The sequence below is a fragment of the Acidimicrobiia bacterium genome (genome assembly GCA_012959995.1).
Classification (GTDB): Bacteria; Actinomycetota; Acidimicrobiia; order Acidimicrobiales; family MedAcidi-G1; genus MedAcidi-G2B.
On record DUCC01000034.1, the window covers coordinates 57672 to 113449 of the forward strand.

60 protein-coding genes, 4 tRNA genes and 1 pseudogene (2 of these 65 cut by a window edge) are annotated in these 55778 nt (G+C 55.0%); 37 read left to right on the plus strand and 28 right to left on the minus strand.

The window, feature by feature from the left end; translation table 11 throughout:
- Positions 1-483, minus strand: partial view of a phosphoglyceromutase gene (locus tag EYQ49_09155; protein HIG26039.1) — the 5' portion only. 267 nt of this gene lie to the left of the window's left edge; only the first 483 of its 750 coding nucleotides appear in the window; its start codon is at positions 481-483; the stop codon falls past the left edge of the window.
- A 216-nt stretch (positions 484-699) separates the two neighbouring features.
- On the opposite strand from EYQ49_09155, the gene dnaK reads away from it, so the two are divergent.
- The 16 genes from dnaK to EYQ49_09235 all read left to right on the plus strand — a co-directional run bounded on the left by dnaK (position 700) and on the right by EYQ49_09235 (position 17752).
- Entirely contained in the window at positions 700-2532 is a 1833-nt protein-coding gene (dnaK, locus tag EYQ49_09160) for a molecular chaperone DnaK (GenBank protein ID HIG26040.1), read from the plus strand.
- Complete coding sequence (locus tag EYQ49_09165; GenBank protein ID HIG26041.1) at positions 2529-3032, plus strand: nucleotide exchange factor GrpE; 504 nt, start codon at positions 2529-2531, stop codon at positions 3030-3032. Before dnaK ends, EYQ49_09165 begins: the two co-directional genes overlap by 4 nt.
- 8 nt (positions 3033-3040) lie before the next feature.
- Positions 3041-3967: a hypothetical protein gene (locus EYQ49_09170; protein HIG26042.1), complete on the plus strand. Its 927-nt coding sequence runs from the start codon at positions 3041-3043 to the stop codon at positions 3965-3967.
- Between the two features lie 6 nt (positions 3968-3973).
- Positions 3974-4363 (plus strand): MerR family transcriptional regulator, encoded by a 390-nt coding sequence (locus EYQ49_09175; GenBank protein ID HIG26043.1) that lies wholly within the window; start codon positions 3974-3976, stop codon positions 4361-4363.
- Positions 4364-4616: 253 nt separating this feature from the next.
- Positions 4617-5897, plus strand: a complete 1281-nt coding sequence (locus tag EYQ49_09180; GenBank protein HIG26044.1) for an adenylosuccinate synthase — start codon at positions 4617-4619, stop codon at positions 5895-5897.
- Between the two features lie 17 nt (positions 5898-5914).
- Positions 5915-7135: a phosphoribosylamine--glycine ligase gene (gene purD, locus EYQ49_09185; protein HIG26045.1), complete on the plus strand. Its 1221-nt coding sequence runs from the start codon at positions 5915-5917 to the stop codon at positions 7133-7135.
- A gap of 52 nt (positions 7136-7187) precedes the next feature.
- Complete coding sequence (gene purE, locus EYQ49_09190) at positions 7188-7655, plus strand: 5-(carboxyamino)imidazole ribonucleotide mutase (GenBank protein ID HIG26046.1); 468 nt, start codon at positions 7188-7190, stop codon at positions 7653-7655.
- A gap of 2 nt (positions 7656-7657) precedes the next feature.
- On the plus strand, positions 7658-9073 hold the full coding sequence (locus EYQ49_09195) for an adenylosuccinate lyase (protein ID HIG26047.1): 1416 nt from the start codon (positions 7658-7660) through the stop codon (positions 9071-9073).
- Positions 9074-9100: 27 nt separating this feature from the next.
- A complete protein-coding gene (locus tag EYQ49_09200; GenBank protein ID HIG26048.1) occupies positions 9101-10003 on the plus strand; it encodes a phosphoribosylaminoimidazolesuccinocarboxamide synthase in 903 nt (300 codons plus the stop codon).
- Positions 10000-10254, plus strand: a complete 255-nt coding sequence (gene purS, locus EYQ49_09205; GenBank protein HIG26049.1) for a phosphoribosylformylglycinamidine synthase subunit PurS — start codon at positions 10000-10002, stop codon at positions 10252-10254. Before EYQ49_09200 ends, purS begins: the two co-directional genes overlap by 4 nt.
- On the plus strand, positions 10251-10910 hold the full coding sequence (gene purQ / locus EYQ49_09210; GenBank protein ID HIG26050.1) for a phosphoribosylformylglycinamidine synthase subunit PurQ: 660 nt from the start codon (positions 10251-10253) through the stop codon (positions 10908-10910). The genes purS and purQ overlap by 4 nt, the downstream gene beginning before the upstream one ends.
- Positions 10873-13161 (plus strand): phosphoribosylformylglycinamidine synthase subunit PurL, encoded by a 2289-nt coding sequence (gene purL, locus EYQ49_09215; GenBank protein HIG26051.1) that lies wholly within the window; start codon positions 10873-10875, stop codon positions 13159-13161. The genes purQ and purL overlap by 38 nt, the downstream gene beginning before the upstream one ends.
- A 4-nt stretch (positions 13162-13165) precedes the next feature.
- Positions 13166-14719 (plus strand): amidophosphoribosyltransferase, encoded by a 1554-nt coding sequence (purF, locus tag EYQ49_09220; protein HIG26052.1) that lies wholly within the window; start codon positions 13166-13168, stop codon positions 14717-14719.
- Complete coding sequence (locus EYQ49_09225) at positions 14716-15750, plus strand: phosphoribosylformylglycinamidine cyclo-ligase (protein HIG26053.1); 1035 nt, start codon at positions 14716-14718, stop codon at positions 15748-15750. The genes purF and EYQ49_09225 overlap by 4 nt, the downstream gene beginning before the upstream one ends.
- Before the next feature lie 10 nt (positions 15751-15760).
- On the plus strand, positions 15761-16315 hold the full coding sequence (pyrE, locus tag EYQ49_09230; GenBank protein ID HIG26054.1) for an orotate phosphoribosyltransferase: 555 nt from the start codon (positions 15761-15763) through the stop codon (positions 16313-16315).
- Between the two features lie 33 nt (positions 16316-16348).
- Positions 16349-17752, plus strand: a complete 1404-nt coding sequence (locus EYQ49_09235) for an NAD-dependent malic enzyme (GenBank protein ID HIG26055.1) — start codon at positions 16349-16351, stop codon at positions 17750-17752.
- A 39-nt stretch (positions 17753-17791) separates the two neighbouring features.
- Here EYQ49_09235 and EYQ49_09240 read toward each other — a convergent pair whose 3' ends face one another.
- Complete coding sequence (locus EYQ49_09240) at positions 17792-18883, minus strand: Zn-dependent alcohol dehydrogenase (protein ID HIG26056.1); 1092 nt, start codon at positions 18881-18883, stop codon at positions 17792-17794.
- A gap of 54 nt (positions 18884-18937) precedes the next feature.
- On the opposite strand from EYQ49_09240, the gene EYQ49_09245 reads away from it, so the two are divergent.
- The 3 genes from EYQ49_09245 to EYQ49_09255 are packed head-to-tail and all read left to right on the plus strand — an operon-like array spanning position 18938 to position 20825.
- Positions 18938-19663: an enoyl-CoA hydratase/isomerase family protein gene (locus tag EYQ49_09245; protein HIG26057.1), complete on the plus strand. Its 726-nt coding sequence runs from the start codon at positions 18938-18940 to the stop codon at positions 19661-19663.
- A complete protein-coding gene (locus EYQ49_09250; GenBank protein ID HIG26058.1) occupies positions 19540-20226 on the plus strand; it encodes a TetR/AcrR family transcriptional regulator in 687 nt (228 codons plus the stop codon). The genes EYQ49_09245 and EYQ49_09250 overlap by 124 nt, the downstream gene beginning before the upstream one ends.
- Positions 20223-20825, plus strand: coding sequence for a TetR/AcrR family transcriptional regulator (locus EYQ49_09255; GenBank protein HIG26059.1), 603 nt, complete (start codon positions 20223-20225; stop codon positions 20823-20825). The genes EYQ49_09250 and EYQ49_09255 overlap by 4 nt, the downstream gene beginning before the upstream one ends.
- Here the strand turns inward: EYQ49_09255 and EYQ49_09260 are convergent.
- A complete protein-coding gene (locus tag EYQ49_09260; protein HIG26060.1) occupies positions 20822-21976 on the minus strand; it encodes a dehydrogenase in 1155 nt (384 codons plus the stop codon). The two genes, EYQ49_09255 and EYQ49_09260, sit on opposite strands and share 4 nt — an antisense overlap.
- 55 nt (positions 21977-22031) lie before the next feature.
- Here EYQ49_09260 and EYQ49_09265 point away from each other — a divergent pair, with 55 nt between their 5' ends.
- Positions 22032-24329, plus strand: coding sequence for an arylsulfatase (locus tag EYQ49_09265; GenBank protein ID HIG26061.1), 2298 nt, complete (start codon positions 22032-22034; stop codon positions 24327-24329).
- A 3-nt stretch (positions 24330-24332) separates the two neighbouring features.
- Here the strand turns inward: EYQ49_09265 and EYQ49_09270 are convergent, their stop codons facing one another.
- The 11 genes from EYQ49_09270 to EYQ49_09320 all read right to left on the minus strand — a co-directional run bounded on the left by EYQ49_09270 (position 24333) and on the right by EYQ49_09320 (position 31517).
- Positions 24333-25559: a cytochrome P450 gene (locus EYQ49_09270; protein HIG26062.1), complete on the minus strand. Its 1227-nt coding sequence runs from the start codon at positions 25557-25559 to the stop codon at positions 24333-24335.
- 2 nt (positions 25560-25561) lie between these two features.
- Entirely contained in the window at positions 25562-26794 is a 1233-nt protein-coding gene (locus tag EYQ49_09275; GenBank protein ID HIG26063.1) for a cytochrome P450, read from the minus strand.
- Between the two features lie 3 nt (positions 26795-26797).
- Positions 26798-26995, minus strand: coding sequence for a ferredoxin (locus EYQ49_09280; protein ID HIG26064.1), 198 nt, complete (start codon positions 26993-26995; stop codon positions 26798-26800).
- A 96-nt stretch (positions 26996-27091) separates the two neighbouring features.
- Entirely contained in the window at positions 27092-28519 is a 1428-nt protein-coding gene (locus EYQ49_09285) for an aldehyde dehydrogenase family protein (protein ID HIG26065.1), read from the minus strand.
- A gap of 68 nt (positions 28520-28587) precedes the next feature.
- Complete coding sequence (locus tag EYQ49_09290) at positions 28588-29385, minus strand: tyrosine-protein phosphatase (protein HIG26066.1); 798 nt, start codon at positions 29383-29385, stop codon at positions 28588-28590.
- A 55-nt stretch (positions 29386-29440) separates the two neighbouring features.
- A tRNA-Phe gene (locus EYQ49_09295) sits at positions 29441-29516 on the minus strand.
- A gap of 34 nt (positions 29517-29550) precedes the next feature.
- Positions 29551-29628, minus strand: a tRNA-Asp gene (locus EYQ49_09300).
- A gap of 40 nt (positions 29629-29668) precedes the next feature.
- Positions 29669-29744: transfer RNA gene (locus EYQ49_09305), tRNA-Glu, on the minus strand.
- A gap of 116 nt (positions 29745-29860) precedes the next feature.
- Positions 29861-30349: a DUF2017 family protein gene (locus tag EYQ49_09310; protein ID HIG26067.1), complete on the minus strand. Its 489-nt coding sequence runs from the start codon at positions 30347-30349 to the stop codon at positions 29861-29863.
- Positions 30349-30651, minus strand: a complete 303-nt coding sequence (gene clpS, locus EYQ49_09315; GenBank protein HIG26068.1) for an ATP-dependent Clp protease adapter ClpS — start codon at positions 30649-30651, stop codon at positions 30349-30351. Before clpS ends, EYQ49_09310 begins: the two co-directional genes overlap by 1 nt.
- Positions 30648-31517 (minus strand): heme A synthase, encoded by an 870-nt coding sequence (locus EYQ49_09320; protein HIG26069.1) that lies wholly within the window; start codon positions 31515-31517, stop codon positions 30648-30650. Before EYQ49_09320 ends, clpS begins: the two co-directional genes overlap by 4 nt.
- A 59-nt stretch (positions 31518-31576) precedes the next feature.
- Here EYQ49_09320 and EYQ49_09325 point away from each other — a divergent pair, with 59 nt between their 5' ends.
- The 11 genes from EYQ49_09325 (at position 31577) to serS (ending at position 42687) form a co-directional block, all read left to right on the plus strand.
- A complete protein-coding gene (locus tag EYQ49_09325) occupies positions 31577-32404 on the plus strand; it encodes an SDR family oxidoreductase (GenBank protein ID HIG26070.1) in 828 nt (275 codons plus the stop codon).
- A gap of 59 nt (positions 32405-32463) precedes the next feature.
- Positions 32464-33351, plus strand: a complete 888-nt coding sequence (locus EYQ49_09330) for a protoheme IX farnesyltransferase (GenBank protein ID HIG26071.1) — start codon at positions 32464-32466, stop codon at positions 33349-33351.
- Positions 33352-33577: 226 nt separating this feature from the next.
- Positions 33578-35083, plus strand: coding sequence for a hypothetical protein (locus EYQ49_09335; GenBank protein HIG26072.1), 1506 nt, complete (start codon positions 33578-33580; stop codon positions 35081-35083).
- Positions 35083-35664, plus strand: a complete 582-nt coding sequence (locus tag EYQ49_09340) for a hypothetical protein (GenBank protein HIG26073.1) — start codon at positions 35083-35085, stop codon at positions 35662-35664. The genes EYQ49_09335 and EYQ49_09340 overlap by 1 nt, the downstream gene beginning before the upstream one ends.
- A gap of 9 nt (positions 35665-35673) precedes the next feature.
- Positions 35674-36459: a hypothetical protein gene (locus tag EYQ49_09345; protein HIG26074.1), complete on the plus strand. Its 786-nt coding sequence runs from the start codon at positions 35674-35676 to the stop codon at positions 36457-36459.
- Positions 36460-36491: 32 nt separating this feature from the next.
- Positions 36492-37652: a cytochrome c oxidase subunit II gene (gene coxB / locus EYQ49_09350; GenBank protein ID HIG26075.1), complete on the plus strand. Its 1161-nt coding sequence runs from the start codon at positions 36492-36494 to the stop codon at positions 37650-37652.
- Complete coding sequence (gene ctaD / locus EYQ49_09355) at positions 37652-39589, plus strand: cytochrome c oxidase subunit I (GenBank protein ID HIG26076.1); 1938 nt, start codon at positions 37652-37654, stop codon at positions 39587-39589. The genes coxB and ctaD overlap by 1 nt, the downstream gene beginning before the upstream one ends.
- Positions 39534-40181 carry a heme-copper oxidase subunit III gene (locus EYQ49_09360; protein ID HIG26077.1) on the plus strand — a complete coding sequence of 216 codons (648 nt, stop codon included), beginning with the start codon at positions 39534-39536 and terminating at the stop codon, positions 40179-40181. The genes ctaD and EYQ49_09360 overlap by 56 nt, the downstream gene beginning before the upstream one ends.
- Before the next feature lie 10 nt (positions 40182-40191).
- A complete protein-coding gene (locus EYQ49_09365) occupies positions 40192-40518 on the plus strand; it encodes a hypothetical protein (protein HIG26078.1) in 327 nt (108 codons plus the stop codon).
- Positions 40519-40563: 45 nt separating this feature from the next.
- Positions 40564-41397 (plus strand): cytochrome c oxidase assembly protein, encoded by an 834-nt coding sequence (locus EYQ49_09370; GenBank protein HIG26079.1) that lies wholly within the window; start codon positions 40564-40566, stop codon positions 41395-41397.
- A gap of 9 nt (positions 41398-41406) precedes the next feature.
- Positions 41407-42687 (plus strand): serine--tRNA ligase, encoded by a 1281-nt coding sequence (gene serS / locus EYQ49_09375; GenBank protein HIG26080.1) that lies wholly within the window; start codon positions 41407-41409, stop codon positions 42685-42687.
- Here the strand turns inward: serS and EYQ49_09380 are convergent.
- Both EYQ49_09380 and EYQ49_09385 read right to left on the minus strand, forming a co-directional pair.
- Complete coding sequence (locus tag EYQ49_09380; protein ID HIG26081.1) at positions 42677-43003, minus strand: fluoride efflux transporter CrcB; 327 nt, start codon at positions 43001-43003, stop codon at positions 42677-42679. The two genes, serS and EYQ49_09380, sit on opposite strands and share 11 nt — an antisense overlap.
- Positions 43000-43365 carry a CrcB family protein gene (locus EYQ49_09385; protein ID HIG26082.1) on the minus strand — a complete coding sequence of 122 codons (366 nt, stop codon included), beginning with the start codon at positions 43363-43365 and terminating at the stop codon, positions 43000-43002. Before EYQ49_09385 ends, EYQ49_09380 begins: the two co-directional genes overlap by 4 nt.
- Positions 43366-43451: 86 nt before the next feature.
- Here EYQ49_09385 and pdxH point away from each other — a divergent pair, with 86 nt between their 5' ends.
- Positions 43452-44105, plus strand: a complete 654-nt coding sequence (gene pdxH / locus EYQ49_09390) for a pyridoxamine 5'-phosphate oxidase (GenBank protein HIG26083.1) — start codon at positions 43452-43454, stop codon at positions 44103-44105.
- A gap of 30 nt (positions 44106-44135) precedes the next feature.
- On the opposite strand, the gene EYQ49_09395 is transcribed toward pdxH, so the two are convergent.
- The 5 genes from EYQ49_09395 to EYQ49_09415 all read right to left on the minus strand — a co-directional run bounded on the left by EYQ49_09395 (position 44136) and on the right by EYQ49_09415 (position 48263).
- The gene (locus EYQ49_09395; GenBank protein ID HIG26084.1) at positions 44136-45221 is read right to left on the minus strand and encodes a hypothetical protein; all 1086 of its coding nucleotides are present in this window, start codon (positions 45219-45221) and stop codon (positions 44136-44138) included.
- Complete coding sequence (locus EYQ49_09400; GenBank protein ID HIG26085.1) at positions 45218-45721, minus strand: TlpA family protein disulfide reductase; 504 nt, start codon at positions 45719-45721, stop codon at positions 45218-45220. The genes EYQ49_09395 and EYQ49_09400 overlap by 4 nt, the downstream gene beginning before the upstream one ends.
- 82 nt (positions 45722-45803) lie before the next feature.
- Positions 45804-46148: a WhiB family transcriptional regulator gene (locus EYQ49_09405; GenBank protein ID HIG26086.1), complete on the minus strand. Its 345-nt coding sequence runs from the start codon at positions 46146-46148 to the stop codon at positions 45804-45806.
- Between the two features lie 432 nt (positions 46149-46580).
- Positions 46581-47684, minus strand: a complete 1104-nt coding sequence (locus EYQ49_09410; protein HIG26087.1) for an MBL fold metallo-hydrolase — start codon at positions 47682-47684, stop codon at positions 46581-46583.
- A gap of 42 nt (positions 47685-47726) precedes the next feature.
- The gene (locus tag EYQ49_09415; protein ID HIG26088.1) at positions 47727-48263 is read right to left on the minus strand and encodes an oligoribonuclease; all 537 of its coding nucleotides are present in this window, start codon (positions 48261-48263) and stop codon (positions 47727-47729) included.
- 38 nt (positions 48264-48301) lie between these two features.
- Here EYQ49_09415 and EYQ49_09420 point away from each other — a divergent pair, with 38 nt between their 5' ends.
- Positions 48302-48736: a dUTP diphosphatase gene (locus EYQ49_09420; GenBank protein ID HIG26089.1), complete on the plus strand. Its 435-nt coding sequence runs from the start codon at positions 48302-48304 to the stop codon at positions 48734-48736.
- A gap of 64 nt (positions 48737-48800) precedes the next feature.
- Here EYQ49_09420 and EYQ49_09425 read toward each other — a convergent pair whose 3' ends face one another.
- Positions 48801-49082, minus strand: a complete 282-nt coding sequence (locus tag EYQ49_09425) for a hypothetical protein (protein HIG26090.1) — start codon at positions 49080-49082, stop codon at positions 48801-48803.
- 46 nt (positions 49083-49128) lie between these two features.
- On the opposite strand from EYQ49_09425, the gene EYQ49_09430 reads away from it, so the two are divergent.
- Positions 49129-49650, plus strand: coding sequence for a DUF4031 domain-containing protein (locus EYQ49_09430; GenBank protein ID HIG26091.1), 522 nt, complete (start codon positions 49129-49131; stop codon positions 49648-49650).
- Here the strand turns inward: EYQ49_09430 and EYQ49_09435 are convergent.
- Together EYQ49_09435 and EYQ49_09440 are read right to left on the minus strand one after the other, a co-directional pair.
- Positions 49647-50147 carry a hypothetical protein gene (locus EYQ49_09435; GenBank protein HIG26092.1) on the minus strand — a complete coding sequence of 167 codons (501 nt, stop codon included), beginning with the start codon at positions 50145-50147 and terminating at the stop codon, positions 49647-49649. The two genes, EYQ49_09430 and EYQ49_09435, sit on opposite strands and share 4 nt — an antisense overlap.
- A gap of 8 nt (positions 50148-50155) precedes the next feature.
- Positions 50156-50248 (minus strand): annotated as a pseudogene (locus tag EYQ49_09440) (RNA-binding protein).
- Between the two features lie 145 nt (positions 50249-50393).
- Here EYQ49_09440 and EYQ49_09445 point away from each other — a divergent pair.
- Together EYQ49_09445 and EYQ49_09450 are read left to right on the plus strand one after the other, a co-directional pair.
- Positions 50394-51665 carry a glycoside hydrolase family 3 protein gene (locus EYQ49_09445; protein ID HIG26093.1) on the plus strand — a complete coding sequence of 424 codons (1272 nt, stop codon included), beginning with the start codon at positions 50394-50396 and terminating at the stop codon, positions 51663-51665.
- Positions 51666-51799: 134 nt separating this feature from the next.
- Positions 51800-52603 (plus strand): phytanoyl-CoA dioxygenase family protein, encoded by an 804-nt coding sequence (locus EYQ49_09450; protein ID HIG26094.1) that lies wholly within the window; start codon positions 51800-51802, stop codon positions 52601-52603.
- Positions 52604-52625: 22 nt separating this feature from the next.
- Here the strand turns inward: EYQ49_09450 and EYQ49_09455 are convergent, their stop codons facing one another.
- The 3 genes from EYQ49_09455 to EYQ49_09465 form a co-directional block, all read right to left on the minus strand.
- Positions 52626-54113 (minus strand): aminotransferase class V-fold PLP-dependent enzyme, encoded by a 1488-nt coding sequence (locus tag EYQ49_09455; protein HIG26095.1) that lies wholly within the window; start codon positions 54111-54113, stop codon positions 52626-52628.
- Positions 54114-54185: 72 nt separating this feature from the next.
- Positions 54186-54261, minus strand: a tRNA-Lys gene (locus EYQ49_09460).
- A 47-nt stretch (positions 54262-54308) separates the two neighbouring features.
- Positions 54309-54647 (minus strand): hypothetical protein, encoded by a 339-nt coding sequence (locus EYQ49_09465; GenBank protein HIG26096.1) that lies wholly within the window; start codon positions 54645-54647, stop codon positions 54309-54311.
- A 65-nt stretch (positions 54648-54712) separates the two neighbouring features.
- On the opposite strand from EYQ49_09465, the gene EYQ49_09470 reads away from it, so the two are divergent.
- Entirely contained in the window at positions 54713-55627 is a 915-nt protein-coding gene (locus EYQ49_09470) for a fatty acid desaturase (protein ID HIG26097.1), read from the plus strand.
- A gap of 45 nt (positions 55628-55672) precedes the next feature.
- Here EYQ49_09470 and EYQ49_09475 read toward each other — a convergent pair whose 3' ends face one another.
- On the minus strand, positions 55673-55778 hold the end of the coding sequence (locus EYQ49_09475) for an MFS transporter (GenBank protein ID HIG26098.1). The gene runs 1130 nt beyond the window's last position; only the last 106 of its 1236 coding nucleotides appear in the window; the start codon falls outside the window, past its right edge — the gene reads right to left on this strand; its stop codon occupies positions 55673-55675.

The following is a 55778-nucleotide window of genomic DNA, read 5'->3' on the forward strand; positions in this document are numbered from 1 at the left end:
ATAGGGGACCATTCGGTCGACTACGTCGGCGAGGCATTCGGTGAGGGGCACTTGGTCGAGGTGGGCGTAGCGGGGGTCACCGTTGGGGTTGTAGGGGTTGTCGTCGGCGATGGGTGGGGGCGGGGTGTGGTAGCCGCGGCGCCAGGCTTGGAGTTGTTCTTGGCCAAATTTTTCACCGGTTTCGGTTTTGTTGAGCCCGGTGAGGTCGCCGTAGTGGCGTTCGTTGAGGCGCCAACTTCGTTTTACGGGGATCCATGAGCGGTTGAGGGCACCCAGGGTGAGTTCGGCGGTGCGGATGGCCCGGGTTTGTAGTGAGGTGTGGACAATGTCGGGCAAAATGTTGGCTTGCTCAAGGAGGTCAGCGCCGGCGAGAGCTTCGTTGACGCCCTGTTCGGTGAGGCCGCTGTCGTACCATCCGGTGAATTGGTTGGTGGCGTTCCATTCGGATTGGCCGTGGCGAAGAAGTATGAGGGTTAATGCCATGAGAGTAGTTGATCATATTTTTTCACAAATAACTACCTTTCAAGGTTGATAATGAGGCACTCAAGTCTTTAGAGTGTAGGTGCACCATAAATGGTGGCGTGAGGTCAGATAACCCCTACCCTGACTGGTCGGCCGGTTGTTTACCCCCAAACAACCGAACCGGCCCACGTAAAGATCGCAAAGTTTAATACAAAACGACGAAATAAAGGAAAAATCATGAGCAAAGCAGTAGGCATCGACCTCGGAACCACTAACTCGGTAGTCAGCGTTTTGGAAGGCGGCGACCCAGTAGTGATCGCCAACGCAGAGGGCTCTCGCACCACTCCTTCCGTAGTGGCTTTCGCCAAAGACGGCGAAGTTCTGGTTGGCGAAGTGGCCAAGCGTCAAGCCATCACCAACCCAGGACGCACCATCCGCTCGGTAAAACGCCACATGGGCACCAACTGGACCCAAGAAATAGACGACAAAAAATATACTGCACAAGAAATCTCGGCCCGTACCCTGCAAAAGCTCAAGCGAGACGCCGAGGCCTACTTGGGCACCACGGTTGACAAAGCAGTAATTACTGTCCCGGCTTACTTCGACGATGCTCAGCGCACCGCCACCAAAGAAGCAGGGCAAATTGCTGGCCTTGAAGTACTACGCATCATCAACGAACCCACCGCAGCAGCCCTGGCCTACGGTTTAGAAAGCGACGCCACCGATGAAACCATTTTGGTTTTCGACCTGGGAGGCGGCACCTTCGACGTGTCTGTATTAGAAATCGGCGACGGAGTCTTTGAAGTAAAAGCTACGCATGGTGACACCAACCTGGGCGGCGACGACTGGGATCAAAAAGTCATTGACTGGCTGGTTACTTCGTTCAAAAATGACCATGGTGTCGACTTGGGCGCTGATCCCATGGCCGAACAACGTCTTAAAGAAGCAGCCGAAAAAGCCAAAGTCGAACTCTCGCAAGTGCAACAAACACAAATCAACTTGCCTTTCGTGACCGCAACAGACTCCGGCCCCTTGCACTTGGATTACACCTTGACGCGAGCCAAGTTTCAAGAACTCACCGCCGACCTCCTCGAGCGCTGCCGTTCACCGTTCGAACAGGCGGTTAAAGACGCTGGCCTGACCAAAGGCGAAATTGATCACGTGATTTTGGTGGGCGGTTCTACCCGCATGCCAGCAGTCACCGAACTGGTACAACAAATCACCGGCAAAGAGCCCTCAAAAAACGTCAACCCCGATGAAGTAGTAGCTATCGGTGCGGCAGTTCAAGCTGGCGTGCTGGTCGGTGAAGTAAAAGATGTGCTCTTGCTCGATGTCACCCCGCTTTCTTTGGGTATTGAAACCAAAGGTGGGGTTATGACCCGACTCATTGATCGCAACACCACTATCCCCATTCAAAAATCAGAGACCTTCTCCACGGCCGATGACGGGCAGTCCTCGGTAGAGATTCACGTGCTGCAAGGTGAGCGAGAGATGGCTCAATTCAACAAGACCTTAGGCAAGTTCCAGTTGGTGGATATCCCCCCAGCCCCTCGTGGCACCCCGCAGATTGAGGTCACCTTCGACATCGATGCCAACGGCATTGTGCATGTCTCGGCCAAAGACCGGGCCACCGGCAACGAGCAATCCATCACCATCACCGGTCAATCGTCGCTCGACGCTGAGATCATTGAACAAATGGTGCAAGATGCTGAAGCACATGCCGACGAAGACCGGTTGCGTAAAGAGCAGGTAGAAACCCGCAACAACGCCGACAATGCGGTGTACCAGACCGAGAAATTGTTGATCGACCAGGGCGAAGAACTTACTGACGACGAAAAGTCTGACGTAGAAGTCAAGTTGGCTGCCCTAAAAGAAACCTTGACCAACGAAGAAGCCAGCAACGAAACTATTTCTGAAGAAACCGAAGCACTCATGGCCGCCAGTCAAGAGTTTGGGCAACGCCTCTACGAAGCGGCCGCCCAGAAAGCCGAAGCTGAGGGGTCTGATGAAGCAACCGAAAGCGGCTCCGACGATGACGTGGTCGACGCGGAGATCGTTGACGAACAGTGAGCGAAGAAACCGTTGAATCTTTAGAACCTGAGATCGTTGAAGAAAACTCAACGCCCGCAGAGGAAGAGGTTGCAGAGGTTGACCCACTGGTGCAAATGGCCGAAGAGCGCGATGCTTACCTGTTGGATCTTCAACGGGTGAGCGCCGAGTTTGCGAACTTTCGTAAACAAAACGAACGGCGTAACGCCGAGGTCGCCGGCCGAGCACAAGCAACCCTCGTTAACCAGTTGCTTCCGGTGCTCGATGCTTGTGACCTCGCAGTTGACCACGCCGCACAAGACGTACTGCCAATACAAACAGCCTTACTTTCGGCGCTGGAAGCGGCTGGCCTGGAAGTTATTAACCCCCTTGATTCTTTATTTGACCCCAACTGCCACGAAGCAGTGTTGAGAGAAGAAGGCACCGAGGGTCAAGAACAGCAAGTGATCGAAGTACTGCGTCACGGCTATGTCTGGGCCGGCCAAGTAATTCGCCCCGCCATGGTCAAGGTACGTGGCTAGGGGGACCCATGGCCATTCAACAAGAGTGGTTTGAAAAAGACTACTACGCCACTTTGGGCGTAGATAAAGGTGCGTCAGCCAAGGAAGTCACCAAGGCCTACCGCAATTTGGCGCGCAAACTTCACCCAGATGCGAACCCCGGCGACGACGCCGCCGAAGCCAAATTTAAAGAGATTTCTGCTGCCTACGACGTAGTAGGCGACGAAAAAAAGCGCAGCGAGTACGACGAAGCACGCCGCTTGGGGCCCATGGGGGGTGGCTTCGGCAACCAAGGAGCGGGCTTCCCTGGAGGTTTTCCCGGTGGTGGCCAGTTTGACCTCAGTGATCTTTTTGGCGGTGATTTTGGTTTCGGAGGAAACGCTGGTCGTTCACGCCGAGGTTCTGATCTAGAAACCACCCTGTCGCTTCCTTTTCGAGAAGCAGTTTTTGGGGTAACGACCACCGTCTCGCTGGCTGGCGGCCCCAACCGAGCGGCAACTTCTCGTGAGGTCAAAGTCCGTATTCCGTCGGGGGTTAAACACGAGCAACGTATTCGCCTAAAAGGTGAAGGAGGCCCTGGCAACGGTGGCCCCGATGGTGACCTGTTTCTGGTTATCAATGTTGAGCCCCACCCAGTGTTTGACCGTAAAGGTAACCACCTCACGGTGACTGTCCGGGTTTCCTGGTGGCAAGCGGTGCTCGGAGCAAAAGTTACTGTGCCGACCTTGGATGGCTCAGCGGTCACTGTCAAGGTTCCCCCGGGAACACCAACCGGTCGAACCTTTCGCGTTAAAAAACGCGGCGTACAAAACGGAAGCCGAACCGGCGACCTGTTGGCCACCATTGAAGTGGATGTCCCCACAGATTTAACCAAAGAACAAAAGGCTGCGGTAGAGGCCCTAGAACAATCTTTTTCGCCAACCCCTAGCCAGCCCGACGATGGCGTGAAAGAATAGAACCTGATGCCTTCTTCTCGCCCCCATCCTCGCCAAGCAATCTACGTAATCTCCGTAGCTGCTGAGTTGGCCGAAATGCATCCCCAAACCTTACGCATCTATGAACGCAAAGGGCTACTCGACCCGGCGCGAACCACCGGCGGAAACCGTCGTTACAGCGATGAAGATATTTCTATGCTTCGTCGCATCGCTGAGTTAACGGCCACGGGCTTGAATTTGGTTGGCGTAAAAAAGGTTATGGAACTTGAAATGCGGGTGGCAGAAATGGAACGCCAGTTAGCTGAGGTTAAAGCAGCAGCCAACGACGCAATCGAAGAAGTACACCGTCAATATCGGCGAGATCTTGTGCCATTGCGACAAAGTGTGGCTGTTTACCGCCGTCCGCCACGCTCCTAGGTCTCACTTTTCCCCTAAAAATCAGGGAAATATTGTGTTACAGCCGTGTTGCAATCCCCAGCGGCACCCTTGAATCTCCGGCGGCAGAGAGTGTTTTCCACAAGTCCTGTGGAAAACAACAATCCTTAGTGTGAGTCGCGCAACATTTAACCCTGAAATCAAACCCATTAATTTCTTAAAATCAATTCAGGCCAGCGCTTTAGCCCGATAAGATCTCCCTGTAAGGGACCCGAGTAACAAGAGGAGTGGTGCCGTGTCTGCGACCGTAGTCGTCGGAACGCAGTGGGGCGACGAAGGTAAAGGTAAGTTCACCGACCTGATCGCCGCTGAAATGTCTATGGTTGCCCGCTATCAAGGCGGGCACAACGCTGGCCACACCTTGGTGGTTAACGGGGAGTCATTTGCACTGCAATTAATTCCTAGTGGGGTGCTTTACCCCCATGTGCTTCCCCTCATCGGCAACGGTGTGGTGGTTGACCCTCGCGTGCTGTTAGCCGAAATGGACATGCTGAACAGCCGAGGAGTAAGCACTGATCGCCTTCGGGTAAGCGGTAATGCTCACCTCATTTTGCCTTACCACCAGGAACTCGATGCCCTGCACGAACGTCACCTGGGTAAAAATAAAATTGGTACCACCAAACGCGGTATCGGGCCGGCTTACGCTGACCGGGCAATGCGGGTCGGTTTGCGGGTCCAAGACTTGCTCGACGAAGACATCTTTGAAAAAAAATTGAATGCCGCGTTAGAACACCACAACATGGTGCTCACCCGAGTCTTTAACCGCTTGCCCCTTGAGGCCAGCAAAATAATGGACGAATATTTAGGAGAATGCGCCCCGCGTTTGGCGCCCCATATTGCCGACAGTGTGGGTCTCATCCACGAGGAACTCGAAGCAGGCCGCAAGGTTTTGTTAGAAGGCGCACAAGCCACCTTCTTAGACCTTGACCACGGCACCTACCCTTTCGTCACCTCCTCAAACCCCATCGCCGGCGGCGCCTGCCCCGGCGCAGGCATCGGGCCTCGCCACATTGACCGGGTAATTGGTATCGCCAAGGCCTACGTAACCCGAGTAGGCGCTGGGCCCTTCCCCACCGAACTCTTTGACGACGTCGGCGACTTTCTGGTTGACGTAGGCCACGAATATGGCACCAACACCGGCCGCCGCCGCCGACCCGGATGGCTCGACCTGGTCATGTTGCGTTTTGCCTCCCGGGTAAACTCATTGTCCGAACTCGCCATCACCAAACTCGATGTGTTCGACCAACTCGAAACCATCAAAGTTTGTGTGGCTTACGACGTAGACGGCGAACGCCACGAACAACTTCCCTACCATCAGTCCTTACTCCACCGGGCAACCCCCATTTACGAAGAGTTCCCGGGATGGCAATGCGATATTACGGGCGTAACCGAACGCTCCGACTTACCTGCGGAAGCTGAGACTTACTTAGCTTTCATAGAGGAACAAGTAGGGGTACCCATCGGCATGGTGGGGGTCGGCCCCGGTCGTCAACAAGTCCTGCACTTCTCGAGCTGAAGGCAAGAACCCGGACGATGAAAATCTGCATCGTCGGCTCCGGAGGGCGAGAACACGCATTGGCCCAGGCTCTGGGGCGTCACGGCGACGTTGTGGTAACCCCGGGCAACCCCGGTATCCCCGGGTCGGTAGCGACGCCTGCGACAGAAATTGACGCCGACCTTTTTGTGGTGGGCCCCGAGGCTCCCCTCGTAAACGGTTTGGCAGACCAACTACGGGCCCAAGGAAAACGAGTTTTTGGTCCCGGCGCCGATGGGGCACAACTTGAAGGATCAAAAGCCTGGATGAAACAGGTCCTAAACAAAGCCGGCGTGCCTACCGCCCGCTACGGGTCGTTCACCGACCATGCAGCAGCGCTGGCTTTTCTTGACCAAATGCACGACCTTTTCGTAATCAAAACCGATGGTTTAGCCGCCGGCAAAGGGGTACTGGTCACCACCGACCGGGCCGAAGCAGCCGAAGCAATTGGTGACTATCTTTCCGGCGACGCTTTTGGCACAGCCGGCCAAACAGTGGTCATTGAAGAAGGGCTCACCGGGCCAGAACTTTCGGTGCTGGCAATATGTGACGGAAAAAATGCCGTTGCCTTAAGCCCCGCTCAAGACTTTAAACGCCAAAAAGACGGCGACCAGGGCCCCAACACGGGCGGCATGGGAGCGTACTCACCGGTACCTCTGGCTACCGAAGCGGTGGTTGAGCAACTCATGGACCAAGCGGTTCTCCCCACCTTGACCACCTTGGGCAGCCAAGGCATCGATTACCGCGGGGTGCTCTACTGTGGGCTCATGTTCACCCCCGAAGGCCCCAAAGTATTGGAATACAACGTGCGCTTCGGAGACCCAGAAACCCAAGCAGTGCTGCCCCGCCTCACCTCTGACCTTGGGCAACTTTTAGCAAGCGCCGCCGACGGACAACTCGGAGCCCCTCCCACTTTTGATACCGGCGCCGCCGTAACTGTGGTCTGTGCCACCGAGGGCTACCCCGAAAACCCGCGCACCGGTGAGGTAATCTCAGGTATTGAAGAAGCAAACAACTTGCCCGGAATAAGCGTTTACTGCGCCGGGGTAAAAGCCTCTCCCCAAGGATTAATAACCGCCGGGGGCCGAGTGCTGGCCGTCACCGGACAAGGGCCCAGCATTGAACAGGCCCGAGAAAAGGCCTACCAAGGAGCCAACACCATTCATTGGCCCGGCATCCAACGCCGCACCGATATCGCCGCCCAACCAACTGACCTTTAAGAGACACCATGATAGAAAGAGACCACACAATGCACAGTAAAAAGGAACAAGTATGAACTACAAAGTGGCCATCCTTATGGGCTCCCCCAACGACGCCGACAAAATGGCACCAGCGGCCACCACCCTGGAGCGCTACAACATCGAAGCCGATGTGCGGGTCATGTCGGCCCACCGCAGCCCAGCGTTGGTATCTGACTTCACCCAAACGGCACGCCAAAACGGCTACTCGGCCATAATTTGTGGCGCCGGCATGGCCGCACATTTAGCCGGAGCGGTCGCTGCCCACACCACCTTGCCGGTCATCGGCGTGCCCCTCTCGGGTGGCGCCATAAATGGGTGGGACTCCCTTTTGGCCACCGTACAAATGCCCAAAGGTATTCCGGTAGCCACCGTGGCCGTTGATGGAGCCATGAATGCCGCTTTGCTAGTGGTGCAAATCTTGGCCATAAATGACCTCAACTTGGTGACCCAACTTGAAGCCCACCGACAAGAAATGGTGCCTCAACAAGGCGGAAAATAATTATGGAAAACGTTCTTGCTTCTCGCTACGCCAGCGCCCCCATGGTCGATCTGTGGTCAACCACCGGCAAAATCATATTGGAACGCCAACTTTGGATTGCCGTCATGGAGGCTCAAAAAGAATTAGGTCTTGATATTTCCGACCAAACTCTTGCCGACTACCAAGCAGTAGTAGAGCAAGTGGATCTAGCCTCTATCCGTAAACGAGAAGAGGTCACCCGCCACGACGTCAAAGCACGGATCGAAGAGTTTTGTGCCCTCGCCGGGCATGAACAAATCCATAAAGGCATGACCTCGCGGGACCTCACCGAAAACGTAGAACAACTCCAGGTTCGTCGCGGGTTAGAAATAATTTTAGATCGTGTAGTGGCTGCCTTGGCTCGCCTTGGGGCCTTAGCTGCCGAGCACCGTGATCAAACCATGGTGGGACGCACCCACAACGTGCCTGCTCAAGCCACCACTCTCGGAAAACGATTCGCCACGGTGGCTGAAGAGCTACTTTTAGCCCACCAGCACCTCGCCGACTTATTGGCCACCTACCCGCTACGCGGCTTAAAAGGCCCGGTAGGGACCCAACAAGATCAACTGGATTTCTTTGACGGTGATATTGACAAAGTAGAGCAATTAGAAAATCGAGTAGCGCAGCACCTTGGGTTCAAGAAAGTACTTAACTCGGTGGGCCAGGTGTACCCAAGGTCATTGGATTTTGCCGTAGTGGCCGGGTTGGTGCAAACCTCTGGGGCACCAGCAAACTTGGCCCGTACGTTGCGACTAATGGCCGGCCACGAACTCGCTACCGAGGGTTTTCAACCGGGCCAGGTCGGGTCATCGGCCATGCCCCACAAAATGAACGCCCGATCATGTGAGCGCATAAATGGACTGGCGGTGGTGTTGCGTGGCCACTTAACCATGGTGGAAGGTTTGGTGGGTGACCAATGGAACGAAGGCGACGTGAGTTGCTCGGTAGTGCGCCGGGTGGCTTTGCCTGACGCTTTTCTGGCCGCTGACAGTTTGTTTCAGACATTTCTTACCGTGCTCGACGACTTGGGGGCCTACCCAGCGGTTATCGAGCACGAACTCACCCAATACCTGCCGTTTTTAGCCACCACCCGAGTATTGGTGGCGGCCATGCAGGCCGGTTTAGGGCGCGAAGAAGCCCATGAGATCATTAAAGAACACGCAGTGGCGGCTGCTTTGTCCCGCCGAGAAGACCCGCAAGGGGGCACCGATTTGTTGGCTCGCTTAGCAAACGATCAACGGTTGCCGCTTGACCAAGCAGCGCTCGAAACGTTGTTAGCCGACCCAGCGGTCTTTGTTGGTAACGCTGGTGCACAGGTAGACGCAGTTATTTCACGCATCGCTGAAGTGGTCGCCGAAAGACCCGAAGCCGCCGCCTACTATCCAGAGAAAATTCTTTAACGTTCACTCAACCGTGCAGGAGTCACGATGAAAATTGATTTGCCTTATGTCCATTCCGGAAAGGTTCGGGACATATACGACGCCGGGCAAAATCAATTACTCATGGTCACTTCGGACCGCCTCTCGGCATTCGACGTGGTGCTCAACGAGCCCATTACCCACAAAGGCCGCGTGCTGACCGCTATGTCAGAATTTTGGTTTGACTACTTTGCCGATGTGGTGCCCAGTCACTTGCTGTCTACCGATCTTGACGAGGTAGCGCCTTTGCTGGGGGGCAACCCTTACCCTGACTTAGCGGGGCGCATCATGTTGTGTCGTCGAGCAGAAATGCTGCCCATTGAGTGCATTGTGCGGGGTTACATAACTGGGTCGGCTTGGAAGGAATACCAAGACAGCGGCACCATGCACGGAGCAGCGCTCCCCACTGGGTTAAAAGAAGCGGACCAACTGCCGGAACCGGTGTTTACCCCTTCCACCAAGGCCGAAGAGGGCCACGACATGAATATTTCCTTTGATGAGGCAGTGGCGCTTATCGGCCCTGACTTGGCGGAACAGGCTCGAGAGGTTTCGTTGGCTCTTTACAAAAAGGGTGCTGCTTGGGCGGCGGAACGAGGCATCATCATTGCCGACACTAAGTTCGAGATGGGGGTCATTGATGGCCAGTTGGTGCTGGCCGACGAAGTACTTACCCCCGACTCCTCTCGTTTTTGGCCCGCTGACCAATGGCAACCTGGGGCCACGCCGCCTTCATTTGACAAACAACCGGTGCGAGATTTTTTAAGTGGCTTGGGTTGGGATAAACAACCGCCGCCTCCGCCGCTACCCGATGAGGTGGTTGCCGCCACCTCGCAGCGTTACCAAGAGGCTTACGAAATAATCACCGGACGGTCTTTTGCCGACTGGCCGGGAACCCAAGGAGTAGCCATATGAAATTTTCCGCCTTAGTAGATGTTCGCCTCCGGGAAGGAATCTCTGACCCGGCCGGCGCCACCATAGAACGGGCCCTGCCTGCTTTGGGCTACCAGGGCGTGGAAGGAGTTACGGTAGGGAAAACCATTCGCTTTACTTTGGAAGCAGAAACGCTGGCCGAAGCACAAACCATGGCGGAAGAACTTTGTGCATCTTTTTTAACCAACCCAGTTATTGAAGACGCCGAGGTAACGGTAGAGGCGGCCTCGTGACGACAACGGTTGGGGTAGTGGTGTTTCCCGGTACCAACTGTGAAGCCGATGCTCTTGAAGCAGTAACCAGTTTGGGTGCGCAAGGTCGCCTGCTGTGGCACGGAGAAGCCGACCTCGGTGATGTGGATGCGGTCATTGTCCCTGGAGGGTTTGCCCATGGCGACTATTTGCGGCCCGGTGCCATTGCCCGGTTCTCTCCGGTTATGGATGGGGTGGCTAAGTTTGCGGCAAAGGGCGGCCCAGTTGTTGGTATCTGTAACGGGTTTCAAGTACTTACCGAGGCCGGGTTGCTGCCCGGGGCCTTACAAAAAAACAAAGGGTTAAAATTTCTTTGTCAACCCTCAGTATTAAGAGTAGAAAGCGCCAATTCGGTGCTAACTTCCCAAGCCCAGGTGGGGGACGAATTAAGTATCCCTATTAACCATTTTGAAGGTAACTACACCTGCAGCGAGCAAACATTGAAGCAACTTCAAGACGAAGACCGCATTGTTTTAACTTACGTTGATAACCCCAATGGGTCTCTGGGGAACATTGCTGGGGTGTGTAACGAAACCCGCAACGTGGTGGGCCTTATGCCGCACCCGGAGCGAGCATGCCATGAACTTTTAGGCAGCATGGATGGAGCCGTTTTGCTCCGATCCTTGCTGGCCAGTTAGGCGCTGGACGAATGGAAACCTTTTTTATATCTTGCCCACTGCGAGGAGCAGCGTGAACGAGCCTTTACATCGAGCCCTCGGGTTGACCGATGACGAAGCGGTTGATATTGACGAGATTTTAGCTCGACCCGCTAACCCCTTAGAACTCGCCATGTATTCAGTCATGTGGTCTGAGCATTGTTCTTATAAATCAAGCCGCATCCACCTCAAACGGTTGCCCACCGAAGCGCCCTGGGTGTTGGTGGGGCCGGGCGAAAATGCCGGCGTGGTTGACGTGGGCGACGGCATAGCGGCGGCCATTCGCATCGAGTCTCACAATCACCCCTCGGCTATTGAACCGTATCAAGGGGCAGCCACCGGAGCCGGTGGTATTTTGCGAGACATTTTCACCATGGGCGCTCGGCCTATTGCTCTTATGGATCCTCTGCGTTTTGGTCCGCTCGATGACCCCCGAAGTCGTTGGATCGCCGAAGGCGTGGTAGCTGGTATCTCGGGATACGGAAACGCCGTGGGGGTTCCCACGGTGGGCGGCGAAACAGTTTTTGATGCCACCTATAAAGGCAACCCTTTGGTCAACGTGTTGTGTCTCGGCCTGCTGCCCACCGATCGTTTGGTATTGGGCCAAGCCTCAGGGGTAGGCAACTTGGCGGTGTTGTTGGGCAACGCCACCGGGCGTGACGGCATTGGCGGGGTGAGCGTGTTGGCTTCGGCGGGGTTCTCCGAAGAAGACGACGGGGATAAACGACCCAGCGTGCAAGTAGGCGACCCCTACGAAGAAAAACGACTTATCGAGGCCTGCCTGGCGCTTCTTGACGAAAAATTGGTAGTGGGCATTCAAGACTTGGGAGGCGCCGGCTTGGCGTGCGCCACCAGCGAAACTGCTTCACGGGGTGGCGTAGGTATGGACGTCGACGTGACAGCAATTCCCCGTCGTGAACCAGGCATGGAACCCCACGAGGTCATGACCAGCGAATCACAAGAACGCATGCTGGCCATTGTGGAGCCCGAGGTTTTGGCTCGGGTGTTAGAAATCTGTGCCCGTTGGGAAGTGCAAGCCACGGTTATTGGCCGAGTAACCGATGGAGGGGCACTCCGCGTTTTGGAAGGATTTGATGGTCCGGTGTTGGCGGATATTCCCGCCAGTTCTTTACACGATGCGGCACCACTTTATGAACGCCCCCTAAAAGCTCCGGAGCAACCTTTGGGCCCTCGTGCCGATGATCTGGCGGCACCGGTTGACCCCGGCGCTGAGCTAATGGACTTATTGCAAGACCTGTCGTGGGTTTATAGCCAATACGACCACCAACTGTTCTTGAACACCGTGGTCGGCCCCGGTGACGATGCCACGGTGCTTCGCCTGAAACACCCCACCACCGGGGAAGACACCGGCCGGGGTTTGGCGCTAACTACCGACGGAAACCACCGCTGGTGTGCCGTTGACCCACGAGCCGGAACTGCTTTAGTGGTGGCCGAGTCGGTACTCAACTTGGCTTGCGTGGGGGGCCGGCCGTTGGCGGTGGTTAACTGCTTGAACTTTGGCAACCCCGAGCACCCTGAAGTTATGTGGCAACTCTCGGAGGCCATTGATGGCATGAGCGAAGCCTGCCTGGCCTTTGATGTGCCGGTAGTGGGCGGCAACGTCAGTCTCTATAACGAATCAGCAGGCAACGACATTGCCCCCACCCCAGTTATTGGTTTGCTGGGTTTGGTTGACCAGTTAACGCACCGCCCCCCGGGGGCGGTCTTAAAAGAGAGGCATCGCTTGGTGTTGTTGGGCCCTGAAGCACCGGGCCTGGGTGGGTCTTTATGGGGCGCGGCCCATGACGCTCCGGGCGGCGACTTGCCTGCCCTTGATTACGAAATGCATCGGCGAGTAGCCGCCTTGGTGCGCCAATTAGTGGCTGACCAAATGCTGGAGGGTGTCCACGACTTGTCTTCTGGCGGGTTAGGTGTGGCCTTAGCGGAAATGGCCGCCCGTTCGGGCGTAGGGATTTCTTTAGCCCGCACCCCCGATCATCGAGCACTGTTTAACGAAGGCCCCAGCCGAGTGGTGTTGGTGGTGGACCCCGAGTGCTTAACCGAAGTGTTGGCGGCGTGTGACGAAGCAGAGGTACCGGCGGCTCGTATTGGTTTGGCGACCGGGCAACGTTTCGTGGTTAAAGATTTGTTGGACCTCTCTTTAGAAGAAGTAACTGCCGCCTTTAAGCGCCCGCTTCCTGAGGCGCTGGGCGCCGGAACCACTAACCGGTAGCGACATGCCACTTTCCGCCGACTTCATAAAAAAATGGGAAGAAACCAGCGCCCCCGATGACGACACCCCTAAAGAAGCCTGCGGGGTGTTCGCTGTTTATGCTCCCGACCAACCGGTGGCCCACTTGACCTACTTGGGGCTCTACGCCTTGCAGCATCGAGGTCAAGAATCAGCGGGCATGGCGGTCAGCGACGGAGAGTCGTTGACGGTGGTTAAAGAAATGGGTTTGGTTTCTAACGCATTTGACGACCGCACTTTGGCGGCCCTGGAAGGGCATTTGGCTATCGGGCAAAACCGGTATTCCACTACCGGGTCAAGTACCTGGCGTAATGCGCAACCGGTGTACCGCGGGTTTGATCACGTGGAGTTCGCCTTAGGCCATAACGGCAACTTGGTCAATACCGAAGAGCTTTCCAACACGGCCAACATGTTGCCCGGCACCGTCACCTCAGATAGCGATCTGGTGGCGGAGTTGTTGGCCGAAGAATTAAAAAACCATACAGATGAGGGCACTGAAGTGGCCTTTGAAGCGGCTCTGCGCACGGTATTACCTACCTTGCGTGGCGCTTTTTCGTTTGTGCTGTCCGACCGGGATCGTATTATTGGGGTACGTGACCCCAACGGTTTTCGCCCCTTGTGTTTGGGCCGGCTAGACAACGGTTGGGTCTTGGCTTCGGAAACGCCTGCTTTAGACGTGGTGGGGGCGCATTTTGTGCGCGAGCTTGACCCCGGCGAAGTGGTGGTTATTGACGACGAAGGCTGCCGCTCCTTTCACCCCTTTGCCGAAGACGAAATAGACCCTCGTCTTTGCGTTTTTGAATTTGTGTATTTTGCTCGGCCTGATGCGGTGCTTTACGGCCAATCGGTGCATCACGCCCGGGTACGGATGGGCGAGTATTTATCTGAACAGGCTCCGGTTGAGGCCGATTTGGTTATGGGGGTTCCTGAGTCGGGGCTGCCGGCGGCCGAAGGGTACGCCCGAGCTTCGGGTATTTCTTACGGCCAAGGGTTGGTTAAAAACCGTTACATCGGCCGTACTTTTATTGCTCCCACCCAAGCCATGCGGGCCGCTGCGGTACGCATGAAGCTAAACCCCTTACGCGACAACATCAAAGGACAACGTTTGGTGGTGGTCGACGATTCCATTGTGCGCGGCACCACCACGCGAGCTATGGTGCAAATGCTGCGGGCCGCCGGGGCCGCCGAAGTCCACATGCGCATTTCTTCGCCGCCATACCGTTGGCCATGTTTCTACGGCATGGATACCGGGTCGCGAGGCGAGTTGCTGGCCGCCAACTTAACCGTCGAAGAAATACGTGAATACCTAGATGTCGACACGTTGGCTTATTTAACTTTGGACCATCTTCTTGAATCCACCGGTGCGGTAGGGGCCGGGTTTTGTTCAGCCTGTTTGACCGGCGAGTACCCGAGAGAAGTACCTATCAACTTGACAAAACAAGTACTGGAAGAACCCGGGGCCTCAGCAAAGGCAGAAGGCTCGTTGCCTGGTTCTTCTACAGAATCTTCTGAGCAATTGTCTGGAGGGTCCAAAAAATGAGCGATGCTTATCGAGCCGCTGGAGTAGATATTGATGCCGGTGAAGAGGCAGTGCAACGCATTATTCCGCACGTGCGGTCTACCTACCGCCCGGGGGTTATGGGAGACATCGGGGGTTTTGGGGGCCTTTTTGATCTGGCCAAAACTGGGTACACCGACCCCTTATTAGTGTCGGCCACCGATGGCGTGGGCACCAAAGCCGAGATCGCTCGCATGACCGGACGCTTTGACACCATCGGCCAAGATTTGGTGGCTATGTGTGTGGACGACTTAATTTGTGTCGGGGCCGCTCCATTATTTTTTCTGGATTACGTAGCGGTAGGGCAGTTGGTACCAGAAGTTATGGAACAACTGGTGGCCGGCATAGCCAACGGTTGCCGCACTGCGGGCTGTGCATTAATCGGCGGAGAAATGGCCGAACACCCTGGGGTCATGGAGACCGCTCAGTTTGATTTGGTGGGGTTTGCTGTGGGAGCAGTAGAACGCAGCAAGGTTTTAGATGGTTCACAAGTAGCGGCCGGCGATGTGCTGGTGGCGTTGGAGTCACCCAACCTGCGCTCTAACGGCTTTTCGTTGGCTCGGCGCATAGTTTTCGAGGTAGCAGAATGCTCGCTGGGTGAACCGGCATGGGAAGGCGCCGAAACCACCTTGGCCGACGAGTTGCTGGCCCCTAGCGTTATTTATGCCCCGGCGGTAGGTGCGGTTTTGGCTGAACACGAGGTACACGCCGTGGCGCATATTACCGGCGGCGGCCTGATTGGTAATTTGCCGCGGGTCATGGGCACAGAGGTAGATGCCTTGGTAGACACCAAAGCGTGGACTCCGCCTCGGATCTTTGCCGAGCTACAAGCGATGGGCGATATTTCTGATGAAGAAATGGGCCGAGTTTTTAACATGGGAGTAGGCATGGTGTTGGTGGTTCCCCAAAGTCAGGCCGATGGGGTGCTCAATACTTTGGCCACCCAAGGGCAAAGGGCCAGCATTATTGGCCAACTGGTTCATGGTTCTGGTTGCGTGACCTTCGACCGGTAAGGTCACCTTTATGAGTAAACCTTCTGCGGCCCTTGTTGAACATTTGTTAAAATATTCCATTCGCACCGGCGACTTCACGCTAAAAAGCGGGCGAAGCAGCAACTGGTTTTGCGATTCCAAACAGACTGCTTGTCGCCCGGAAGGTATTTTGTTAATCGCTGAAGCGGCTTTAGAAGTTATTGGTGATGACGTAACGGCTATTGGTGGGCTTACTGCTGGTGCTGACCCGGTGGCTTTTGGTATTGCTGCGGTGGGCGCCACCCGAGGGCGTGATTTACGTTCCTTTAGTATTCGAAAAGAATCTAAAGACCACGGGGTGCAGGGCCGTTTAGCCGGGGCGCTGCAACCCGGCGACCGCGTGGTTATTTGCGAAGACACGGTGACCCGAGGGAAGTCCCCGTTAGAAGCAGCGCAAGCAGTACGTGATTTGGGTGCCGAGCCGGTGCTTATCTTGTCGGTAGTTGACCGAGGCGGTACCTGTGAGGCAGCGGCCCGAGCGGCAGGAATCCCTTTTCACCCCTTGGTGACCGCACTTGATTTGGGTTTTCCCTACGAAGGACCTTGACCAGTACCGAAGCGCAGCCTCTAGGCTTCTGGTATGCCTTTTCTCCCGACCGCTGCTTTTTCAATCGTTCTCCACGTGGAGCTCGACAATGTGCCCAATACTTTGGGCCGCCTCACCACAAGCATTGGTGAAGCGGGGGCCAACATTGTTTCCATGGGGGGCTTCGATGTGCGCGGCGACTTGCTGGTAAATGATGTTTGTGTGAACTGCCGTGACGAAGAGCATTCGTTGACGGTAGTAAAAAAAGTCGAAGAACTCAGCGGGGTGACTTTGGTTTCTTGGTACGACCGTACCTTCGCTATACACGAAGGCGGAAAGATTGAAGTTAAAACCTTGTGCCCAGTAAACGACCGTCATGATCTGTCCATGGCTTACACCCCAGGGGTAGCTCGGGTTTGTATGGCCATTCATGAGAATCCAGAACGGTCACATGAACTAACTATTCGCAAAAATACGGTAGCTATCGTGACCGATGGGACGGCCGTGTTGGGTTTGGGCGATATTGGCCCACTGGCTGCTATGCCGGTGATGGAAGGCAAAGCGCTGCTCTTTAAAGAGTTCGCTGGGGTGGATGCTTTTCCTATTTGCCTCGACGTCACCGATCCGCAGGAAATTATTGACACGGTGATCCGTTTGGCCCCCACCTTTGGCGGCATCAATCTGGAAGACATTGCCGCACCGGCCGCTTTTGCGGTGGAAGATGCCTTGAAAGAGGCGCTAGACATCCCAGTTTTTCATGATGACCAACACGGAACCGCCGTGGTTACTTTGGCTGCTTTGTGGAATGCTTGTCGCCTCACCGGCCGCAACATCGAAGACCTTTCGGTGGTTATTGCGGGCATGGGCGCCGCTGGAGTAGCGGTAGGCAAGATTCTTTATAACGCAGGCGTTGGTGAGATCGTGGGGGTGGATCGCACCGGTGCGGTGTACTCCGGCCGCGACAACCTCAACTCGGCCAAAGAATGGTTTGCTACCAACACTAACCCGGAACGCAAAATGGGCACTTTGCAAGATGTCCTGGTGGGCGCTGATGTGTTCATCGGCGTAAGTGGGCCCGGACTCTTGACGGCCGCTGACCTGCGCACCATGAACCCAGAGCCGTTTGTGTTTGCTATGGCTAACCCTGACCCAGAGATTCGCCCCGAAGAAGCCGACGGCTTGGCGGCGGTGATGGCCACGGGGCGCAGCGATTACCCCAACCAGATCAACAACGTGTTGGCGTTCCCCGGTATTTTTCGGGGCGCTTTTGATGCTCAGGCCACCGACATTACCGAAAACATGAAGTTGGCGGCCGCTCGCGCCATCGCCGAGTCTGTGTCTGATGAAGACCTCACGGCCCAGTTTGTGGTGCCCTCGGTATTTGACAAAGAGGTACCGTTTGCGGTGGCCAAAGCAGTGGCCGAGGCGGCTCGGACTGATGGGGTTTGCCGAAGTTAAGTTTGCACGACTCTTGTGGTTGGGCTTTTAATCCCCGACCTAGGAGTCGAACATGATGACCGAACGCAGCGTTGACCCGGCCCGCATTTCGTCGTAGCCGCCGTTTACTTCATCAAGAGTGATGTGGGCGGAAACTAAACGTTCAAGGTCAAGGCGTCCACCGAGGTAGTGAGTTACTAACTCGGGGATGGTGGTTTTAAAGTTGCTATTGCCCATGAAAAGCCCGCGGAGGCTTTTTGCTTGCAAAACCATGAAGGCACCGGGCACGGCCATGGTGCTGGTCGCCGGGGGAAGGCCCACCAGGTAAGCGGTGCGCCCGGGTTTGATCATGGCTAAGGCTTGTTCGGCGGTTGCGGTTAGCCCTATGGCTTCGAAGGCAGCATCAACCCCGCTGGTGAGTTCCAGCACGGCAGCCACCGGGTCGGTTTCGCTGGCATTGATGATGTCAGTGGCTCCGAACCCTTTAGCCGCTTCAAGTTTTTCGGCATTGAGGTCAATAGCGATGATGCGTCCCGCGCCGGCCAAGCGGCAGCCCTGCACAATGTTGAGGCCTATGCCCCCACAGCCAATGACGGCCACGGTTTCTCCGGCGCGGATGGCGGCGCCGTTTACGGCTGAGCCCACCCCGGTAATGACCGCACAACCCAGCAGGGCGGCAAGGTCGAAAGGAATGTCGTCATTGATGACCACGGCAGCGTTTTCGTGAACCAACATTTGTTCGGCAAAAGCCCCCAAGCCGGCCATAGCGCGGATGGGTTGATCGCCCAAAGCTAAACGGGGGGTTTCGTTTTCATTTCGCCCTAAGAGTTGACGGCGTTCGCAGGTCCAAGTTTGACCATTTAAGCATTCGGTACAGGAACCGCAGAATTGGGTCAAGCAGGTCACTACATGGTCGCCTGGTTTCATGGTGGCCACGTCGGGGCCTACGGCGATGACTTCACCAGAGGCTTCGTGACCCAAGGCAGTGGGGCCGGGGCCCAAGGGCAAGAGCCCTTCGATGACGTGAAGGTCGCTGTGGCAGAGCCCCGAAGCACGGGTTTGGATAAGCACCTCGCGTCCTTGTGGTTGAGCAATGGTGAGATCTTCGATGACTAATTCACCGGGGGCTTGATGTAAAACGGCGGCGCGCATGATTCTCCTTTTGGCTTTTCGCATTAGGTTAGCCAATTGGCTAACCTTGTTTACATGTCGGCCGATACAAATGTTTTATTGAATATTTCTGAGGGGTTAGCCACGGTAACCTTGCAGCGCCCAGAGCGCCGGAATGCTCTCATCGGCCCGCTGTTTGACGAATTGGCGGCGGCCTTTACTTCGCTTAGCCAGAACCCAGAAGTCAATGCGGTGTTGCTTCATGGCGCACAAGGAGCATTTTGTTCTGGTCTCGACCTGAAAGAATACAAAGCTGACCCGCCTCCGCCCTGGTTGACTTCATCCGCGGCGTCGGCGTCGGCTGCTCATAAGGCTATTTACGCTTGCCCGGTACCGGTGGTTGGTGCTTTAGAACGCTTCGCTATCAATGGAGGCGCTTCGCTGGCTTTGGCTTGCGACCTTTTGGTGGCTGGCCAGGGAGCGTATTTGCAAGTCGCAGAAATAAAGTTGGGAATGGCGGCACCCTTAAACTTGACGTGGCTTCATGAGCGTTTTTCAGTTGCTGCTGCACAGCAATTGGTGTTGACGGGACGCAAATTCTTTGGCCCGGATCTTCACCGTTTAGGGATAGCGCTGGAGGTTGTTAAAGATGATCAGGTATTGGCTCAGGCCACCCAGGTTGCTCGTGAAATAGCCCAATGCCCGCCCCAAGGGGTGCGGGCTTTAAAAGCGGGGCTGGCTGTGGGTTCTTCTTGGGAAAGCCACCGAAAAGCCGTGCTCGAGGTTTCCCAGCAGGCTCTTTTTTTACCGGTTCAAAACTAGGCATGTCAGAAACCTCGGCCCGCCAAGACATTATTGAGGCGGCGCTGCGCTTATTAGAGGATCGCCCCCCTTCGGCTATTTCTGGTCGTGAACTGGCCGAAGAAGCAGGAGTGAGCTATGGGTTGATTCACTATTACTTCAATGGGAAACAAAATGCTTTTCTTGCTGCCCGAGATTTTCTTAACCAGTGGGTAGTTGATTCGGTGATGCAAGGAGGGAGCCAGTCGGTTTCATTAAGTGATACCAGCGACCGACGCTCGTTTTGGGCGGTGGCCGGGCATATGGCTCTTGAGACTTCGAAGGAATGGAATGAGGAGAGAGACCTTCCGGTGGTTGAGGCCTATTTGAATCTTTTTGCCCAAACCGACCCCTCTGGTGATCGAGTGCAGCACGCAGTTGTTGTTGCTTCTCTTTACGCCCTTTTGCTGGGCCGACCCATTTTTGGCTCGCACAATGCCCACTCGGTTGGATTGACGGATGAAGATTTACCAAAAGTGGATCAGCGTATTAGATCCTTAGTGAGTGCCCTTGAAGGCTCGGTTGGTTTGGAGCAGCAAACATGAACGCCAAGCCACGGGGAGCCCAACAGGTAAAAGTAGCTTTGGTGGCGGCGGCCGTGAGGTTATTGGGGCAACGCCCACCTCATCAAATTTCTGGCCGAGAACTGGCCGAAGAAGCGGGGGTGAACTATGGGTTGGTTCACCACTATTTTGGCTCAAAGGAAGTTTTACTGCAAGCAGGTTTGGCGGACTTGGCGTCTTCTTTTGCCGAGGGGCCAATTGATGAGTCTTGGTCTTCAGACGAACCATTTTCTATACGCCATCGCATGGATTATTTGCGAGCGTTAGCGTTTTCTTCAATCTCGGGGGAACTCGAAGGCCTTTCAACCGTGCACCCGGTGATTGAAGATTCATTAAAGAAGGTGAGTGTTTTACGGGGGAAAGGCCAAGACCCGGATAAACAAACGCTTACCGATGTGGCGGTGGGAACACTCTTCCAACTGGGTTGGTCTCTTTTTGAACAACGAGTGTTGCCGGGTTTTGCCTTTGACAAAGAAGAAGAGGCTGAATTTGAAAAACGTCTACGCGCCACCTTGCGGGCCATCATGTTGGATGGGGATGTAGCCAAGGCGACACAAGCAACCCTGCACGGTAAGTCTTAGTTTTTGAGGGTGTCCTTGAAGGCAAGATTGCGGTCTGGAGTAGGTTCGCGAGGCAAACCAAGCACACGCTCACCTAAAGTATTTCGTTGCACTTCATCGGTGCCTCCACCTAAAGAAAGCGCTGGGGCATCACATATTCCGTAAGTCAACGTTTTTTTATCGTTGCCGAGAGGTTTCCCTTCCCAGGCGATTACTTGCATGTGGGCTAACCGGGTGGCGGTAGCAGCGGCGGCCCGTCCCTCTTTGGTGCGCCAGAGTTTAGTAAGCGAGGGGTGAATGCCCGGGCGCCGGTTTAACCACTCAATAATTTTTCGGTTGGTAAAAAGAGTGGCCAAGTCTTGTCGAACGATGGGGTCTTGGTGGGCCTCGCTCTCTTGCGCTAAGGAAATCAGTCGTTCAACAGTGATCGGGCGGCGGCCTCCCCCGGCCCCGATAGAGGAACGCTCGTAACTCAATAAAGCGACAGCCATGCGCCAGCCTTCGCCGGGTGCACCAACAACCCATGGAGCGGGGATTTTCGCTTCGGTAATGAACACTTCGTTGAAGCTGGATACTCCGGTCATCTGGTGCAAGGGCCGCACCTCGACGCCCGGTTGTTTCATGGGGAGAATCATCATGGAGATGCCTTGGTGTTTTGGCACGTCAGGGTTGGTTCGAGCGAGCAGTATGCCAAAGTCGGCATCGCTGGCTCCGGAGGTCCAGACTTTTTGACCACTTACCACCCACTGGTCGCCGTCAAGTTTGGCACTGGTGGTAAGCCCGGCGAGGTCTGATCCGGCTCCGGGTTCGGAATAAAGTTGACACCATATTTCGTCACCTCTTAATCCGGGGCGGAGGAATCGTTGCTGTAATTCAGTGCTGCCATAATCACGCAAAGTAGGCAGGGCCATATTGATACCGATGCCAAAACCAAAAACTGCGTTAGCGGATTCTCTACTGGGGGCTTCTTTGCGAAAGGTGTTGATGAATTCTTTATCTAAGCCTCGGCCACCGGTTTCGATCGGATAGTCAAGGGCCCCAAGACCGGCATCGTAGCGAGCAGCGAGGTAGGCCCTTCCTCGCTCTAGGGGGTCATCAAGACCAGAGAGTAAATCAGGCAGGGTGGCATAAAAAGATTGAACTTCGGTGCGAAATTGAGCAAGGTCCTCCATGTGGGCTACTTTAATCACCTAGCAAACTTTGTGAAAACTCAAGAGAGTGAAAAAGATGACTGAACCAGTTAAGCGACTTTTTTCTGAAGCGACCGGTACCCCGCTTTCTTTAGACCAAGCACCTGCTGGTGCCCCCAACGTGGTGGTGGTGTTGCTTGACGATGTGGGCTTCGGGTCGTTTTCTACTTTTGGTGGCCCCATAACTACTCCAGCATGTGATCGTGTCGCTGCCCAAGGTTTGCGCTACAACCAGTTCCACACCACGGCACTTTGTGCCCCCACCCGTGCTTCGCTGCTTACTGGCCGCAACCACCACACCGTGCACGTGGGATGCATTACCGAGGTGGCGAACTCTTTCCCTGGCTATGACTCAATAATCCCTGCGGAGGCAGCCACGGTGGCCGAAGTACTTCGCTCCAATGGATATGCCACCGGCATGTTTGGCAAAGGCCATCTCACCCCCCGGTGGGAGGTAGGCCCGGCTGGCCCCTTTGACCGTTGGCCCACAGGCTTGGGTTTTGATCGCTTCTATGGTTTTCTGGGTGCAGAAACGTCGCAATTTGAACCGGCCCTTTATGACCAAACCACTCCCATTGAGCCTTATGTGGGTCGAGGGGATTACCACCTCACCGAAGATTTGGCAGAGCAGTCCATCAATTGGATGCAGCAAGTAAAAGCGCACCGACCGGATCGGCCGTTTTTTTGTTATTTTGCTCCCGGTGCGGTGCATACGCCCTTGCAGGTTCCGGCCGACTGGCTTGACCAATTTGCTGGTCAGTTCGATGAAGGCTGGGATGCTCTCCGGCAACAAATTTTTGAGAAACAATTGACCTTAGGGGTTATCCCGGCCGGCACGGTGAACACGCCTCGTCCAGAAGAAATACCCAGTTGGGATGAATACCCCGATCGGTACAAACCGGTGGCTCGACGCCTTATGGAAGTATTTGCGGCCTTTTTGGCCCACACCGACGCGCAGGTAGGAAAGCTGATTGATGCGTTAGAAACCATGGATGAATGGGAAAATACTCTTTTTGTTTATGTCACGGGCGACAACGGGGCTTCGGCCGAGGGAACCATTCATGGGGCCTGGTCGGCTCCTTCGTTTCAAAACGGGGTACACGAAGACCCGGAATGGCTCTTAGAACACATGGACGACTTTGGTACCGCAGCATGTGAATGCCATTACAACGTGGGGTGGGCGTGGGCTCAGGACGCACCGTTTCAATGGATGAAACAAGTGGCGTCGCATTTTGGGGGAACCCGTAACGCCATGGCTTTGTCGTGGCCTCAACACATTACTGATGCCGGTGGTTTGCGCACTCAGTTCCATCATGTGGTCGACTTGGCGCCCACTATTTATGAGGCCGCCGGGGTGAAGCCTCCCGAGGTAGTGAACGGGGTGAAGCAGATGCCTATTGAGGGAACCTCCATGGGGTACTCCTTTGACGAGGCCTCAGCGGCGAGCAAAAGAACTACCCAATATTTTGAGATTCTGGGTAATCGAGCTATTTACCACGAGGGCTACATTGCATCGTGTTTTCATGGGAGGGTGCCATGGATTCGTATGGCCAGCCAACCCTTTGATGGCCCGCAAGAAAAATGGGAACTCTACGACATCACGACTGACTTTTCTCAGAGCCACGACTTAGCCAAAGAACAACCCGAGCGTTTGGCTGAAATGAAAGAACTCTTTGATGCGGAGGCCCGCCGCAATGGCGTTTACCCGTTACGCGACCCCGGGGACCGCCTCACCGCCGACACCCGCCCGCCCTCTCCGTTGCAAGGGGCAAAGCAGGCCACCTACACGCCGGCCCATGTACGCATGCCGGAAGGCAGCGTGATTGATATTAAAAACCGGTCGTTTGATTTGGTTGCCCGGTTAGAAGTGGATGCTTCAGATGTTGAAGGGGTCATCGTGTGTCAGGGGGGAAACCTCAATGGGTGGACGCTTTATTTGCAAGAGGGGCGGCCGGTTTATCATTACAACTTGTTTGGACACCAGCGAACGACGGTAGAAGCATCAGAACCTTTAACTCCCGGGCCCCACGAGGTGCGGGTACTTTTTGATTACGACGGAGGTTTTGGCAAAGGGGGAACCGCTCACCTGTTTGTTGATCAAGAACTGTTGGCTTCGGAACGCATAGAAGCCACCGTGCCGGTGGTTTTTTCTATGAGTGGAGAAACCTTCGATGTGGGCGTGGATACCGGTGCCCCGGTGGGCTTGTACCCGCATCTGTTTCCTTGCACGGTCACCATTAAAGACGTCACCATCACCTTGTTAGATGAAATTGATGCTGAAACTCAACAAGCGATCACTGAGGGTGTGTTTAAAGCTGCTTTGGCTGCGCAGTAAAACTCAGCCGAAGTTGAGGGCCATGATGCGGGGGCCGCGTACTTGGCCGCCGGCCCAGGTGACTTCATCGGGGTTGGCCAAGGTGAATTCGGGGATGCGAGTGAACCAGGTTTTGAGGGCTACTTCCATTTCCATGCGGGCCAGGTTGGACCCGGCGCAGCGGTGGATGCCGGCGCCGAAGGCGATGTGGCGGTTGCGTTGCCGGTCCAAGATCACTTGGTCGGGGTTTTCGAATACCTCGGGGTCGTGGTTGGCGCCGGGGAAGTTCATCAATACTTTGTCGCCGGGTTGCATGGTGACATTTTGGTATTCCACCACCTCGGTGACCCGGCGGGCCATGGTGACTGGCGAGTAGGCCCGTAAGAGTTCTTCAATGGCGGAGTCCCAGAGCGGGTCGTGGTGGTCGGTGGCGGCCATACGGCGGCGGTCTTCTTCGTGGGTAGCAAAGTGCCAAAGGGCGGAGCCAATAGACGACCAGGTGGTGTCAATGCCGGCTACCAACTGCAGGTTGCACATGCCCACGATGACTTCGTCGGGGAGGGGTTGGCCGTCTATTTCGGTTTTTAAAAGTTCAGAAATTAGATCATCGCCAGGGCTTGCTTTTCGCTCGGCAACTTGTTCTTCAAAGAAGCTACGGATGACGTTTCGGTAGTGCACACGAAGTTCTGGTTGGGTCAACCCAATCTCGAGTACTCCTTGTACCCAGATAATGAACTCGTCTACTCGCTCGCTGCCCACGCCGAGTTTGTGGGCGATAACCCGGGGTGGAATTTGTTGGGCGTAGTTGACGGCGCCGTCGCAGTTGCCGCGGTCGATGAACCCGTCAATGAGTTCGTGGCAGAGGGTTTCGGTGTAGGTGCGTTGTGGGGCAATGGCTTTGGGCGTAAAAAACGGCAACAAAGCTTTGCGGGTCCAGGTTTGTTCAGGCGGGTCGGCACTAATGGGGGCTGCGGCGTTGTAACTGGTGCTTTCGGTGTCGCGAAATTCTGGTGGTAAATCCACCACGGTGGGCGCCTTAGAAGAAAGAGCAGGCACCATTTTGGCTAAGGCTTGTACGTCTTCATATCGGGTGGGGAGCCATGAGCCGCCCCAGCGATCGGTGTGGGCAATAGGGCATTGGCCTTCCCGTATTTCTGACCAAGCCGGTACAGGGTCGGTGATGTAGTCCGGGTCAAAAATGTCGTAATCGGTAGCCAGGTTTTCTACCGGGCAGCGGTCGGCATCGGTCATGGTTAGCCGAAGTTGAGGGGCAAGATGCGGGGGCCGCGTACTTGGCCGCCGGCCCAGGTCACCTCATCGGGATTGGCCAAGGTGAATTCGGGGATGCGAGCGAACCAGGTTTTGAGGGCTACTTCCATTTCCATGCGGGCTAGGTTGGACCCGGCGCAGCGGTGGATGCCGGCGCCGAAGGCGATGTGGCGGTTGCGTTGTCGGTCCAAAATGACTTGGTCGGGGTTTTCGAATACCTCGGGGTCGTGGTTGGCACCGGGGAAGTTCATCAACACCTTGTCACCAGTTTGCAAACTGGCGCCGCTTATTTCAACAGGTTCCATAACCGTGCGGGCCATGGTGACCGCCGAGTAGGCCCGTAGTAGTTCTTCAATGGCGGAATCCCAGAGGGGGTCGTCGTGGTCGGTAGCGGCCATACGGCGGCGGTCTTCTTCGTGGGTAGCAAAGTGCCAAAGTGCTGAGCCAATAGAGGACCAGGTGGTGTCAATGCCGGCCACTAACTGCAGGTTGCACATCCCTACGATTACCTGGTCGGGCAACATTTGGCCATCGACCTCGGTGTTACAGAGGGCGGTGATGAGGTCGTCTTGGGGGTTTTGGCGGCGCTCGGCTACCTCATCGGCGAAGAAGCCGTGGATCATGTCGCCGTATTTGAGACGCAATTCGGGTTGAGTGAGGCCTATTTCTAGAACGCCGCGCACCCAGACGATGAATTCGTCAACCATGTTTTCATCTACGCCGAGCTTGTGGGCAATAACCCGAGGGGGGATTTGTTGGGCGTAGTTGACGGCGCCGTCGCAGCCACCGTTGTCTATGAACCCGTCGATGAGTTCTTGGCAGAGGGTTTCGGTGTAGGTGCGTTGTGGGGCAATGGCTTTGGGGGTGAAATGTGGAAGCAGCGCTTTGCGGGTCCAGGTTTGTTCAGGCGGGTCGGCACTGATGGGGGCCGCTCCGTTGAGGCCTTCGCGTTCCGGTCGGCGGAACTCTTCGGGAACGTTGACCACGATGGGGCCAGGGTTGGCGCTCGAAAGTTCAGGCACCATTTTGGCTAAGGCCTGCACGTCTTCGTAGCGGGTGGGGAGCCATGATCCGCCCCACCGTTCGGTGTGAGCAATAGGGCATTGACCTTCCCGTATTTCTGTCCAGGCGGGCACCGGGTCGTTGATGTAGTCGGGGTCAAAAATGTCGTAATCGGTGGCGACATTTTCTACTGGGCAGCGTTCGGTGTCGGTCATGGCTTAACCCTCGTGAATTTCGATAGCGAACTCTGGGCAGTTGTCCACGATGAGTTGAGCTCGTTCTTCCATGCCCTCGAGAACCTGACCTTCGTTGAGGACAAAGGCGTTGCCGTAGTCATCTACGTCTACCAACTCAGGGGCCAGCGAGTAGCAACGGCTATGGCCTTCGCATTTTTCGGCGTCAACGGTGATCTTCATGGTTCCTCCGCAATTAGGGACTATGTTCAGAAGTTAGCCAGATGGCTAACTCTTAAACCACATATTACCGATAACGATCGTTATTAGCAAGTCCGGCTAGCCAGCGGGCAGGTTTATTTGCTTGGCCTCTAAAAATTCTTCCATCCCGTGGCGACCCAACTCTCGACCATTGCCCGATTTTTTGTATCCACCGAAAGGCGCATCGGTGTTCAAGATAGAACCATTCATGTCTACCTGGCCGGTGCGTAAACGCTGAGCCACCGACAAGGCACGGTCGGGGTCGGTGCCCCACACCCCACCAGAAAGGCCGTAGTCCGAATCGTTGGCAATGGCCACTGCATCAGCATCATCGGTGTAACCAATAATGGAAAGCACCGGGCCAAAGATTTCTTGACGCGCAATGGCCATGTCGTTGGTGACGTTAGCGAACACCGTCGGTTGGGTGTGATAACCCACATCGAGGCCCTCCGGTTTACCGGTTCCTCCGGTTACCAAAGTGGCGCCTTCGTCAATACCGGTTTGGATAAGGCCTTGTACCCGATCCCACTGGGCTTGAGAAACAAGTGGTCCGAGGCGGGTACCTTCACCGTCGGCCGCTCCCGGGGTAAAGGCGGCGGCAATTTGCCCGGCCAATTCGGCCGCTTCATCCATGCGGTCTGCTGGCACCAACAAACGAGTAAGGGCACTACAGGTTTGGCCCGAGTTTAAAAAGCAAGCGTTGACGGCACCCGGAATAGCGGCCGAGAAATCGGCGTCATCCAAAATAATGTTGGCCGACTTGCCGCCGAGTTCTTGATGCACCCGGGTCACGTTGGGGGCAGCTACCTCGGCTACCCGTGTGCCGGCCCGGGTAGAACCGGTAAAAGAAATCATGTCGATGTCGGGGTGGGCGGCCATAGCTTCGCCGACCTCGGGGCCCAGCCCAGAAACCAGGTTGAAGACGCCCGGGGGGAAGCCCAAGCCATCAATGATTTCGGCCAACAAAAAGGCATTCAATGGGGCAACCTCGCTGGGCTTGAGCACCACGGTGCAACCCACGGCCATAGCGGGAGCAATCTTGGCCATGATCTGATGTAACGGATAGTTCCACGGAGTAATGCAAGCCACTACCCCAACGGCGTCGCGGGTAACCAAAGTGCGACCAAGGTCTTCTTCAAAAGCAAAGGCCCGAGCGGTACCAGGCACGCTGCCCGTAGTAGCGGTCGGCAAACCGGCTTGAATCATGTTGGCCAACATGGTCGGCATACCCATTTCGGAAGAAATAAGCGCACCCATTTCTTGCATACGAGCCCCTAATTGTCCGGCCAATCCTTCAATGTAGCCCAAGCGTTCTTCGAGGCTCAGGGCAGCCCAAGGTCCAAAGGCTGCTCGGGCCGCGGCTACGGCCGCGTCTACATCGGCGGCCACCCCGCGTGGCGTTGAACCAATGACTTCTTCAGTGGAGGGGTTGATTACCTCAATGCCGGTGTCGCCGCCCGAAGGCACCCAAGCACCGTTGATGTAAATGTTTTCATGGAAAGTCATGGTTCACCTCGTAGTGGTTTAGAGGTTGATCATGCCTTAAAAACTTGAGCCGCGCAAAGGTAAGCAGGTTAAACCAGTAAAGATTTTTGAAACCGCGAAAACTGGGCGTCGTCAATGCCTAACCCATCTCGGCGAAAAACGTCCCAGGAAGACCACTGACGCTCCACCGCAGCAAAGACTGCTTCAATAAAAGAGGCTTGGGTCAGCAACAACACGCGTAACGGGGCCAACACGTCGTCGTCTAAACTTTCTGGCGCTACACCAGATTCCTGAGCCAAGCGATCACGAAACTCCACAAATTTTTGGTCGATCCACACTCGGCGGACCTCGTTGCTTAAAAGAAAATCGTCAACCACCACGGACTCTTCTACCCCCAACAAACGCAACACGATGGCCGCCACAAAACCAGTGCGGTCTTTACCTGCGGTGCAATTAAACAACAATGGGTAGTGGTCAGGGTTGGTAACAAACTGAAAAACCGGGCGGTAGCGATCTAGGCGATGAGTGATATTGCCGGCAAAATATTGGGCAATCATTTCTGGCGCTTGTTGCGACAAACCCGGTTCACCCAACCGGTTGGCGATGACCGCAAACTCGTTGTCATCTTCAGAAACTGAAAAAGCATGCACCCGGCAATCCAACAGTTTGGGATGAGGCCGTTCCTGGCTTTCGGTGAGTCGGCGTAAATCCACCATATTGCGTAGCTCCAAACCTTGGAGAAGATTAAAGGAGTCACCCGAAAGGTCGCTGAGGTAACCGCTCCGAAATAACAAACCGGTGTTTACAAAACGGCCATCTTCGGTGGGCACGCCACCAACTTGGCGCAAATTTGCTTCAGAAATAAGTACGCGCTGGTCAACGGCCATGAGAAAACATTAGGTCACCAAAAGCAACAAAGCCCACCGGGAGGTGGGCTTTGTCTGGTGGTCGGGACCGGCGTCGATCCGGTGACCTTCCGCTTTTCAGGCGGACGCTCTGCCAACTGAGCTACCCGACCCCGTAGTACCCACCCAAATTTGGGTGGGCCACGGTGGCGGTCCTGACGGGATTTGAACCCGCGACCTCCGGCTTGACAGGCCGGCGTGCACTCCAAACTGCACCACAGGACCAACGAGGCTTAGAACAAAAGTTCCAAACTCGATCTATGTTTTGTACCCCCAACGGGATTCGAACCCGTGTTACCTGCGTGAAAGGCAGGCGTCCTAGGCCGCTGGACGATGGGGGCTCTTCCTCACGCGAAGGACGGGTCACGTTACCACCGTCCTAATAAAAGGGCGACCCATTTTAGAGAAAAGGGCGATTTAGAAAAAAGGTTGACCGGTTCAAGAAAGGTTTTTACCGTCAAGGCGTTAACGGGTCGGGCAGGTAGTCGCTGGCCGCCGTAACGGCTTCGTCTAACAGCATGGCTAGCCACCATAAAAGCGACTGCATGGGGGCATCTTCAGCCTCCGGGTCAAACTCATCTTGTTCAGAAACATCAAGTCGAGTGCCTACTACCAATCGCAAACCACTCACCACGGTGATCCAAGCGTTTAACTGGTCAAGGCTAAGAGAAGGCTCCTGAGCAGTGGCCTCCACAACCTCTATGGCTTCGAGACGCCCCCGCAACAAATCGTCGTGAACCAACTGGCCGTACTCCACATTGTGTTCCGGGTGATCGGGGTAAGCGGTGGGATAAAGACGTTGCAAAGCAGCATCGTCTCCTTCGGAAAGCAACGAACGAAACTGCCCCGCCAAGTCAGCGATCAACAACCGGTCATGGTCATCAAGACAAATCTCAATTAAGCCTTGCCGAGGGCGGTTACGAAAAGCTTGGCGCTGCGAAAGCATTAAGCGTCCTCGTGTTGCATGGTGGCCCACAACCCATGCTCATGCAAGCGAAAAACATCTAACTCGGAGCGTTCTCTCGTGCCCGAAGAAACCACGGCACGCCCTTTGTCGTGAACATCGAGCATTAAAAGGTCAGCTTTTTCTTGGGAGTAACCAAAGAGTTTTTGAAAAACAAACGACACGTAGGACATCAAGTTGATGGGGTCGTTCCACACCAAAACAATCCACGGTTGGTCAGCAGCCACCTGACTGTCTTGGCCAATGCTGGGTTCTTCAACCTCAAGTGGGGCAGGAGTATTCATGAAGACCCGGCGGCGGTCAGCCAAATTTTTACCAGCGTGGCCCACAAAGCGGTCGCTCCCGCAATATGTAAACCAACCAAAATTTCTGGCACTCCCGTGAAATATTGCGTCCAACCAAGTGCGGCCTGGCCGACCACCACTAAACCCAGCAAACGAGCCCAAGGTTGCAGTGCCTTAGTTCCGGGATGAAGAAAAATCTGGGTACCGAAAAGAGTTACCAAAAGTAAAAAGATCACCACCACTGAACCATGTATGCGAGCAATCTCAGTAATGGCAAAAGGAAGACGCTCTATGGGGTCCTCACGGCTACCGGTATGAGGCCCCGAACCGGTAACTAGCGTTCCGGTAGCCAAAACAATTAGCGCCCAGCCAACTAAAACCGAACTTAAACGGCGAATAAATAGAGGTGCAGCTTTTTCCGGGTGGTCGCCTGCTTTGTGGTGCAACACCACGGCGTTCCAAATCAGCAGCATGGAAAGTCCAAAGTGCCCCAAGACCAGCCAAGGGTTCAAGTGGCTGAGCACCACGATCCCACCTAAAACAATTTGGCCCACCATGCCAGCCACCAACCCCCACGACCAACGCAGCAAGTCATTTCGGCGTGGTGTTCGCCGCACCGAACCCAGTACCGCCAAAATTACGGCCACCGAAACCAACCCAGTGATCAACCGGTTACCGAACTCTACCCACCCATGAATGCCAGATTCCGGAGCAAACTGGTCGTACTCGCAGGTAGGCCAATCGGGGCAACCCAGACCAGAACCGGTTAAACGAACCGCCCCACCGGTGACCACAATGGCTGCTAAAAAAAATAGCGCCCAACCAGTAATCCGGCGATACGTTGAAGGAGAAAGAGTGAGGGTCACCTCAATAGTCTACGGCCCGGTCAGGCACCGACCCTAAAGACTTCGTAGGATCCTCATTTATGGAACTAAAAAATAAAGTCACCGTCATTACCGGAGGGGCCAGCGGCATTGGTGCTGCTTTGGCTCAACGATTTCATGCGGAGGGGGCGCGAGCAATAGTGGTTGCAGACCGTGATGGTCAAGGCGCCGCTGAAGTAGCGGCCGCCGTAGGGGGTACCGGGGTGGCTTGTGACGTGGCCGACGAGTCAGCCATAAAAGCTTTAGTGGCCGACACGGTGGCCCACCACGGAGCTCTTGACCTTTTTGTCTCCAACGCCGGTTATGTAACGGTGGGCGGCCTCGAAGCCGACGATGCCGAGATGTTGCGTATGTTTGATGTCCACGTCATGGCCCATGTTTATGCCGCTCGCTACGCCATCCCCCACATGGTTGACCAGGGCGGCGGTTGGCTCTTGAATACTTCATCAGCGGCGGGGTTGCTTACTCAAATCGGGTCGCTGCACTATTCGGTGACCAAACACGCAGCCGTTGCTTTAGCTGAGTGGATCCAAATAACTTATGGCGACCGCGGCATTGGGGTCTCCGTGCTTTGTCCTCAAGCGGTAGAGACCAACATTATTGCCAATAGCCCAACCCCTCATTTGTTGGGCGATGACAACTCGTCAAATGCCGCAGCGGTAGACGGGGTACTCAGCGCAGAAGAATTGGCCAGCACGGTGATCGAAGCACTTGCTGACGAAAGGTTTCATGTGTTGCCCCACCATGACGTAGCCGAGTACACCCGACGTAAAGCAGATGATGTTGACCGGTGGTTAAGTGGTATGCAGCGTTTCCAAACCCGGTTGTTCCCCGAAGGCCCCACCCCGGCAGATTGGCTCTTGGGTTAAACACCGGAGAACTCTGGTTTCCGGTCATTCCCGCGGCCTCACCTTCTAGCCTGATGACGATGCCCACCACCACCCCCCTTTCTTTTCGCGCCAAAGTTGGCGGCTATGTGGCGTTGACCAAACCGCGCATTATTGAACTGCTTTTAATCACCACGGTGCCCACCATGTTTGTGGCTCAACAAGGGGTACCTCCGGTGTGGCTAATGGTGGCCACCGTTTTGGGTGGGGCCCTGGCCGCCGGTGGCGCCAACGCCATAAACATGGTGATTGATCAAGACATTGACAAATTAATGAAACGCACCAGCGGGCGTCCGTTGGTGACCGGGGTAATGACCGGCCGCAATGCCTTAATCTTTGCTTTGACTTTGGAAGCGCTGGCCTTTGTTTGGCTATGGGCTTTTGCCAACCTGTTGAGTGCGGTACTGGCTATTTCGGCCACCTTGTTTTACGTGTTTGTTTATTCTTTGTGGCTTAAACGCACCTCTACCCACAACATCGTTATTGGTGGAGCCGCTGGGTCGGTTCCGGTTTTGGTGGGTTGGGCCGCGGTGGCCAACTCGTTGAGTTGGGCCCCCATTGTTTTATTCTTGGTCATCTTCTATTGGACGCCTCCCCATTTTTGGGCCTTGGCCATTAAATATCGCGACGATTATTCGGCGGCTTCGGTGCCCATGCTTCCTTCGGTGCGTAGCTTAGAGGTCACCGCTAATCGCATAATCCGCTACACCATTATTCAAGTAGCGCTCACCGTGATTTTTGCTCCGGTAGCTGACATGGGATTGCTGTACCTGGTATCGGCCATCGTGTTGGGCGTTGTGTTTACCGCCTACACCTTTGTTGTGCGAAAAGAACTTACCGAGCGTTCCGCCATGCGGCTTTTTTCGTTCTCTATTACCTACATCACCTTACTTTTTGGGGCCATTACCCTCGATGTGGTGATCCGGTGAGAGAGAAATTAAAAAGACGATGCGCCGCCCGGCCTTGCCGGGCGCCTATGGTTTCTTCCAGCGGATCTGACCCAGTTCTGCATTGTTGACTCATGGCGGCTACCTATAAGTCAGAGCAAACAAGTGCATGAAGTGGAAATATTCCATCTAGTATCTAACGGTCTGAGCATGCTCAGACCTGAAAATGACGAGTTCTGTTTAGGCCTACCAGAGTGAAGAATTTTTAATGAGCGAAAATACCACGGTTATTGAACGAGCGGTAACCACCACCGACCCGACCTTGTTGTCGCGGTATTGGATTGGCGCTGCCGGACTTGGATTATTTCTTAGCATCGGGGTGGGCTTTTTAGCTGGACTCGAGCGCCTTGACTTGAGTACGGCCAGCATCTTTGATGGCGCTGACGTGATCTTTCAACTCTGGTCTGCTCATCGGGTGGGCTTGGTGCTGCTGGCTATTTTGCCTACCATCCTTGGTTTGGCTACCGCGGTAGTGCCTCGCCAAGTCGGCGCATCTTCTTTGGTTTTTCCCCGCATGGCCGCTGCTGGTTTTTGGGTATGGCTCTTTGGTGCGGCGATTACCGTGACCGGCTTTGCCGTTGATGGTGGCGTAGGTGCCCCTGGGGCCACCAGTCAAACTCAGGCAGTAGCTATCACCTTGGTAGGCCTAATGATGGTGATTCTGGGTATCGGGGCCACCACCATTTGCGTACTGACCACCGTGGTAACGGGCCGTTCTTCCGGTATGTCGCTGGGCGATGTGCCTGCCTTTAGTTGGTCAATGCTGGTAGCCGGCACCATGTGGATCCTTACTTTTCCCGTTTTAATGGGCAACTTATTGCTTATCTACGTTGATCTTCGTGGCCGCCCGGCGGTGCGCTTTGGTGGGGAAGAAACCATTTGGGAACAACTCTCATGGGCCTTTAGTAACCCGCAAATTTATCTTTGGGCCTTGCCGGTATTAGGCATAGTGGCCGACATCGTGCCGGTAGCGGTGAAAGCAAAACTGAACACCAACCGGATGTTCGGCGCCATGTGCTTGTTGGGTTTCGTGGGCTTTGGTGCTTATGCCCAAACATATTTTGACCTTGGCACCCCGGTACGCCAAGAAGCGTTTTCAGTAGTAGCTGCTTTTGTGGCCGTGTTGGCGGTGTTTATGGCTTGGGGTGCTTTGGCTGGCACCTTGCGCAGTGGGGTAAAAGAAGCGGAAAGCGCTACGGCAACCCCCTTGGTTTTAGCCATGTTGTCTTTGTTGTTTTTGTTGGTGGGCACAATAGTTGGTGCCTTAAACGCTGTTGAATCGTTTGCTTTGGCCGGCACCTCTGCCGTGGGCGCCCAAATGACCTTTACCTTGGCTGCCGTGGTAGTTGGTATAGCCGCCGGACTTGCTTGGTGGGGCGATTTGGTCGCTGGGCAAGCTACGCCACAACGCCCGCTGCTCATTACGGGGCTTCTCATTGCTTTGGGTCTTGGCCTGGTTGGTGTGGCGGACTTAATCAACGGCTTTAACGGTTTAAATGACTTCACCGGTGCGGTGCTGAGCGAAGCTGGAAACTCGGGTTCAGACGTAGATGCCTTGAACTTGATAGCGATAATTGGTTACGGATTGGCCTTAGCGGGTGCATTACATGGAGTGATTTCAGGTTGTCGTCATCTTCGCTCGAACGAACCTGCAGTGACCAACCCGTGGGGTGGAACAACCCTTGAGTGGTCCAACATCGAGGGGAGCGCCTGATGTCTACTCTTGCGCCGGTTGCACCGGCAAACCGTCCCCGCACCTTGATGGTGGGGACCATGTTCGCCACCTCGGCGGCGCTCATGTTCTTTGGTGGACTGTTCTCTCTCTACTTCTCGGTGCGTTCCGACACGCTGGCTTGGGGGTCTGAATGGTTTCCAGAGGGTGCGATCTCGCTGGTACCAGGCGGCATGAACATGGCCACCTTGGCGTTGTCCGCCGTCACCATGGCGTGGGCGGTTTATTCGATCATAAACAACGATCGCACTCACGCTTACTTGGCGATTTTGATTACCGGTCTCTTGGGTGTGGCGTTTATCAATCAAACAGTTTTTTACTTTACAGACATTGCCCTTCCGGTTGATTACAACCAGGCTGCGCTGCTCTTTTACGTTATTGCCGGTGCCCATATGGTGATGGTGGGCTTGGGTGTATTTTGGTTGGGGCTTTTGTTGCTCCGAACCTTAGGCGGCCAAGACACGGCGCAACATCATGATTTAGTATCTTCGGCGGCACTCTATTGGTACGCCGCGGTGGCTGTTTATTCGTTTATCTGGCTATTCATCTACATCGGTAAGTAGGGATTCATCATGCTCACCAAAGGAACTAAATTTTGGCTCGGCCTCTGTCTGGCGGCCATGGTTGCCGCTGCTTTTGCTGGCTATACCACCGGGGGCGACGAAACCGGCCCCCTTACTCTGGGCTGGAAGGGGGCCGTCGGTAACCATATTGTTTACGGCACCTTGATGATGATGTCAGCGGCTTCGGGGTTGCTGGCCATGTTTGCGTCGGCCTTTCGTGATGCGGATACCGACGCCGTTGCGCAACTACTTGATTCAGGCGAAGTCCCGGATGCACAAATAAACGTTGGCCCTTCACTGTGGCCGGTTTTAGGTGCCGCCGGTTTTGCCGTGATGATGCTTGGCCTAGTACTTCACCCAGCAGTATTTGTTGCGGGCCTGTTGATTGTGTCCGCTATGGCTATTGAGTGGACGATGACCAACTGGTCTGAAAAACTCACTGGTGATCCGGTACGTAACCGTGAGATGCGAGAAAACTTGTTGCGGCCTATTGAAATTCCTTTGCTGTCTTTAATGGGCATCGGGGTGTTGGTGCTCGCGGTTTCTCGAATTCTTCTTGCCTCTTCAGTAAATGGGGCCGTAGTGGTGGCCACGGTGATTGGCGTAGGAATTTTTGCGCTGGCTTTTTTCATCAGCGCTCGCCCGGCTATACCGCGGGGCGTTTTACAAAGCATCTTGGCTTTGGGGTTTGTGGCAATAATCGTGGGCGGCATTGTTGCTGCTGCTAACGGAGAACGCGAGTTTCACCAAAAGGGTGGAACTTCAGATGATGCTCATGTGGAGACGGACCATTGATTTTTCAGCGATTGCGCTCATGGCGAGGCCTTTTGGGTCTGGCAACTTTATTGACGGTTACCGGGTGTGCCGCCGATGCCGAGCTCGACACTATGAACCCTCAGGGCCCGTTGGCTCAAGAGATCGACAACCTTTTACAGCCAGTGCTCATCTTGGCTTACGTAATTTTTGCTATGGTTTTAGGGGTCACGTTGGTTATCTGGTGGAAGTTCCGCGATAACCACGAAGATGAAGAGTTTCCGACACAAATTCACGGAAACACTAAACTTGAGTTGCTATGGACAGCAGTTCCAACCATTATTTTGGCGGTTCTTGCGGTCTTTACTTTGATTGTTTTGGCCAGCCTTAACGACCGTGAAGATAACGCAATCTCCATTCAAGTTGATGGCGAAACAGTTACTTGGGAGCCTGAAGTTGTGGTAGTTGGCCAACAATGGTGGTGGGAGTTCCGCTACTACTTGCATGGCCTCGATGGGGTTGACCTCAGCGATGCCCGAAACTTGCCTCCCGCAGACATCGTTACCTCAAGCCAGATGATCATCCCCATCGGTCAAGAAATTGAACTTTCAGCTACCAGTCGAGATGTCATCCACAGTTTCTGGATTCCCGCCCTCAACGGTAAACGCGATGTGGCGCCCGGCCGAGTGCACCCATGGAAACTTGAAGCCGACAACCCGGGGGTTTACTTTGGGCAATGCACCGAATTCTGTGGCCTTTCTCACTCCCGCATGCAGATGCAGGTGGTGGCCATGACCCCAGAAGATTTTCAAGTTTGGATCACTGAGCAACTTGCTAACCCTGCTGAACCAACAGATGAAGCTGCTTTGCGAGGGCAAGCGGTGTTTGAAAGCCAGTGCACCCGTTGTCACGTGGTCAACAGCATTAACGGGGAGACCAGCACGGGGGCCGACCTTGTTTCTAATGCGGCACCAAACTTGACGCATTTTATGAGCCGCACCACCTACGCCGGTGGCATTTTCAACCTTTACGAGCCTGACGGCAGCCTGGACCGCACCCAACTTGAAGCATGGTTACGTAATGCCCCGGCAGAAAAACCTGCGTACGCCGAGGGCCGCCGCGGTATGCCGGCCATGGGTTTAAGCGAAGACGAAATTGACGATTTGGTGGCGTATCTGACCACCCTAGGTAACTCACCTAGATTAAGCATTATCGAAGCCACGGAGGTCGAATAATGACCGACACTATTGTTGAGACAAACCGCCCCATAGGCGTCTATACCCGGCCGAAAGGTGGCGGGGGTTGGCGTGACTGGGTTACCACGGTTGACCATAAAAAAATCGGCATCCTTTATGGGGCCACTGCTTTAGTTTTCTTTGTCATCGGGGGCTGCGAAGCGCTGCTTATCCGTTTGCAACTCGCTACCCCCAACGGCACCATTTTGGGTGCGGATACCTACAACCAGGTGTTCACCATGCACGGGGTGACCATGATCTTCTTGGCCGCTATGCCGCTGGCTGCTGCCTTTGGTAACTATTTGATTCCGTTACAAATCGGTGCTCGAGATGTGGCCTTCCCTCGGTTGAATGCCTTGAGTTTTTGGGTGTTTTTAGCGGGAGCCATTTTCCTTAACTTGTCTTGGGTATTAGGTGGCGCTCCCGATGGCGGTTGGTTTGGGTATGCCCCCAACAGCGGCATTATCTACTCACCAAGCGTGGGTATGGACTTCTACGCCATTGGCCTGCAAATCACCGGTATCGCTTCGTTGGTGTCGGCCATTAACTTGACCGTGACCATTTTGAACATGCGGGCCCCCGGGATGACCCTTTTCAAAATGCCGGTCTTTACCTGGATGATGTTGGTGGTGCAGTTGCTGCTGGTCTTCGCTATGCCGGTTATCGCCGTGGCGTTGTTCTTGCTGATCTTTAGCCGCCAATTCGGGGCGAACTTCTTTAACACCGAGATGGGTGCCGACCCACTGCTTTGGCAGCATCTCTTTTGGATCTTTGGGCACCCTGAGGTTTACATTCTGATTCTGCCTTCTTTCGGCATTATCTCGGAGGTCATCCCGACCTTTAGCCGCAAGCCCATCTTTGGTTACGAGTTCATGGTGTTTTCAGGTATCGCTATTGGTTTCATGGGTTGGGGCGTGTGGGCGCACCACATGTTCGCTTCCGGTATCGGCCCACTCTCTGTAGCGGCCTTCTCTTTGTCCACCATGTTCATTGCGGTGCCCACCGGGGTAAAGATTTTGAACTGGTTGGCCACCATGTGGGGCGGTAAAATTAAATTCACTGCACCCATGTTGTTTGCCGTTGGCGTTATCAGCATGTTCACCATTGGTGGGCTTTCTGGAGTAACTCACGCTATGTCCCCATCGGACACCCAACAAACCGATACCTACTACATCGTGGCTCACTTCCACTACGTCATCTTCGGTGGGATTATCTTTGGTTTGTTCTCCGGCTTCTATTTCTGGTGGCCAAAAGTATTTGGCCACATGCTCAACGAAACCATGGGCAAGGTCAACTTCTGGGTCATGCTGGTTGGTTTCAACATGACTTTCGGTCCGATGCACACTTTGGGCTTGCAAGGCATGTCTCGCCGCATCGATACCTATAGCCCCGGCTTTGGCTTTGAACTGTGGAACAAGGTGGCTTCAATTGGCTCGTTCATTATCGCTGCCAGTGTGCTGATTTTTGTCATCAACGTGATTGTCTCAGCGGTTAAAGCAAAGGGCCAACCACATTGCGGACCTGACCCATGGGACGCCCGTAGCCTTGAGTGGTTAACCCCGAACCCCACGCCGGAACACAACTTTGATGAAGTTCCTGTTGTGGAAAGCTTGGATGAATTCTGGCACCGCAAGTACGGTACCGACGAAGACGGTCGCATCGTGCGGGTAGCTACTGCGGAAGAAGTTTGTCAAGACGGTTCAGCTACCGGCGTGCACCTTCCTTCCCCTTCTTATTGGCCGCTGGTATTTTCCGCCGGACTGCCTTTGGTGGGGTTGGGTCTTATTTTCAGCCTTTGGCTGACCATCCCGGGTGGCATCATGATGGTGGGTTCGCTCTTCGCCTGGGTGTTCGAACCGGTTGACGATCCCGACGGTCCACATGGCCATCACGACGATTCTGAAGAAACCGCTACTGAGGAGGCCCCCGTTGTCTGAGGCAGCCACTACCGAACACCCCACCAACACGGGGATTAGCCACAACAAGTTGGCTATGTGGGTCTTCTTGGGCTCTGAATGCTTGCTCTTTGGTGCTCTTATCTCTACTTATTTGTTGTACCGCAACGAGTTTCATACTGGCCCAGCGCCCGGCGATATTTTTGACATTCCCTTCACCTCGGTGAGTTCATTCGTATTGTTAATGAGCTCGCTGACCATGGTGCTGGCTTTGTCGGCCTTAAAGCGCGGCGATATTCGCAATAACCGCTTGTGGTTGTTGACCACTGCTCTACTGGGCGCTTTGTTTGTCGGCGGCCAGGTTTACGAGTTCACCTCTTTTGTGCGTGAAGGCTTGGGTTTCACCACCAGCCCCTTCTCGTCGGCTTTCTTTACCTTGACCGGTTTCCATGGGATACACGTCAGTTTGGGCATCGTTATGTTGATGTCACTGCTGATTTCGTCGCTCCGAGGAAACTTGAAAGAAAAGAATTCCGAAACGGTAGAGATCGTTGGTCTTTACTGGCACTTTGTTGACGTGGTGTGGATCTTTATCTTCACCGTTATTTATCTGGTTCCGAACCCCACCAGTTGATCGGAAAATTATGAGCACTTCAGAAACAGCAGTGGCTACCGAGGTAGCCCACGACGATCACGATCACCCATCAGACGCTAAGTACATTCAGATTGCGTTGTTGCTGGGGATAATTACCGCCGCTGAGGTGGCTACGTATTTCGTGGATATTGGGGTAGCGCTTATCCCGGTATTGATGGTCATGATGGTGGTGAAGTTCTTCTACGTCGCCTCTTGGTTCATGCATCTGCGTTTTGATAGCCCGTTGTTTACCAAGTTTTTTGTGGCTGGCCTTATTTTGGCCACTTCGGTGTACCTGGTATTTTTGACGATCTTTGAGTTTTGGTCGAAGGGCTAACGTGCCTTTTGCCCCGGCCTTCGGTGAAGGCAGGGAGGACTCTTTATGTTGAATCTTTTGGCGGTGGCCGACGACCCTTGGCGCTGGGAGCCGCACCCTGAGGTCTGGTTTTTAGTAGGGGCCATCATTATGTTGGGGGTGTGGTCTACTCGTATTGGGCCCCGGGTGCTTCCGCTTGGTACCCCGGTGGCTACCACCAAACAAAAGTGGTCTTTTGTAACGGCGACTTTGCTGCTCTATGCGGTGGCGGATTGGCCGATTCACGACATTGCTGAGGAGCACCTTTACTTGGTGCACATGATCCAGCACATGGTGATTACCTTGATCGCACCGCCGTTGTTTCTTTTAGCGATGCCGGTGTGGCTGGCTCGATTAATTATTTTGGATGGTGGCTGGGGTTCCCGCCTGATTCGTAAACTTAGCCACCCGGTGGCGGCGGCGGTTATTTTTAATGCGCTGGCTGCTATCACGCACTGGAGTGGCATGGTGCAGTGGTCGTTTGATAGCGGCATGTTCCACTATTTCTTACATTTGGTGCTTTTTGTTTCGGCTTTACTGATGTGGTTGCCGGTGGTTTCGCCGCTTCAAGAGCTTCGGCTTTCTCCTCCCGGGCAGATGCTTTATCTGTTCTTGAACTCGGTGATACCTACCATTCCGGCCGCCTGGCTGACGTTTGCTGAAGGCACGGTGTACAAGCACTACGACAATGGTTATGAACTTTGGGGTATTTCGGTGGTCAGCGATCAGCAAGCTGCGGGGGTCATTATGAAAATTATTGGCGGTTTCTACCTGTGGGGAATTATTTTGGTCAAGTTTTATCGGTATACGGCCAGCATTCGCGATGATGAACAGCGACTCCGGCCGGCTGCGGGACGCTAGGTTCTTACTGTGATTGACATAAAAGCCTTACGAGCCGACCCCGAGGGGGTCATTGCTGCCATAGGTCGTCGTGGCGGTGACCGAGATGCTCTAGACCAAGTGGTGTCTCTGGATGCTCAACAGCGGGTGTTGGCTGCGCAACGAGATGATGTGCGTAGCGAGATTAAGGTACTTTCCCAGCAAGTGGGGGCGTTGCATCGCGACGGTAAAGCTGATGAGGCGGGGGAACTTCAAGAACAAAGCCGGCAGTTGGGCGCTACAGAAGAGTCTTTGGCGACCGAGGCAGATGAGTTAGCGGTGCAGGTACGGGAGTTGCTGCTGGGTATTCCGAATGTTCCGGCCGATGAATGCCCCGACGGTGCGGGCGAGCAAGACAACGTCATTATGCGTTACGAAAATTTTGATGCCGAGGCTTACGGTGAGCATCAGCGAGTTCCTCACTGGGAAATTGGCGAAGAGCTTGGTTTGTTAGATGTAGAGCGAGGCACCAAACTTTCTGGCTCCATGTTTGTTATGTACACCGGGTGGGGAGCCACCTTGTGTCGGGCGTTGATCCAATACGGGTTGGACCGTAACGCTGATGCTTATAAAGAAATGCGCCCACCGACTCTGGTAAAAACCGAGACCATGGTGTCCACTGGCCATTTGCCGAAGTTTGCTGACGATGCTTACCATTTAGAGCGTGATGATTTGTGGGCTATCCCTACCGCTGAGGTGCCGTTGACTTCGCTGGCTCGTGATGAGGTTTTGAACGAAGCCGATCTGCCTATGAAACTTATGGCCCATACTTCGTGTTTTCGCCGCGAGGCTGGTTCAGCGGGGCGTGATACTCGGGGCTTGTTGCGGGTTCATGAGTTCGACAAGGTTGAGTTGCTGGCTTACGCCACGCCTGAGCAGGCGCCCGCGGTGCATGCCGATATTTTGGCTCGGGTTGAATCAGCCATGACCGATTTAGGCTTGGCTTATCGGGTGTTGGATCTCTGCACCGGCGATATTGGGGCTTCGGCGGCCCGAACTTTTGATGTTGAGGTTTACGCTCCGGGGGCCGATCAGTGGCTTGAGGTTTCTTCGATCTCGTGGTTTAGTGATTATCAGGCTCGTCGGGCCAACGTGCGTTACCGGCCAGAAAACCAAAAAGGCACAGCGATAGTGAATACCTTGAATGGTTCGGGGTTAGCGGTGCCGCGGGTCTGGGCGGCCGTAGTTGAAACCTGGCGCCAACCAGATGGGACCATTGCGGTACCGGAGCCTTTGCAGCCTTACTTGCGGGGCGCCACGGTTATTGGCTGAGGGTTAACCCGAGGTAGGCGGCTGAAACTCCTAAAGCAAGAGTGGCGGCAAGGTACAGAAGCGCTTTACTTTTGCCGTTTTGTTCGTAAGTTTGGGTGGCTTCAGCGGCCAATGTTGAAAAAGTAGTGAAGGCCCCGAGGGCACCTATCCCAATAATGGTGGCTCCGGCGTCTATCCAATCGCTGGTTAAGGCCAGTAAAAAAGCGCCGAGGACATTAGCGAAGACGGTGCCTTTAAGACCTTGCTGGCTGAGTAACCAACGTAAGACGGCTCCGCTGGCCGCCAGTAACAAGAACAGCAAGAAAGTAAAAATCATGCGAGTTGCTTACCGATTTTGCGGCCCAGCAGGAAGGCCACTAGCCCGCCAATTATCGAAAAAGCCAGCAAACTCCAAGCCTCGTCAAAGAGCCTCTCCTGAAACAACCCAGCGGTGTCTACGGCAAAGGTAGAAAAAGTGGTGAGCCCGCCACAGAAGCCCACACCCAGCAAAAGCCGAGGTTGTTCTGTTATCCCGCGGCCCAGCAAAAGGCCCAACAAGGCGCAGCCAGCCATGTTGATGAAAAGAACAGTGAGGGGCAGGTTTTCCCAGAGCCCGGGCCCTTGGGTGACAATGGCCCACCGGGTGGCGGCTCCGGTGGCCCCACCGAGGGCTACGAGAATGGCAGGAAATAAACGCATCTCTCCTACCTTAGGGGTTCTTTATGGGTAAGCAGAGTGAGTGCGACCAGTGGGCAGCAGCGCAGACCCGTAGATAGCCTTGGGCTATGGACTTGAGTGAAGTACGCGAAACCTACGAGGATCGGGGTTTAGACGTGGCCGAGGTGGCGGCCAGCCCGATTGAGCAGTTTCAGCGCTGGTATCAAGAGGTTTCTGACGCTGGTTATTGGGAGCCCAATGCCATGACCTTGTCTACGGTGACCCGGGAGGGTTGGCCAGCGGCTCGTGTGGTGTTGTTAAAAAAAGTAGATGAACAAGGGTTTGTTTTTTTCACCAACTTACGCAGCGACAAAGCCAGCCAACTTGTGGCTGTGCCGCAAGCAGCGTTGACATTTTCTTGGGTGGAGTTGCGTCGCCAAGTGCGGGTAATGGGGGCCGCTGATCCGTTGTCTTCTGATGAGGCAGATGCGTATTGGGCTACGCGTCCGCGGGGCAGCCAATTGGGGGCCTGGGCTTCGGACCAAAGCACGGTGGTTGCCGACCGAGAAGAACTTGACCAGCGTTTTGGTGCCGAGATGGTGCGGTGGCGCGATGAAGATATTGAACGGCCCGCCCACTGGGGCGGTTTTCGCGTGGAGCCTCGCCTCATTGAGTTTTGGCAGGGCCGCCCCGACCGGTTGCACGATCGGTTGCGATATAGGCGTCAAGACCAAGAAGAAGGTCAAGGCCAAGATTGGGTTATCGAGCGTTTGGCACCCTAGCCCGGGAAGATTTTTGAGGTGTCGGTGAAACTAACGCCGTTTTTTTAGGAAACTAAAAATCACCAGCAGTGTCCCAAGGCTGAGCAGAATTTCTAACGGGGTGGCGCCGCGCCACGGGTCGTTGACCCAGTTGGCCATACGAGCAGGCCAAGAAATAATTAGGCGGGCTACCGGAAAAATGATTAACTCGCCCCGCTGGTACAGCCCTTCAGCCAGTAACCAACTGGCCACGGTAAACCAGGTGGCGGTTTTTCGGAGTGAGGCGGTGAGTGCTGGGCGCATCCCCCAAACCAGCAAGGTAAGCACGATGAGCCAAAGGGCGAGCCCTACTTGGGTGCCACCCGTTTGGGTGGTCCACACGGTGAGGTGCACTTGCAAGGTGGTAACGGCATCCACAATGGGGTTTGATGCGGTGGTGGGGTCGTTGAGGATGCGAATTTCGTAGATGCCGTAAATAATGAGGTAAGCGCCGCCGGCCACCAGTGAGCCGGCCCCGATGCGATCCATGTAGGGCAAGAGGCGCCGTAGGTTGCGTACCAACCCGCCACGGGCCATGGCTAATGACAGGGTGAGCGCAGTTATTACGGCGGCCATACCCGCGGCGAAGGCCAGGTAGGTGATGAGCCCCTCGATTACCCCATCTCGCCCAAAACTTCCGGCTACTTGTAAAAGAAAAATAGGAGCGGCACAACCAATGGAAACAACAGCGTAAGACATGCCGAAACCCAGAACGGAGAAAAATTCGCTACTTCCCGGGCCTCGGCTAGGCCGCAAAAAGGGGATCTTTATCTGTTTTCCAGAAAGCAAAGCCAAGCCGTAGGGGACAAACAACACGCCCATCAGCACAGTTATCCAAGGGGTTTTTTGAGCGACTGCTTCTTCACTGGTGAGGTAAGTAACGGCGAGGCCTAATCCACCGAAAACCAGAACAAACCCACTGGCCATGGTCAGGCTGACCATGAAGGCTCGCCATATTTGTTCAGGGCGGGCATCTTGGTCGGCCGCATCGTTGCCCATGAAGTAGCCCAACCAGGTGGGCAACATGGCAAACCCGCAGGGGTTCACGGCGGTTACTAAACCCAAAGTGAAGGGCAAGGCCAGACTTATATCAATCATGAAAGAAGTTCCTCCACCTTGGTAACCAAGTCAGGTGCGGCAGTTCTTCCCATATGCACATCAATTAGTGTGCCGTCCGCTGAAATGAAGGCGGTAGCGGGCAAGCCAACTGCGCCAAAGGTAAGAAGAAAATCGCCGTCGGGGTCGGCCCCCAAAAGATAAGTGATACCGAGCTGGTCAATCCGTTCGGCGGCTCGTGCCGGTGAGTCACTTATATTTATGCCGACAAAGCGAACCTCGTCTTTATAAGTTTGGTGAGTTTTTTCAAAATCTGGCATTTCTTCTAAACAGGGAGCACACCAAGTGGCCCAAAGGTTAATCACCAAAGGTCGCCCGTCTTCAGCCAGCAGGTCATCCAAAGTTGTGGTGGAGCCATCGAGTAAAACAAATGACTGAGTGAGGTGCTCAGAGGCGTCCGTTGGGTCGCTGCTACTACATCCGGCCAGCAAAAAACTGGCGGCCAGGAAGGCCAGTAGCCAAAAATGGGGTGGGCGACGCATAAGGCAAGTTACCCGCCTTGGGGGGCAACAGGCTGCGGTTCGTTAAAACGTCACCGCAGCCCGTTGCCGCTGCTCTACTCGGTTAGGCCGAGCGGAGTTCTGAAAGAAGGTGCAGGGGAATAGGCACCTCCGGAAGTTGTTCTTCGGGGCGCGGCACTTTTGAGGGCCGGCCGCGCCGTCGTTTGTTGGCCAACATTTTTCCGTTACGGAACAATTGCCCACCCCAAACCCCCCACGGTTCGTTGCGGGTTAACGCTGCTTCGAGGCAGGCGACCATAGTCGGGCAGTCGGCACAGATGCGTTTGGCTTGGGCAATGTCGCCCAGGTGGTCAGAGAAGAACACGCCGGTGGGTACACCCAGACGGGCGCAAGCGGCGTCGTTGCGCCACAACTCTGGTTCGAAGGTAATGGTGGTGAGGGTTTCCATAATGGTGTTGTCTCTTTCTTTGGGTAGTGAGTTTTCTTTGGGGCGGGTCTAAAGGGGCTGGTAAAAATCAGAAAGGCCGCCGGATGAATCCGGCGGCCTCGAGGAATTAAGTTGTTTTTAGCGTGCTAGCTAAAAACTCCTCGAGGGCGCTGGTGAGCAGTCCAGAACATAAAAGTGTTCTTGGAGGCCCATGGCTTGGGTGAATAGGTAGTTTCGGTCAGACGCGACACGAGAACCGACCGGCCAGCCACAGGGCTGTAATGGTGGTGATGATTCGTGTTCACGGAAATTTTGCCTATTCGTTGAGTTTGGTATTGATGCTAAGTATTTGTTCCACTTAAGGATAAGCGGGAACTACTACCAGTGACTACTCAACACCATAAAGTAGTTGTTTGTCAAATGATTAAAGGATCTAATCCTCGGTAACGAGCATTAAGCCACGTTGTAAGTTTTGAGGCCCTGTTCTTCATCTTGAGTAGCGTCACCCAAAATTCTTAAGTGTTCAAGGTGGGCGTAAGTTTCGCTAGCTGCCATGTCGCCCCATGAGCGTTCTTTAAAGAGGTGCTGCATATAAACCTCAACGGGGGCTTGCCCTAAGTCGGCTCCGGCTTCACGCAGGTGGTCTAACCGCTCGTTGTGGTGGTCGATAATGCTGTCGGCTCGGCCGGCCAAATCAAGAAAGGGGTGCCCATGGGCGGGGAGTACTTGGCTGATGTTAGGAAATTCGTGCATGCGTTCCAGAGAGCGAAAAAACACGGCCAGCGGATCATCCATAGCGGTAATCCCGCCGATATGCGGGGTGATGGTGGGCAGTACGTGGTCGCCCGACAAAAACAGACCATCGTTGGGGTCGTAGAGGCAAAGGTGATCATGGGTGTGGCCCGGAGTATGGATAGCCAACCACGTGCGGCCGCCGATGGTGATCTCGTCGCTGTCGTTAAGAGAAACTGAAGTTTCTGGGGGCTGGAAAATTTTGGTGCCGATTCCTTCGGCTACCGCTCCCCAGGTGCGGATGTGTTCTGCCGAAGGGGGTTCTCGGTCGGTACCCCAGGGGTTGGAAAAGCGCATGGAATCACGAAACTTTTCGATGTCTTCATCGTCGGCGAGGTCAAGTGATGCGGTGCTCAGATCATCAAAAAATTCGCTGGCTCGGCTTGGGGCGTAAGAGGAATAAAAATCGCTGTGGGTAATTACGGCGATTTCGTGGTCGGCTTGCAAACGGTGCACGCCGCCGTAATGGTCGGGGTGGCTATGGGTAACCAGTGCCGTGTGCACATTTTTTATGCTGGCATCAAGTTGGCTGAGGCGTTGTTGTAGGGCCGCCCAAGATTCTTCTCCGGGCAGGCCGGGGTCGACCAAGGTAAACCCGTTGGCGTCTTCTAAGGCATAACAATTTACATGGCCCAGGCCGGGCATAGAAATAGGTAATTGCAGGCGGTAAACGCCGGCTGCCACTTCAGTTATGTCGCTTTGGGCGGGTTCTTGTTCTTGCCGAGTCGGCTTGGTGGCGATGGGCTCACCGTGCGCATGATTCACAGAGGACACCTTAGAGGTATTGCGGCTTCAACAACGAAGCGGCTAGCGGGGATTTATCAGGTGCTTGCGGTAGTAACGCAACTCGTAAAGCGATTCTTGGATGTCGTCGAGTGCTCGGTGGCCGCCTGCTTTGGCGGGAGCGTTGGCCATTATTTCTGGGTACCAGCGCCGGGCGAGTTCTTTAATGGTGGATACATCAACCGAGCGGTAATGCAAAAAGTTTTCAATCTCCGGAAGACCAGCGAGAAGGAACCGCCGGTCGGTGCCGATGGAGTTTCCACAAAGCGGCACGGTGCCTGCATCGGGGATGTGTTCTTTAAGAAAAGCCAAGGTTTGCGCTCCGGCTTCTTCAAGGGAGAGGGTGGCATTTTCTATTTCTGGCAGCAATCCAGATTTGGTGTGCATGTTGCGTACGAAGTCATCCATGAGCGCTAAGGCTTCGGGCGGTTGATGGACTACTAAATCGGGGCCTTCGGCGATGATCTCTAAATCGTCGTCGGTAATGAGGGTGGCGATCTCCACAATGACGTCGCTGGTGGGGTCAAGCCCCGTCATCTCAAGATCCATCCATGCCAACATCCGTCTCAGCCTACGGGCCGTCTATGCTCACCGTTGTGATGGACATCCCAATTAAACGACTTGACCCAGATTTAGCTCTTCCGGCTTATGCCAAAGAAGGAGACGCCGGCGCCGACTTGGTGGCCCGTGAAAACGTGACCCTGGCTCCTGGTGGTGGCCGTGCTTTGGTGGCGACTGGGGCGGCTATTGCGATTCCTGAGGGATATGCCGGTTTTGTACAGCCGCGTAGTGGCTTGGCTTTAAAGCATGGGGTGACTTGTTTGAATACTCCGGGCCTTATTGATTCGGGGTATCGCGGCGAGTTAAAAGTTTTGTTGGTCAACACCGACCCGTCCACCCCTTTTGAGGTAGTGCGAGGGGAACGTATTGCTCAGTTGGTTATTCAGCGAGTGGAGGCGGCTCATTTTGTAGAGGTCGACGAATTGGATGATTCATCGCGAGGCGAGGGCGGTTTCGGCTCAACGGGTCAATAACCGGAGCTGATTTTCAGAAGTATTCTAGATCCAGATTTTAGATTCTAGATTTTCGAGATATGGGTTAACTGGGCCGATCGGCGCAGAGTTTTTTTGTTTGTTTTCCCGTTTGTAAAGTTATTGCTACCTGTTGGTCGGTGATCAAAAAGTCAACGGATATATCGGCGTTTCCTTGAGCAAGATCTTCGGTGGCTTTTTGTAGATTGGCACTGAGGTCGCCGAGATCGCTGGGGCTTATGCGGTGGATGCGCAGCAGAGTAGTTAAGGCCATGCGTGGTAAGTGGGCGAAAATCAGAGAAGGCGGCACTTTTAAAGTGACGATATTTTCGGCATCCACAAGGGTCATGGCTTAAGTGTGGCATCTCTGGGGCCCCAGCGGGCAACATAGAGGGGTGACGATTCTTGTAGATGCAGCAATCTGGCCTTGGCGGGGACGTTATTGGGCTCATTTGGTGAGCGACGAAAGCTACGAGGAACTCCATGTCTTTACCGAGCGCCTGGGTTTACGCCGCATGGGCTTTCAAGGCGACCACTATGACGTGTCGGCAGACCACAGAGAAAAAGCTTTAGCCCTTGGAGCACAGGCTTGCCCAGGCCGTGATTTGGTGCGGCGCCTTCGGGCGGCGGGGCTACGTTTGGGCCCGGCTGAGCGACCGGGAAGATGGGAGCCGGTACTAGGTGTTGAGATGCCAAGCGCTGAGGTATCAGGTGCTGAGCAAGAGTTGGTGAGCGAGTTGTTGAACTGCTTGAGCACCGAGGGCCCGATGAAAGTAGAATCTTTTTCGCGTCGAGGAGAGTTCGCCCTGGTGGTGGAGTGTCCGCAAGGTATGGATCTCAACCGGTCTTTGCCTCAAGGAGTTCTCTACCGTTTTACCGACGCCGGCCGGCGGGTTGAGTTGTTGTCGGAAATTTAACCAGAAACGGCGGGGCAGCCTGCGGAGAGCACCTCGGCCCAGGGTAAGCGTCCTGACCAGAGCCGGACGATGGTGTCGCCGTCGCTGACAAACATGACGCGGAACTCTTTGTCGCTTTCGTCTTGAGGAACGTAGGCCAAAAGGTTGCCGGACCCATCAGGAAGCGGCGTGGTGACAATGCGTTCGCCAAACATTTCGTTAATGCGTACTTCGGTGTTGCCGAGGCCGGCCCCTGATCGGGTGGTGAGGTCGGGAGTGTCAATGTCTATGCGCTCCACCGTGCCGTCGGTGATCCAAAAAGTAATGCCCTCGGGGCCATTATCGGGCGTGGCTTGGTAGCACACGTCGTTGATGGGGGTTATGGGAGTAAACCGGGTGCCGGCTGCTCGTTGGGCTTGATAGGCGGTTTGGCCAAAAAGTACTTGGTCGAGGCCGACGGTGCTCAGCGAAGAAGAATCGGTCAAGGTGGGCGAACCGAGGTCTTCAACAGGAGGCAAGGTTTCTAAGGTGGCCGGGTCAAAGGTGGTGGTGGTCGTGGTGGTACTGGTGGTGGTGCTCGTGGTTGTGGTACTGGTGGTGGTTATGGTGGCCGGGGTTTCATCGGTTTCAAAAACAACGCAGGCCCCAAAGAACACCACAATGAGGACTAAAATAAAAGCCATGATGGCTACGCCTGCGTTTTGCATATTCTCTAGCGTAGGGCATTTTGCGTTTAGCCGCAGGTCGCTGCTTTTAGTCCGCTGATGTGCTGCACTGCAGGGATGCGAAAGTTAGCGGTGGTACTTATTTGGGTGCTGATGGTTTCGGGTTGCGGCAGTGAACAAGTTGAAACCTTTGCTGCACCAACAACTACCTCTCAGGCTTCGGAGCCGTCGCTGGCCTCAAATACCACCCAAGACTCAGTGCCTCCTTTGCCAACGGTTACGGCCGCCCCAACAACGGCTTCAACCACGGGCCCTCCGGCAACGACCACCGAGGGGGCTCCGCTTACTTTTGCCGAGTGCGTGGCGAAACTTCCGTTGACGATACGCACGGGCCAAGTGCTGTTGGTGCTCGTTGATCAACCTGGTTTGACAGAAATGGCTGCCCTTGCTCGAGAGGGTTTGCTGGGCGGCGTAGTGCTCTTAGGTGACCCTGATGCCGGGCTAACGGAGGCCCTTGGTGGGTTACAGAGCCAGGCTCTGGTAGGGCCGTTGGTTATTGCCGTTGATGAAGAGGGCGGGGTGGTGCAGCGGTTAGAGAATCTGTTGGGTTTTATGGTTTCTGCGCAACAGCAGGCCACTGGTACCCCGGAAGAGGCCCGTGCTTTGGCCCAGCAGCGGGCCGAAGCCTTGGCTGCGTTGGGGTTCACCATGAACTTGGCTCCAGTTATTGATGTGGGGGGCGGCCCGGGGATTGGCTCACGGGCTTTTTCTGACGACCCAGCGGTGGTGGCTGAATACGGACTGGCGGTGGCTTCGGGAATCGCCGCCGGTGGTTTGGTGCCGGTGTTTAAACATTTTCCTGGGCACGGCAACGCCGATGCGGATAGCCACCAATCGTTGCCAGTAACACCGATCTTGGAAGAAATGCGGGTTAAGGATTTACTTCCTTGGCAGGGGATGCCTTATCAGATTTTTGGCGCTACCGGAGCAGCGGTCATGGTGGCCCATTTGGATGTTCCGGGGTTGACCTATGGCCAACCGGCCAGTTTGTCAGCGGAGGCAATCACTGGTTTGTTGCGAGGAGAGCTCGGTTTTGATGGGGTGGTTGTCGCCGATTATCTGGGCATGGGGGCGGTGACATCGTTGACTGATCAACCCACGGCGGCTGTGTGGTCGCTGATTGCCGGAACAGATTTGCTCATTGTGGGCGACGATGAGTCGGCGGCTGCTTCGGCAGGCATGGCGCGGTCGGTGACGTTGGCTATTGAAACGGCACTCGACGAGGGCAGCCTTTCGGTCACCCGCCTTAACGAGGCAGTTGCCCGGTCCTTTGCCTTACGTCAAATCGACCCCTGCAGGCTGGCTCTTTAACTGGCACGCTGGCCGCGAGAAGGTACAGGTGGCAACTATTACGCTCCTTCTTCGTTGGCCAAGGCCAGAGTTTTGGTTGATAGGTATGAGGCAAACCCATTGTGTTGTAAGCATCTTTGTGTTAGGAAACGCGCGTGGTTAGCCGATTTGTTAAATCGCTTTATGAGGAGCAGGGATTCTTTTCGCCGTTGCAAGTGGTTTCTCCTCAGGAGGCACAACAGGCAAGAAAAGAACTCGAATGCGCTGAAGAGATTCTGGGGCCGCTGCATTACCAAGACAAAATCCACACGGTCCTTACCTCAGCGTGGAAACTGGCAACCCACCCCACGTTGCTCGATGCTGTTGAAGAAGTACTGGGCTCCGATGTCCTTCTCTACAACGTGACTTACATTGTTAAAGAACCTGGCTCCCTGGCTCACGTGGCTTGGCATCAGGACCTCACCTATTGGGGGCTGAGTTCTGATGCGCAAGTATCGGCTTGGTTGGCGCTCTCCCCGGCCACCCAAGACAGTGGGTGCATGACCATGGTGCCAGGCAGCCATCACCAAGGCAAGGTTGAGCACCAATTGGTAGATGATGAAACCAACGTGTTGTACAACGGGCAACACGTGTCTGGGGTAGGTGAAGATGCTGCGGTGCTCTGCCCGTTAGCCCTCGGCGAAGCTTCGTTGCATCACGGCTGGACGTTGCATGCTTCTCGCCCGAATATCAGCAACGACCGTCGCATCGGGTTGAACATGCAGTTTATTTCTCCCGAGGTGTACCAAACTTTACACGGTAAGGATTCAGCCATTTTGGTTCGAGGAGTTGATCGTTTTAACCATTTTGGGAAAGACGAGCCAGCCAGTGTTGATCTTGACCCTCAAGCAATAAAAACTCAAGCCCAGAAACAAGCCGTTGTCAAAGGTGCATATTTAACAGCGCGAGAGCAAGAATAAGCCTCGCAAGATTCGTGGGGGTTTAAGCCTTTGCTTGTTCCCATGCTTGTTGGGCGTGGTAAGCGAGACGACCGAGCGTGGCCTCAACATCGGTGGGGGTTACTGCGGGGTTCATGATGAGCAAGCGAAAAGTGTTGAGCCCATTTACCGGCTGGTAGCCCAGTAGGGCATCGCCGGCTTGTTGCATGCGGGCTTTGATGGCCGGGGCAAGTTGATGGAGTTGCTTTTGGTTTTCTGGTTTCAGGCTGCCCAGGTCAAAGGGCCGAAGTTCGGGCGGGACCCAAACAAACACCACGTTGGTGAACCCGGTGTCGGCCACGGCGGCTAAGGCCCCCTGGGATTCTTTGATGATGGAGCGAGCGTGGTCGGCCATGGCTACGGCGTGGTCTATGCGGGCGGTAAACCCGTGGTCGCCGTGGGCTTTCCAAGCCAACCAGAGTTTCAGGGCGTCAACCCGGCGAGCGCATTGAAAGGTTCGGTCGCCAGAGTCGTAGTCGCCAAAAAGTTTGTCGGGTTGGAAGAGGTAGTCGGCGTTGGTGGAAAAACAAGCGCTGAGTTGTTCGGGGCGACGCACTAAAAGCACGGTGCATTGTTGGGTCATGCCCATCATTTTGTGCAGGTTCCAGACCATGGAATCGGCTCGCTCCACCCCGGCCAAGCGATGCCGTTGCTGTGGTGAAAAAAGCGCTGACCCTCCGTAGCAACCATCGACATGGAGCCAAATGTTGTGTTCGTGGCAAAGGTCGGCGAGGGGCTCTAGCGGGTCAAAGGCGGCGGTCACCGTGGTGCCGGCGGTGGCGATAACGGCTAGTGGGGAACGAGGCGTATTTTCAATGGCCGCGGCCAGCGCTTCGGGCAACATGGCTCCCTCGGTATCGGTGGCTACCTTGATGACCGCATTTGTCCCCAGGCCCAGCAACACCGCAGATTTTTCGGCGGCGTAATGCCCGGACTCAGAAACAAAGATAGCCAAGGGTTCGGTTGAGGCCCCGGCCGTGGTGAGGTCGGGTTGCTGCCGGTGTCGGGCTAGTTGCAAAGCGTAGAGGGTGGCCAGGGAGCCTCCGGGGCAGAACAACCCCGGGGGAATATCACTTTTTGTTGGGAAGCCAGCCAACCCGGCCAACTTGTTTAAGAGTGCCGCTTCCATCAGAGTAAAAACCGGGGCCGCTTCGAAGGTGGCGTTGGTGGTGTTGAGGGCTGCGCCGAGCCAATCGCCGGCTACGGCAAGGGGGTCGGGGCCAGCAAAGTTTTGGTTAAAGAATCTTGGGTGACTGGTGTGCACCGACCATTCCACCACTTGTTGAGCAGCGGCCAGCACTTGGTCAACCGAGTGAGCGGGGGCATGGTCGGCAAAATCTAAGCCGACGGTGGTTGAGAAACTGGCAACCAGGTCTTCAGGCGAGGCCCAGTTAACTACTGGGTCGTCGTTGTGTCGGGGGTTAGCGAGCACTTCGCGAGCTAAGTCAGCAAGAGCACAAAAGAGTTGCTCATCGTTGAGTTGGTCGGACATTCCCCCATATTGGCAGATGTAGCCCCAAAGAAAAAATCTGTAACACGGGGACAGGCCCCCTGTTACAGATTTTGGTGGGTCGCCCGGGGCTCGAACCCGGCGCCTGAGGATTAAAAGTCCCCTGCTCTACCCGATGAGCTAGCGACCCACCGGCGAGGTTATCTGGGCAAAGGGGGCCTTGGTGGGTTTGCGAACTTATTGCTTACGGGTTTTCTCGGGTGCCGGCCCCAAGGTGTTTTTCCAAAGCAGCATACCGGCGCCGATCATGGCCATGTTGATGATGAATCCAGAGAGCCAACCGGTGGCCCCGACCATCAGCACCACCGGGATAGCGCATTGGCCAACGGTGAGCGAAAAAATAACGAGAGCGGCGATCGACCAGCCTCGTCCTAAGGGTTGGTGACGCACTACGAGGTAAAGAAGAGGCAGGGTTACTGGGGCGGCCATGATGGCACCACCGCCCATAGAGAGCAGCAAAAACCCGGCCAGCGGCACAAAAAGAAAGATAAATATTTTAAGCACGAAGTTCAACACGGAGTCATTATGCCATCGAGGACGCTTCGGTGGATGCGCCTCGGTCTTTGCCCTAGAGTTTCGGCATGAAGAGTTCTGACCTGCGCCGCATTGAATGGCCGACGGTGCTGGTGGCGGCGATCATTTATGGCGGTTGGTTGGCGGTGGTCTTTAACCACGAAGCGTTAGGAACCCCCTTGGCTGTGGGGTTACTGGCTTTGCTTATTGCTTGGCAAGGCTCACTGCGGCATGAGGTGCTGCACGGGCACCCATTTAATGGGCCGGTGTTGAACGAAATTTTAGGCAGCGTTCCGATTAACTTGCGCCTGCCTTACCGGGTATACCGGCGGAGCCACCTGCGTCATCATGCTTGTGGCGACCTGACCGACCCGGCTACCGACACTGAAAGTTTTTTTGTAAAGGCCAGCACTTGGAAACGCTTGCCGGCCTCCGGGCGCTGGTTTTTGCTGGCTCACCACACCTTGTTAGGGCGCATGTTGCTGGGGCCTTTGGTAGAAAACATCACCGTGTGGCGGCACAGTATTTCTGAGATTCGCTCCGGTGACGGGCGACTTTTTCGCTGGTGGGTCGCCCACTTGGTGCAGGTGGCGTTGTTGCTGGTGCTCTTGGTTGTGGTGGCGGGGTTCCCCTGGTTGCCTTATGTATTGGCCGTATATGTGGCCAACGGCTTAGGTTTGGTGCGCTCTTATTGTGAACACCAATGGGTAGCCGGTGAAGAAACTCGGTCGATTGTGGTGGGCTCTCGAGGGTTTTGGGCGCTGTTGTTTTTGAACAACAACTTGCACGACACTCATCACGAGGAGCCAGCAGTGGCATGGTTTAGGCTGCCGAAACTGGCTCGGTCGTTGGGTTCAGCAGAACTAGCCGCCCAAGGCGCCGGTTGTTATTCGGGCTATGGCGAGATCTTCCGGAAGCACCTCTTGCGGCCCTTCGATCACCCGGTGCATCCGCCGGAAAGAAAACTTGAATCTGGGATCTAGGGATCTCGGGCCTAGGAATCTAAATCTCAGCTCAAGATCTTAGATTCAGGTCTTGGTCTGCACGTCGCTGAAACGGTCAACATCGCGGAGTACCGGGAACTTCCACCACCAAACCACTACGACGGCTAGGGTGCCTACCCCGCCGAAGACA

Excerpts from the sequence above, each read along its gene's own strand:
- EYQ49_09425 (HIG26090.1), bottom strand. The coding sequence starts at position 49,082 with ATGACCCTTGTGGATGCCGAAAATATCGTCACTTTAAAAGTGCCGCCT.
- EYQ49_09240 (HIG26056.1), bottom strand. The coding sequence starts at position 18,883 with ATGCGCGCCGCCGTTTTACATCAAGCCCCCGGTGAATTAGTCATCGAA.
- EYQ49_09170 (HIG26042.1), top strand. The coding sequence starts at position 3,041 with ATGGCCATTCAACAAGAGTGGTTTGAAAAAGACTACTACGCCACTTTG.
- EYQ49_09255 (HIG26059.1), top strand. The coding sequence starts at position 20,223 with ATGAACGCCAAGCCACGGGGAGCCCAACAGGTAAAAGTAGCTTTGGTG.
- purS (HIG26049.1), top strand. The coding sequence starts at position 10,000 with ATGAAATTTTCCGCCTTAGTAGATGTTCGCCTCCGGGAAGGAATCTCT.
- EYQ49_09365 (HIG26078.1), top strand. The coding sequence starts at position 40,192 with ATGAGCACTTCAGAAACAGCAGTGGCTACCGAGGTAGCCCACGACGAT.
- clpS (HIG26068.1), bottom strand. The coding sequence starts at position 30,651 with ATGAATACTCCTGCCCCACTTGAGGTTGAAGAACCCAGCATTGGCCAA.
- EYQ49_09455 (HIG26095.1), bottom strand. The coding sequence starts at position 54,113 with ATGTCCGACCAACTCAACGATGAGCAACTCTTTTGTGCTCTTGCTGAC.
- EYQ49_09175 (HIG26043.1), top strand. The coding sequence starts at position 3,974 with ATGCCTTCTTCTCGCCCCCATCCTCGCCAAGCAATCTACGTAATCTCC.
- ctaD (HIG26076.1), top strand. The coding sequence starts at position 37,652 with ATGACCGACACTATTGTTGAGACAAACCGCCCCATAGGCGTCTATACC.
- EYQ49_09275 (HIG26063.1), bottom strand. The coding sequence starts at position 26,794 with ATGACCGACACCGAACGCTGCCCAGTAGAAAATGTCGCCACCGATTAC.
- EYQ49_09285 (HIG26065.1), bottom strand. The coding sequence starts at position 28,519 with ATGACTTTCCATGAAAACATTTACATCAACGGTGCTTGGGTGCCTTCG.
- EYQ49_09385 (HIG26082.1), bottom strand. The coding sequence starts at position 43,365 with ATGCGTTTATTTCCTGCCATTCTCGTAGCCCTCGGTGGGGCCACCGGA.
- EYQ49_09200 (HIG26048.1), top strand. The coding sequence starts at position 9,101 with ATGAAAATTGATTTGCCTTATGTCCATTCCGGAAAGGTTCGGGACATA.
- EYQ49_09270 (HIG26062.1), bottom strand. The coding sequence starts at position 25,559 with ATGACCGATGCCGACCGCTGCCCGGTAGAAAACCTGGCTACCGATTAC.
- EYQ49_09265 (HIG26061.1), top strand. The coding sequence starts at position 22,032 with ATGACTGAACCAGTTAAGCGACTTTTTTCTGAAGCGACCGGTACCCCG.
- EYQ49_09310 (HIG26067.1), bottom strand. The coding sequence starts at position 30,349 with ATGCTTTCGCAGCGCCAAGCTTTTCGTAACCGCCCTCGGCAAGGCTTA.
- purD (HIG26045.1), top strand. The coding sequence starts at position 5,915 with ATGAAAATCTGCATCGTCGGCTCCGGAGGGCGAGAACACGCATTGGCC.
- pdxH (HIG26083.1), top strand. The coding sequence starts at position 43,452 with ATGGACTTGAGTGAAGTACGCGAAACCTACGAGGATCGGGGTTTAGAC.
- EYQ49_09260 (HIG26060.1), bottom strand. The coding sequence starts at position 21,976 with ATGGAGGACCTTGCTCAATTTCGCACCGAAGTTCAATCTTTTTATGCC.
- pyrE (HIG26054.1), top strand. The coding sequence starts at position 15,761 with ATGAGTAAACCTTCTGCGGCCCTTGTTGAACATTTGTTAAAATATTCC.
- EYQ49_09340 (HIG26073.1), top strand. The coding sequence starts at position 35,083 with ATGTCTACTCTTGCGCCGGTTGCACCGGCAAACCGTCCCCGCACCTTG.
- purL (HIG26051.1), top strand. The coding sequence starts at position 10,873 with ATGGAGCCGTTTTGCTCCGATCCTTGCTGGCCAGTTAGGCGCTGGACG.
- EYQ49_09420 (HIG26089.1), top strand. The coding sequence starts at position 48,302 with ATGGACATCCCAATTAAACGACTTGACCCAGATTTAGCTCTTCCGGCT.
- EYQ49_09325 (HIG26070.1), top strand. The coding sequence starts at position 31,577 with ATGGAACTAAAAAATAAAGTCACCGTCATTACCGGAGGGGCCAGCGGC.
- EYQ49_09400 (HIG26085.1), bottom strand. The coding sequence starts at position 45,721 with ATGCGTCGCCCACCCCATTTTTGGCTACTGGCCTTCCTGGCCGCCAGT.
- EYQ49_09380 (HIG26081.1), bottom strand. The coding sequence starts at position 43,003 with ATGATTTTTACTTTCTTGCTGTTCTTGTTACTGGCGGCCAGCGGAGCC.
- EYQ49_09395 (HIG26084.1), bottom strand. The coding sequence starts at position 45,221 with ATGATTGATATAAGTCTGGCCTTGCCCTTCACTTTGGGTTTAGTAACC.
- EYQ49_09290 (HIG26066.1), bottom strand. The coding sequence starts at position 29,385 with ATGGCCGTTGACCAGCGCGTACTTATTTCTGAAGCAAATTTGCGCCAA.
- EYQ49_09195 (HIG26047.1), top strand. The coding sequence starts at position 7,658 with ATGGAAAACGTTCTTGCTTCTCGCTACGCCAGCGCCCCCATGGTCGAT.
- EYQ49_09415 (HIG26088.1), bottom strand. The coding sequence starts at position 48,263 with ATGTTGGCATGGATGGATCTTGAGATGACGGGGCTTGACCCCACCAGC.
- EYQ49_09330 (HIG26071.1), top strand. The coding sequence starts at position 32,464 with ATGCCCACCACCACCCCCCTTTCTTTTCGCGCCAAAGTTGGCGGCTAT.
- EYQ49_09345 (HIG26074.1), top strand. The coding sequence starts at position 35,674 with ATGCTCACCAAAGGAACTAAATTTTGGCTCGGCCTCTGTCTGGCGGCC.
- EYQ49_09360 (HIG26077.1), top strand. The coding sequence starts at position 39,534 with ATGGCCATCACGACGATTCTGAAGAAACCGCTACTGAGGAGGCCCCCG.
- EYQ49_09445 (HIG26093.1), top strand. The coding sequence starts at position 50,394 with ATGTGCTGCACTGCAGGGATGCGAAAGTTAGCGGTGGTACTTATTTGG.
- EYQ49_09370 (HIG26079.1), top strand. The coding sequence starts at position 40,564 with ATGTTGAATCTTTTGGCGGTGGCCGACGACCCTTGGCGCTGGGAGCCG.
- EYQ49_09470 (HIG26097.1), top strand. The coding sequence starts at position 54,713 with ATGAAGAGTTCTGACCTGCGCCGCATTGAATGGCCGACGGTGCTGGTG.
- purF (HIG26052.1), top strand. The coding sequence starts at position 13,166 with ATGCCACTTTCCGCCGACTTCATAAAAAAATGGGAAGAAACCAGCGCC.
- EYQ49_09335 (HIG26072.1), top strand. The coding sequence starts at position 33,578 with ATGAGCGAAAATACCACGGTTATTGAACGAGCGGTAACCACCACCGAC.
- EYQ49_09405 (HIG26086.1), bottom strand. The coding sequence starts at position 46,148 with ATGGAAACCCTCACCACCATTACCTTCGAACCAGAGTTGTGGCGCAAC.
- EYQ49_09245 (HIG26057.1), top strand. The coding sequence starts at position 18,938 with ATGTCGGCCGATACAAATGTTTTATTGAATATTTCTGAGGGGTTAGCC.
- purE (HIG26046.1), top strand. The coding sequence starts at position 7,188 with ATGAACTACAAAGTGGCCATCCTTATGGGCTCCCCCAACGACGCCGAC.
- EYQ49_09280 (HIG26064.1), bottom strand. The coding sequence starts at position 26,995 with ATGAAGATCACCGTTGACGCCGAAAAATGCGAAGGCCATAGCCGTTGC.
- dnaK (HIG26040.1), top strand. The coding sequence starts at position 700 with ATGAGCAAAGCAGTAGGCATCGACCTCGGAACCACTAACTCGGTAGTC.
- EYQ49_09250 (HIG26058.1), top strand. The coding sequence starts at position 19,540 with ATGCCCGCCCCAAGGGGTGCGGGCTTTAAAAGCGGGGCTGGCTGTGGG.
- EYQ49_09235 (HIG26055.1), top strand. The coding sequence starts at position 16,349 with ATGCCTTTTCTCCCGACCGCTGCTTTTTCAATCGTTCTCCACGTGGAG.
- EYQ49_09225 (HIG26053.1), top strand. The coding sequence starts at position 14,716 with ATGAGCGATGCTTATCGAGCCGCTGGAGTAGATATTGATGCCGGTGAA.